Origin of the sequence: Variovorax sp. M-6, assembly GCF_052114385.1 — a bacterium.
Taxonomy (GTDB): Bacteria; Pseudomonadota; Gammaproteobacteria; order Burkholderiales; family Burkholderiaceae_C; genus Variovorax.
Genome location: NZ_JBFREQ010000012.1, coordinates 1 through 55596, shown reverse-complemented (window position 1 = coordinate 55596; position 55596 = coordinate 1). Strand labels below are relative to the sequence as shown.

The 55596-nt window shown below is 62.6% G+C and carries 54 protein-coding genes and 1 pseudogene (1 of these 55 only partly in view); 32 read left to right on the top strand and 23 right to left on the bottom strand.

Annotated features, from left to right (window positions below; genetic code table 11):
* The 13 genes from AB4Z46_RS15675 to AB4Z46_RS15615 all read left to right on the top strand — a co-directional run.
* Positions 1-1015: the 3' portion of an NAD(P)/FAD-dependent oxidoreductase gene (locus AB4Z46_RS15675; RefSeq protein ID WP_442284431.1), read on the top strand. 239 nt of this gene lie to the left of the window's left edge; 1015 of the gene's 1254 nt are visible here — the last part of the coding sequence; its start codon lies beyond the left edge, outside the window; its stop codon occupies positions 1013-1015.
* A gap of 27 nt (positions 1016-1042) precedes the next feature.
* A complete protein-coding gene (locus AB4Z46_RS15670) occupies positions 1043-2353 on the top strand; it encodes an aromatic ring-hydroxylating oxygenase subunit alpha (protein WP_442284430.1) in 1311 nt (436 codons plus the stop codon).
* The gene (locus tag AB4Z46_RS15665) at positions 2350-2865 is read left to right on the top strand and encodes an aromatic-ring-hydroxylating dioxygenase subunit beta (RefSeq protein ID WP_442284429.1); all 516 of its coding nucleotides are present in this window, start codon (positions 2350-2352) and stop codon (positions 2863-2865) included. Before AB4Z46_RS15670 ends, AB4Z46_RS15665 begins: the two co-directional genes overlap by 4 nt.
* Before the next feature lie 17 nt (positions 2866-2882).
* Positions 2883-3878, top strand: a complete 996-nt coding sequence (locus AB4Z46_RS15660; RefSeq protein ID WP_442284428.1) for an amidohydrolase family protein — start codon at positions 2883-2885, stop codon at positions 3876-3878.
* Positions 3879-3901: 23 nt separating this feature from the next.
* Positions 3902-4945: a 2,5-dihydroxypyridine 5,6-dioxygenase gene (locus tag AB4Z46_RS15655; protein WP_442284427.1), complete on the top strand. Its 1044-nt coding sequence runs from the start codon at positions 3902-3904 to the stop codon at positions 4943-4945.
* Positions 4942-5583: an isochorismatase family protein gene (locus tag AB4Z46_RS15650; RefSeq protein WP_442284426.1), complete on the top strand. Its 642-nt coding sequence runs from the start codon at positions 4942-4944 to the stop codon at positions 5581-5583. Before AB4Z46_RS15655 ends, AB4Z46_RS15650 begins: the two co-directional genes overlap by 4 nt.
* 78 nt (positions 5584-5661) lie before the next feature.
* Positions 5662-6840 (top strand): ABC transporter substrate-binding protein, encoded by a 1179-nt coding sequence (locus tag AB4Z46_RS15645; RefSeq protein ID WP_442284425.1) that lies wholly within the window; start codon positions 5662-5664, stop codon positions 6838-6840.
* A gap of 15 nt (positions 6841-6855) precedes the next feature.
* Positions 6856-7725 carry a branched-chain amino acid ABC transporter permease gene (locus tag AB4Z46_RS15640; protein WP_442284424.1) on the top strand — a complete coding sequence of 290 codons (870 nt, stop codon included), beginning with the start codon at positions 6856-6858 and terminating at the stop codon, positions 7723-7725.
* On the top strand, positions 7722-8735 hold the full coding sequence (locus tag AB4Z46_RS15635; RefSeq protein WP_442284423.1) for a branched-chain amino acid ABC transporter permease: 1014 nt from the start codon (positions 7722-7724) through the stop codon (positions 8733-8735). Before AB4Z46_RS15640 ends, AB4Z46_RS15635 begins: the two co-directional genes overlap by 4 nt.
* Entirely contained in the window at positions 8732-9484 is a 753-nt protein-coding gene (locus tag AB4Z46_RS15630) for an ABC transporter ATP-binding protein (RefSeq protein WP_442284422.1), read from the top strand. Before AB4Z46_RS15635 ends, AB4Z46_RS15630 begins: the two co-directional genes overlap by 4 nt.
* Positions 9477-10199 carry an ABC transporter ATP-binding protein gene (locus tag AB4Z46_RS15625; protein WP_442284421.1) on the top strand — a complete coding sequence of 241 codons (723 nt, stop codon included), beginning with the start codon at positions 9477-9479 and terminating at the stop codon, positions 10197-10199. The genes AB4Z46_RS15630 and AB4Z46_RS15625 overlap by 8 nt, the downstream gene beginning before the upstream one ends.
* 228 nt (positions 10200-10427) lie before the next feature.
* A complete protein-coding gene (locus tag AB4Z46_RS15620; protein ID WP_442284420.1) occupies positions 10428-11666 on the top strand; it encodes an MFS transporter in 1239 nt (412 codons plus the stop codon).
* A 27-nt stretch (positions 11667-11693) separates the two neighbouring features.
* Complete coding sequence (locus AB4Z46_RS15615) at positions 11694-12566, top strand: LysR substrate-binding domain-containing protein (protein ID WP_442284419.1); 873 nt, start codon at positions 11694-11696, stop codon at positions 12564-12566.
* A gap of 165 nt (positions 12567-12731) precedes the next feature.
* Here the strand turns inward: AB4Z46_RS15615 and AB4Z46_RS15610 are convergent, their stop codons facing one another.
* Positions 12732-13592 (bottom strand): EamA family transporter, encoded by an 861-nt coding sequence (locus AB4Z46_RS15610; protein ID WP_442284418.1) that lies wholly within the window; start codon positions 13590-13592, stop codon positions 12732-12734.
* Entirely contained in the window at positions 13592-14524 is a 933-nt protein-coding gene (locus tag AB4Z46_RS15605; protein ID WP_442284523.1) for a MurR/RpiR family transcriptional regulator, read from the bottom strand. The genes AB4Z46_RS15610 and AB4Z46_RS15605 overlap by 1 nt, the downstream gene beginning before the upstream one ends.
* Positions 14525-14558: 34 nt before the next feature.
* Between AB4Z46_RS15605 and AB4Z46_RS15600 the strand changes: the two genes are divergently transcribed.
* Both AB4Z46_RS15600 and AB4Z46_RS15595 read left to right on the top strand, forming a co-directional pair.
* Positions 14559-15455 carry an oxidoreductase gene (locus tag AB4Z46_RS15600; protein WP_442284417.1) on the top strand — a complete coding sequence of 299 codons (897 nt, stop codon included), beginning with the start codon at positions 14559-14561 and terminating at the stop codon, positions 15453-15455.
* An 11-nt stretch (positions 15456-15466) separates the two neighbouring features.
* The gene (locus AB4Z46_RS15595; protein WP_442284416.1) at positions 15467-16189 is read left to right on the top strand and encodes a sulfite exporter TauE/SafE family protein; all 723 of its coding nucleotides are present in this window, start codon (positions 15467-15469) and stop codon (positions 16187-16189) included.
* Between the two features lie 29 nt (positions 16190-16218).
* Here the strand turns inward: AB4Z46_RS15595 and AB4Z46_RS15590 are convergent, their stop codons facing one another.
* The 7 genes from AB4Z46_RS15590 to AB4Z46_RS15560 form a co-directional block, all read right to left on the bottom strand.
* On the bottom strand, positions 16219-17202 hold the full coding sequence (locus AB4Z46_RS15590) for a Bug family tripartite tricarboxylate transporter substrate binding protein (RefSeq protein WP_442284415.1): 984 nt from the start codon (positions 17200-17202) through the stop codon (positions 16219-16221).
* A gap of 118 nt (positions 17203-17320) precedes the next feature.
* Entirely contained in the window at positions 17321-18097 is a 777-nt protein-coding gene (locus tag AB4Z46_RS15585) for an enoyl-CoA hydratase/isomerase family protein (RefSeq protein WP_442284414.1), read from the bottom strand.
* Positions 18098-18106: 9 nt separating this feature from the next.
* A complete protein-coding gene (locus AB4Z46_RS15580) occupies positions 18107-19297 on the bottom strand; it encodes a CaiB/BaiF CoA transferase family protein (protein ID WP_442284413.1) in 1191 nt (396 codons plus the stop codon).
* Position 19298: 1 nt separating this feature from the next.
* Positions 19299-20117, bottom strand: a complete 819-nt coding sequence (locus tag AB4Z46_RS15575) for a Bug family tripartite tricarboxylate transporter substrate binding protein (RefSeq protein ID WP_442284412.1) — start codon at positions 20115-20117, stop codon at positions 19299-19301.
* Positions 20118-20293: 176 nt separating this feature from the next.
* Positions 20294-21073, bottom strand: a complete 780-nt coding sequence (locus AB4Z46_RS15570; RefSeq protein WP_442284522.1) for an SDR family NAD(P)-dependent oxidoreductase — start codon at positions 21071-21073, stop codon at positions 20294-20296.
* An 11-nt stretch (positions 21074-21084) separates the two neighbouring features.
* Positions 21085-22221, bottom strand: a complete 1137-nt coding sequence (locus tag AB4Z46_RS15565; protein WP_442284411.1) for a thiolase family protein — start codon at positions 22219-22221, stop codon at positions 21085-21087.
* 4 nt (positions 22222-22225) lie between these two features.
* Positions 22226-22582, bottom strand: coding sequence for a Zn-ribbon domain-containing OB-fold protein (locus AB4Z46_RS15560; protein WP_442284410.1), 357 nt, complete (start codon positions 22580-22582; stop codon positions 22226-22228).
* Between the two features lie 187 nt (positions 22583-22769).
* On the opposite strand from AB4Z46_RS15560, the gene AB4Z46_RS15555 reads away from it, so the two are divergent.
* Both AB4Z46_RS15555 and AB4Z46_RS15550 read left to right on the top strand, forming a co-directional pair.
* Positions 22770-23915, top strand: a complete 1146-nt coding sequence (locus AB4Z46_RS15555; RefSeq protein WP_442284409.1) for a 2-methylaconitate cis-trans isomerase PrpF family protein — start codon at positions 22770-22772, stop codon at positions 23913-23915.
* A 147-nt stretch (positions 23916-24062) separates the two neighbouring features.
* Positions 24063-24842: an SDR family oxidoreductase gene (locus tag AB4Z46_RS15550; RefSeq protein ID WP_442284408.1), complete on the top strand. Its 780-nt coding sequence runs from the start codon at positions 24063-24065 to the stop codon at positions 24840-24842.
* Between the two features lie 55 nt (positions 24843-24897).
* On the opposite strand, the gene AB4Z46_RS15545 is transcribed toward AB4Z46_RS15550, so the two are convergent.
* Positions 24898-25635 carry an AraC family transcriptional regulator gene (locus AB4Z46_RS15545; protein WP_442284407.1) on the bottom strand — a complete coding sequence of 246 codons (738 nt, stop codon included), beginning with the start codon at positions 25633-25635 and terminating at the stop codon, positions 24898-24900.
* Between the two features lie 382 nt (positions 25636-26017).
* On the opposite strand from AB4Z46_RS15545, the gene AB4Z46_RS15540 reads away from it, so the two are divergent.
* The 7 genes and pseudogenes from AB4Z46_RS15540 to AB4Z46_RS15510 all read left to right on the top strand — a co-directional run bounded on the left by AB4Z46_RS15540 (position 26018) and on the right by AB4Z46_RS15510 (position 32008).
* On the top strand, positions 26018-26329 hold the full coding sequence (locus tag AB4Z46_RS15540; protein WP_442284406.1) for a hypothetical protein: 312 nt from the start codon (positions 26018-26020) through the stop codon (positions 26327-26329).
* The gene (locus AB4Z46_RS15535) at positions 26326-28347 is read left to right on the top strand and encodes an FUSC family protein (RefSeq protein WP_442284405.1); all 2022 of its coding nucleotides are present in this window, start codon (positions 26326-26328) and stop codon (positions 28345-28347) included. The genes AB4Z46_RS15540 and AB4Z46_RS15535 overlap by 4 nt, the downstream gene beginning before the upstream one ends.
* A complete protein-coding gene (locus AB4Z46_RS15530; RefSeq protein ID WP_442284404.1) occupies positions 28344-28556 on the top strand; it encodes a DUF1656 domain-containing protein in 213 nt (70 codons plus the stop codon). The genes AB4Z46_RS15535 and AB4Z46_RS15530 overlap by 4 nt, the downstream gene beginning before the upstream one ends.
* A gap of 23 nt (positions 28557-28579) precedes the next feature.
* On the top strand, positions 28580-29563 hold the full coding sequence (locus AB4Z46_RS15525) for an efflux RND transporter periplasmic adaptor subunit (RefSeq protein ID WP_442284403.1): 984 nt from the start codon (positions 28580-28582) through the stop codon (positions 29561-29563).
* Entirely contained in the window at positions 29560-31017 is a 1458-nt protein-coding gene (locus AB4Z46_RS15520) for an efflux transporter outer membrane subunit (protein WP_442284402.1), read from the top strand. The genes AB4Z46_RS15525 and AB4Z46_RS15520 overlap by 4 nt, the downstream gene beginning before the upstream one ends.
* An 85-nt stretch (positions 31018-31102) precedes the next feature.
* Positions 31103-31279: pseudogene (locus tag AB4Z46_RS15515) on the top strand (helix-turn-helix domain-containing protein); the annotation flags it as partial.
* Positions 31280-31318: 39 nt separating this feature from the next.
* Positions 31319-32008 carry a substrate binding domain-containing protein gene (locus AB4Z46_RS15510; RefSeq protein ID WP_442284521.1) on the top strand — a complete coding sequence of 230 codons (690 nt, stop codon included), beginning with the start codon at positions 31319-31321 and terminating at the stop codon, positions 32006-32008.
* A 683-nt stretch (positions 32009-32691) separates the two neighbouring features.
* Here the strand turns inward: AB4Z46_RS15510 and AB4Z46_RS15505 are convergent.
* Positions 32692-34611 (bottom strand): phage integrase family protein, encoded by a 1920-nt coding sequence (locus AB4Z46_RS15505; RefSeq protein ID WP_442284401.1) that lies wholly within the window; start codon positions 34609-34611, stop codon positions 32692-32694.
* Between the two features lie 65 nt (positions 34612-34676).
* On the opposite strand from AB4Z46_RS15505, the gene AB4Z46_RS15500 reads away from it, so the two are divergent.
* Positions 34677-34973: a hypothetical protein gene (locus tag AB4Z46_RS15500; RefSeq protein WP_442284400.1), complete on the top strand. Its 297-nt coding sequence runs from the start codon at positions 34677-34679 to the stop codon at positions 34971-34973.
* A gap of 205 nt (positions 34974-35178) precedes the next feature.
* Here the strand turns inward: AB4Z46_RS15500 and AB4Z46_RS15495 are convergent, their stop codons facing one another.
* Positions 35179-36072 (bottom strand): ParB/RepB/Spo0J family partition protein, encoded by an 894-nt coding sequence (locus AB4Z46_RS15495; RefSeq protein WP_442284399.1) that lies wholly within the window; start codon positions 36070-36072, stop codon positions 35179-35181.
* A gap of 789 nt (positions 36073-36861) precedes the next feature.
* Positions 36862-38097, bottom strand: coding sequence for an AAA family ATPase (locus tag AB4Z46_RS15490; protein WP_442284398.1), 1236 nt, complete (start codon positions 38095-38097; stop codon positions 36862-36864).
* Between the two features lie 525 nt (positions 38098-38622).
* Here AB4Z46_RS15490 and AB4Z46_RS15485 point away from each other — a divergent pair.
* Positions 38623-39993, top strand: a complete 1371-nt coding sequence (locus AB4Z46_RS15485) for a replication initiation protein (protein ID WP_442284397.1) — start codon at positions 38623-38625, stop codon at positions 39991-39993.
* Positions 39994-40067: 74 nt separating this feature from the next.
* On the opposite strand, the gene AB4Z46_RS15480 is transcribed toward AB4Z46_RS15485, so the two are convergent.
* Together AB4Z46_RS15480 and AB4Z46_RS15475 are read right to left on the bottom strand one after the other, a co-directional pair.
* Positions 40068-40331 carry a DUF1016 N-terminal domain-containing protein gene (locus AB4Z46_RS15480; protein WP_442284396.1) on the bottom strand — a complete coding sequence of 88 codons (264 nt, stop codon included), beginning with the start codon at positions 40329-40331 and terminating at the stop codon, positions 40068-40070.
* 28 nt (positions 40332-40359) lie between these two features.
* Entirely contained in the window at positions 40360-40659 is a 300-nt protein-coding gene (locus tag AB4Z46_RS15475) for a hypothetical protein (RefSeq protein WP_442284395.1), read from the bottom strand.
* Between the two features lie 608 nt (positions 40660-41267).
* Here AB4Z46_RS15475 and radC point away from each other — a divergent pair.
* On the top strand, positions 41268-41768 hold the full coding sequence (gene radC / locus AB4Z46_RS15470) for a RadC family protein (RefSeq protein WP_442284394.1): 501 nt from the start codon (positions 41268-41270) through the stop codon (positions 41766-41768).
* A 337-nt stretch (positions 41769-42105) separates the two neighbouring features.
* On the opposite strand, the gene AB4Z46_RS15465 is transcribed toward radC, so the two are convergent.
* The gene (locus AB4Z46_RS15465) at positions 42106-42789 is read right to left on the bottom strand and encodes a CPBP family intramembrane glutamic endopeptidase (RefSeq protein ID WP_442284393.1); all 684 of its coding nucleotides are present in this window, start codon (positions 42787-42789) and stop codon (positions 42106-42108) included.
* Between the two features lie 534 nt (positions 42790-43323).
* Here AB4Z46_RS15465 and AB4Z46_RS15460 point away from each other — a divergent pair.
* The 3 genes from AB4Z46_RS15460 to AB4Z46_RS15450 all read left to right on the top strand — a co-directional run bounded on the left by AB4Z46_RS15460 (position 43324) and on the right by AB4Z46_RS15450 (position 46324).
* On the top strand, positions 43324-45324 hold the full coding sequence (locus AB4Z46_RS15460; protein ID WP_442284392.1) for a ParB/RepB/Spo0J family partition protein: 2001 nt from the start codon (positions 43324-43326) through the stop codon (positions 45322-45324).
* A 404-nt stretch (positions 45325-45728) separates the two neighbouring features.
* Positions 45729-46064, top strand: a complete 336-nt coding sequence (locus tag AB4Z46_RS15455; RefSeq protein ID WP_442284391.1) for a hypothetical protein — start codon at positions 45729-45731, stop codon at positions 46062-46064.
* A gap of 2 nt (positions 46065-46066) precedes the next feature.
* Positions 46067-46324, top strand: coding sequence for a hypothetical protein (locus AB4Z46_RS15450; protein ID WP_442284390.1), 258 nt, complete (start codon positions 46067-46069; stop codon positions 46322-46324).
* Positions 46325-46386: 62 nt separating this feature from the next.
* Here the strand turns inward: AB4Z46_RS15450 and AB4Z46_RS15445 are convergent, their stop codons facing one another.
* The 6 genes from AB4Z46_RS15445 to AB4Z46_RS15420 all read right to left on the bottom strand — a co-directional run bounded on the left by AB4Z46_RS15445 (position 46387) and on the right by AB4Z46_RS15420 (position 52565).
* A complete protein-coding gene (locus AB4Z46_RS15445; RefSeq protein ID WP_442284389.1) occupies positions 46387-46698 on the bottom strand; it encodes a DUF6953 family protein in 312 nt (103 codons plus the stop codon).
* Between the two features lie 23 nt (positions 46699-46721).
* A complete protein-coding gene (locus AB4Z46_RS15440) occupies positions 46722-47561 on the bottom strand; it encodes an HpcH/HpaI aldolase/citrate lyase family protein (RefSeq protein WP_442284388.1) in 840 nt (279 codons plus the stop codon).
* A 1-nt stretch (position 47562) separates the two neighbouring features.
* Positions 47563-48750: a CaiB/BaiF CoA transferase family protein gene (locus AB4Z46_RS15435; protein WP_442284387.1), complete on the bottom strand. Its 1188-nt coding sequence runs from the start codon at positions 48748-48750 to the stop codon at positions 47563-47565.
* 178 nt (positions 48751-48928) lie between these two features.
* On the bottom strand, positions 48929-50476 hold the full coding sequence (locus AB4Z46_RS15430) for an AMP-binding protein (protein WP_442284386.1): 1548 nt from the start codon (positions 50474-50476) through the stop codon (positions 48929-48931).
* 24 nt (positions 50477-50500) lie between these two features.
* Positions 50501-51475, bottom strand: a complete 975-nt coding sequence (locus AB4Z46_RS15425; protein ID WP_442284385.1) for a Bug family tripartite tricarboxylate transporter substrate binding protein — start codon at positions 51473-51475, stop codon at positions 50501-50503.
* Positions 51476-51605: 130 nt separating this feature from the next.
* Positions 51606-52565 carry a LysR family transcriptional regulator gene (locus AB4Z46_RS15420; RefSeq protein WP_442284384.1) on the bottom strand — a complete coding sequence of 320 codons (960 nt, stop codon included), beginning with the start codon at positions 52563-52565 and terminating at the stop codon, positions 51606-51608.
* A gap of 108 nt (positions 52566-52673) precedes the next feature.
* On the opposite strand from AB4Z46_RS15420, the gene AB4Z46_RS15415 reads away from it, so the two are divergent.
* Complete coding sequence (locus AB4Z46_RS15415; protein ID WP_442284383.1) at positions 52674-53726, top strand: polysaccharide deacetylase family protein; 1053 nt, start codon at positions 52674-52676, stop codon at positions 53724-53726.
* A 16-nt stretch (positions 53727-53742) separates the two neighbouring features.
* A complete protein-coding gene (locus tag AB4Z46_RS15410) occupies positions 53743-54657 on the top strand; it encodes an enoyl-CoA hydratase (RefSeq protein ID WP_442284382.1) in 915 nt (304 codons plus the stop codon).
* Between the two features lie 482 nt (positions 54658-55139).
* Here the strand turns inward: AB4Z46_RS15410 and AB4Z46_RS15405 are convergent, their stop codons facing one another.
* Entirely contained in the window at positions 55140-55412 is a 273-nt protein-coding gene (locus AB4Z46_RS15405; RefSeq protein WP_442284381.1) for a hypothetical protein, read from the bottom strand.
* Positions 55413-55596 lie beyond the last annotated feature (184 nt).

The window sequence follows — 55596 nt, the reverse complement described above, 5'->3', positions numbered from 1 at the left end:
CGCTGTTGCGTTGGATCTAGCCCAGCAGCATGTCCGCCTTGCCGACGGTCAGGTGCTCGAGTACGAGATGTGTCTGATCGCTACAGGCGGGGAGGCCAACACACTCGCATCCGCCCCGCCTGCCAATCCCCGCGTGCACTACCTCCGCACCCTTGATGATGCGCGACGGCTGCGAGCCGCCCTTCAGGTCAAGCCGCAAGTCGCAATTCTGGGCGGCGGCTTTCTTGGCCTCGAAATTGCAAACTCCGCACTCTCGGCAGGAGCGGCGGTGACAGTCCTCGAGCGCGCAGCAACCCTGCTCGACCGCTTTCTGCCACCAGAGGCGTCGGCATGGTTGGAATCTGGATTGCGGGATGCAGGCGCACAGATCCTGCTCGGGGTCTCCCTCAGCGACGTCCATTCACTGCCAAGTGGTCGCATGCGCTTGATCACCGACGTCGGCGATCTTGAAGTTGATGAGGTGATCGTCGCAATCGGTCTCTTGCCCAACGACGCTCTTGCCCGCGATGCGGGCCTCGAGATTGCGGCAGGCGGTGGCATTCTGGTAGACGCGACTTGCCGCACCAGCAACGAACACGTGTTCGCGTGCGGCGACTGCACCAGCCAACAGCGCCCAGGCCAAATTGCGCCAACGCGCCTGGAATCATGGCAGAACGCGAATGAGCAGGCGCGCACTGCGGCCGCCGCCATGCTCGGCGCTCCTCTTCCAGGCCCGGCGGTACCGTGGTTCTGGACCGACCAAGGAAAACACAACATACAGGTGCTTGGCCTGCCGGCCCCCGATCTTGAATATGTGCGCCGCGGCGACCCGGCCGAAGACAAGGTGCTGTGGATTGGCCATCGGGGTTCTGTTCCGCTACACGGCGTGGCCATCAATGCAGGCTCTGATCTGCGAGCGATACGCCCTCTTTTCAATCGTCGGCAACCCGTGCAGTTGGAGGACTTTCAGCTGGACACCATCAATCTACGCGCATGGGCCAAGCAGATGCAAGCCGACGCCGACGCGACCGTTTAACCACCTTTCAAAGCCTAAGGAGCTTCCATGTATCAATCACAGGCGGTCATCGGCATTACAAATGCCCGAAAGAACCCGCCATTGGAGCAGTGTGTCTGGCCAGCGGACGCCCTGAACAACATCCCGGACTGGGTCTACACCAGTCAGGCCATCTATGACCAGGAGATCGAGCGCATCTTTCGGGGGAACACCTGGAACTTCGTCGCCCTGGAAGCGGAGATTCCAAATCCGGGCGACTACAAACGCGGTTACGTCGGCGCCACGGCCGTGGTGATCGTCCGTGCAGAGGACAACACGATCTCCGTCTTCGAGAATCGCTGCGCCCATCGCGGTGCCGAATTCTGCCGCTCCAGCCAGGGGAATACGAAGGAATTTGTCTGCCCGTATCACCAATGGTCGTACGACCTCAAGGGGAACCTGCAGGGCGTTCCTTTCAAGCGCGGCATCAACAAGGTGGGCGGCATGCCGGCGGACTTCAAGAACGCCGACCACGGCACGCGCCAGTTGCGCGTGGCCACACGCAACGGCGTGGTGTTCGCCACCTACTCCGACAAGACCCCTCCGCTGGAAGAGTACATGACCAAGGAGATCGTCGAGGAGTTCGATGTCCCCTTCTCGGGCAAGAAACTCAAGATCTTGGGCTATTGCCGCAACGAGCTTCCGTGCAATTGGAAGATGTACCACGAGAACCTCAAGGATCCGTACCACGCGACGCTGCTGCATTCATTTCTCGTGGTGTTTGGCCTGCTGGTGCCTGGCATCAAGTCGATCGTGTTCGCAGATAGGGAACATGGCCGCCACGGCTTCATGGCTTCGGCCAAGCCAGACGAGATCTATGCCACCGTTGCCGCCGACGACAAAGCAGAGATGCGATCGTTCAGTGACAACCTCAGGCTGCGCGACGAACGGTTCCTGGACTACGTACGAGAGTTCAAGTCGCCCTGGTCCGCCAACATGATGACCATGTGGCCGAATCTGATCGTTCAGCGCCAGATGAACACCATGGGTGTGCGCCAGATCATCCCGAACGGTCCGAACAGCATGGTGATGCAGTGGACGATGTTCGGCTATGAAGATGACACCCCCGAAATGACGCGGCACCGCCTGCGGCAGGGCAACTTGATGGGCCCTTCCGGCTTCCTGGGCCTTGAGGACAACGAGGCATTGAAGTTCGTGCAAGAAGGCCTGCGCAACTCGTCTACGAACAACAACGTCGTCAAGCTCGATTCTGGCCATCAAGGCACGGCACGCAATCTCATCTCGGAGTCCTGCATCCGCTCCCTCTACCAATACTACCGAGGCGTCATGGACATCCGTGTCGCGGAGAGCGCAGCATGAAAGAGCGACTCGCCTACGCCACGTCCACGATTTCGCCCAAGCGAGCGGCCGAGCTGCGCGCCGAGATCGAGTCTTTTCATGTCGAGTACTGCGCCGCCCTGGACGCGAACGACGTCGAACGTTGGCCCGACTTCTTCAGCGAGGAAGCGACGTACCGCATTACCTCGCGCCAGAACGCGCTTCTGAACATGCCCGTGGGACTCGTCTACTGCGAGGGTCTCAACATGATCATTGATCGCGCCCTTGCCGTCGCGCACTCGCAGATGTTCGCGCCGCGGCACATGCTGCATGTATTGGGGATCACGCGAGTACTGCAGGAGACGGGAAACACGATCGGCTCCCAAACGCCCTTTATCTTGATGCAGACCCTGGTCGAGGGCCCTTCCACGGTGCATTTGGCTGGCATCTATCACGACCGTTTTGTGCGCGAAGGCGATCGGCTGCGAATTGCCAGCCGCGAAGTGGTGCACGACACGGAAATTCTTGACACCGCCTTGGCATATCCGGTCTGAGGCCACCTAGGACGACTATGAATCAAACCCCGAAAATTGCGCTAGAGGAGCACTTCTCCGCTCCCGGCTTCGACGAGTACTCTGCCAAATACACGCGAGCGCTGCCAGCCGAATTCGTCGCCAAGCTCGACGCCAAGCTGACCGACTTCGACGATCAGCGCCTTGCGGAGATGGATGCAGGAAACATCGAATACGTCGTGCTGTCGCAAACGATGCCTGGTGTACAGGCTGAGGTGGATCGCGCCATCGCCATCCGCCGGGCGCGCGAGAACAACGAGTTCCTCGTCGAGCGCGTGGCGCGCCATCCGCGACGCTTCGGCGCCTTTGCCCACGTGGCACTGCAGGATCCCACGGCCGCAGCCGAAGAGTTGGAACGCACTGTGGTCGAATTTGGCTTCAAAGGCGCGATGATCAACGGCCACACCTTGGGTCGCTACTACGAACGTGGCGAATTCGATGTGTTCTGGGAGCGCGCGCAGGCGCTCGGCGTGCCCATCTATCTGCATCCCAACGCGTTCAGTCAACCACCGGCTCTGCTGGAAGGCATGCCGGTGCTCCAAGGAGCCGCCTGGGGATGGGGCGTGGAAACGGCAGGCCATGCATTGCGCCTGCTGTTCGGCGGGGTGTTCGACCGATTCCCGCGCCTGACCCTGCTGTTGGGCCACATGGGGGAGGCCCTGCCGTACCAGCGCTGGCGCATGGACAGCCGCTTCGCCGCGTATCCATCGGGCATCAAGCTGGCGCGCAAACCCAGCGAGTACATCGGCAGCAACATTCTGATCACAACCTCTGGCGTCTGCTCTGCGCCGTCACTGTTGGGTGCGATTGGCGAGCTTGGCGCGCAGGCTGTGCTCTTTTCGGTGGACTACCCGTACGAGTCAACCGCCGAGGCCTGCACCTTCATCGAGGAAGCGCCGCTAGACGACAAAACCCGTGCGCAGGTGTGCCATGGCAATGCGCGCCGGCTCTTCAAGCTAGGCAGCCCGGAAGACCTTGCGCTCCTGCAGTTCTAACACTTCTTTCCAAAGGACGAAAAATGCCAGTTAGCGATTATCAAATGGTCAAGGCTTGGGACGAGGTTCTGAAGCTCAGCAAGGTGGAGCGCGGACAAAAGGTCTCGATCCTGTGCGGCCCCCACACGCATCCGCAAACGCTGCAGACTGCGACGATTGCAGCTCAGGCCGCCGGCGCGATCGTAACCAAGATCGAGTTGCAGCCCATCAACGCGGAGAAAGCCACCAGCCGCGATCTGATGAACTACCTGGGCGAAACTCCCCTTACCAACAATCCAGTCGCACTCGCGGCGATGAAGAACAGCGACCTCGTCCTAGACCTGATGCTGCTGCTGTTCTCGCCCGAACAGATGGAAATTCTCGAGTCCGGAACGAAGATCCTCCTGGCCGTGGAGCCGCCCGAGGTACTGGTGAGGGCAGTGCCCACCGAAGCTGATCGCACGCGCGTGTTGGAGGCATCGAAGCTGCTTAAAAAAGCAAAGAAGATGCACGTGACCTCGCCAGCCGGCACGGACGTGACTTTCCAGCTCGGCGAGTTTCCGATCATCTGCGAGTACGGGTTTTGCGAGGAACCCGGGCGCTGGGATCACTGGCCAAGCGGCTTCCTCTTTACCTTCGCCAACGAAGGCGGGAGCGACGGCACCATCGTGATTGATCGCGGCGACATCCTGCTGCCGCAGAAGAACTACGTTTCGGACAAGATTACCTTGAATCTGCGCGACGGTTTCGTGCGCAGCATCGAAGGTGACGTCGATGCTGCCCTGCTGCGCGAATTCATGGAGGCCTACAAGGATCCCGAGGCCTACGCCATAGCGCACATCGGCTGGGGGATGCAGCCACGTTGCTACTGGCACACGCTGTCGCTGATGGACCGCGAGGCGACAACCGGCCAGGATGCTCGCTCGTTCGAAGGCAATTTCTTGTTCTCGCTGGGGCCGAACAACGAGGCCGGCGGCCCTCGCACAACGCCTTGTCACCTGGACATTCCACTGCGCAATTGCACGGTGAAGCTAGATGACATAGTCGTGGTTCGCGATGGCAAGGTGATCGACGAGGCTTTTCAATGAGCGTCGATCAAGACATCTACCAAAAGCAGGGTTTCGGCAACACCGTGGCGCCCAAGGCACCGTATGGCCTGCTGATCATCGACTTCATCAATGGCTTCGCTGATCCGCTTACGTTTGGCGGCGGCAACATCGATCCCGCCATCGAATGCACGCGCGGCCTTCTTGCTGAAGCGCGCACGCGCAAATGGCCGATCGTGCACACACGGGTCGTGTACCAAGACGATGGCGCCGACGCCAACATCTTCGCGCTCAAAGTCCCCCCCATTCTTGCCCTGCGGGAGGATGCGCGGGAAAGCCAAATCGTGCCGCATCTACAGCCCAAGGGCGGCGAGCTGGTGCTGCGAAAAACCAATCCCTCGGCCTTTTTTGGGACTTCGCTGGCCGCCTGGCTGTCTCAACGCGGTGTACGGACCCTGCTAATTGCAGGATGCACAACCAGCGGCTGTGTCCGCGCCAGTGTGGTCGACGCAATGTGCCACGGATTTCGACCCCTCGTTGTCACCGACTGCGTGGGCGACAGGTCGCTGCAGGCGCACGACGCCAATCTTTTCGACATGAATCAGAAGTACGCGACGTTGATGCCCCGTGATGTTGCCCTTGAAGCGACCACCGCGATAGAACACGGCGCCTCAGCCTGATACCCACTTAAAAGTCCCGTCACTTCCGTCAAAAACCTGGTGCATACGGTGCCAGAACCCCCACTACTTGGAGAACAAATGACTATTAAATTCGTTGCCGCATTGGCGGTTTCACTCGCGACGATCGCGTTTCAGGCCCGGGCCGACGTCATCAAGGTTGGTGTCATCGCACCGATGTCCGGACCGTTCTCAGCTGTGGGGCAAACCTGGGAGGGTGCGACCAAAGCGTACCAAAAGCTGCATGGCACAACGGCGGGGGGGCACACGATTGAAGTCATCTACCGCGATCTTCCGGAGATCAACCCGGCGCAAGCCAAGGCACTGGCGCAGGAACTCGTTATCAAGGAGGGCGCCCAATACATCGCTGGCCTCTATTTCACGCCCGACACATTGGCTGTCGCTGCGCTCGCGCAAGAGGCCAAGGTGCCAGTCGTGATCTTCAACGCGTCAACTTCGTCGCTTCTCGACAAGTCGGACTACCTGCTGCGCACCTCATACACCTTGCCACAGATGGCCGTCCCTGTGGCCAAGTACGCGCTGGAAAAGAACGTCAAGAATGTCGTCACGTTGGTCAGCGACTTCGGTCCCGGTCTCGATGCCGAGAAGGCCTTCACCACAGCGTTCGTCAGCGGTGGAGGCAAGTTGCTCGAGGGAATCCGTGCTCCGCTGAAGACGACTGACTTTGGCCCCCTGATGCAGCGTGTGAAGGCGCTCAAGCCCGATGCCCTCTACGTCTTTGCCCCCGGCGGCCCCGCGACCTACGCGATGGTCAAGGCATACAACGAGGCTGGATTGAGGGCGGCTGGCGTCCGCTTTCTCGGTACTGGCGAGACCGATGAGGATCAACTGCGAGCGATTGGCCCGGATCTGCTCGGAATCGAGACTGGCATGTTCTATTCGGCATCGCACAACTCGCCTCTGAACAATGCTGTTGTCAAGACCCTGAGCGAAGTTGCTCCCAAGGCCATCCCGACCGTTCAGCTTGTGAACGCCTTTGACGGTCTGCATGTGATTTATCACATGGTGAAGGCTACGGATGGGAAGCGGGATGGCGCCAAGGCGCTTGCCAGCGCAAAGGGCCATTCTTGGGAAAGCCCGCGTGGCCCGGTGAAGATCGACCCGGTCTCTCGCGAGCTTGTGCAAAACGTCTACATGCGCGTGGTCGAAAAGGACCCGTCTGGACGATACGTCAATCGGGAATTCCGGACTTTCGAGATGCAACCTGACTACGGACGCACTCAAAACGTGTCCAAGTGACGCAGAGGCTGCAGCATGTCTCTTGCGCTTCTCAGCAGCATTCTGGTCGACGGAATCGCATACGCGATGATCCTGTTCATGATCACAGTGGGCCTGTCAATGACCATGGGTCTGATGCGGGTTGTGAATCTGGCCCATGGCGCCTTCGCGATGCTTGGCGGGTTTCTCGCCGCCACGATCCCGCAGAGCCTGGGCGTGCCGATCTGGGTCGGCTTCATGCTGGCAATCGCCTTGGTCGGCCTGGTTGCGCTGCTATTCGAGCGCATCCTGCTCCGACGCTTCTATCGACGCGACGATCTCGATCAGATGCTGGTGACGATCGGGCTGATGTTTGTCGCGACTGCCGCGGTGAACCTGTTGTTTGGGTCCTCTGTGACAACCGTAGCGCTGCCAGAGGCATTCAACGGCACGGTGGACCTAGGCTTTCGCTCCGTCCCTCGGCATCGACTCATCGTCGTCGCCTGCGGGTTCGTTGTCGTCACCGTTCTCTGGCTGGCTGTGGACAGATCGTCTTTTGGCATTCGGGTGCGTGCTGCAGTCGATAACGCGCCCATCGCACGGGCCATCGGCATCGATACGACGAAGATCTACGCAGCAACCTTTGCGATTGGCGCCGCTCTCGCGGCGCTGGGTGGCATCGCCGGTGCGGAGCTGCTGCCGATGGAGCCGACCTACGCCTCCAAATACCTGGTGATCCTCCTGGCCGTTGTCGCCGTTGGAGGTAACGGAAATCTGTTTGGCTCATTCTTTGCAGCATTGCTGCTTGGCATTGTGGAAACCTCGATGAAGTACATGGTCCCTCAGCTCGCATCGGCTGCGTTTTTCCTGACGATGATCATCGTCTTGCTGGTACGACCGCAAGGGCTGTTCGGGAGACACGCATGAGCGCGGTTGATGCGCCAATGACGGTGACCGCACCGTCTCGCGCCGGTCCGTTGATGCAACTCCGTGTAGAGCTCGTGCTGACGCTGGTGGGGCTGCTGGCCTTCGCGCTGTTCCCGCAGGACCTCGGGTTGCTGACCAACATGGCGACCATGTCCATCTTTGCGCTGTCGTTGAGTCTCGTGCTCGGCCAGGCCGGCATTGCGACCTTGGGGCAGGCCGCGCTGTACGGCGGCGGCGCTTACGTCGCGGGCTGGACTGCGCTGTATCTGACGGCAGATCCGATTGTCGGGATGCTGCTTGGCGGCCTGGGTGGCGGCGTGATCGCGCTGCTGAGCGGCGCCGTGATGCTGCGGTCGACCAAGCTCACCCTGGTCATGCTGACCATCGCGGTAGCCCAACTGCTGCTTGAACTGGCCAACTGGGCAAGATGGCTCACTGGCGGCGACGACGGTCTTGCCGGCTTCAACATCGGTCCCCTGTTCGGCATCTGGGAATTCAACTTCCTGGGCCACACCGGCTATTTCTATGCCTTGGGCGCGCTGGTGCTGGTGTACTTCCTCGTACGCAACCTGGTGGAATCGCCGTTCGGTCTGACGGCCAAGGCGATCCGGCAGGACCCCGGACGGGTTCAGGCGCTGGGGGGGCGCGTCTACTTGCACTTGCTGGCCGTCTACACCGTCGGCGGCATCGTGGCGGGGCTGGCTGGCGCATTGACAGCACAAACCAGCAAAGTGGCGAATCTCTTCATGCTGGATTTCACGACGTCGGCGGGTGTCGTGGTCATGATCGTGCTGGGTGGCACGCGCCGTCTGTCGGGCGCCGTGCTCGGTACCGTCGCGTACATGACCATCCACCACATCGCATCGACATTGAACCCGTATCACTGGTTGTTCTTCATCGGGTCGATGCTGATTGTCGTACTCATCGTTTTGCCTGAAGGCTTGATCGGGCTTCTGGACCGGGCCGTGATGTACGCCAAGCGGCTTGGCGACAGCGGGGGAGCCAAATGACCCATCGACTGCAAACCCACAACCTCTGTCACTCTTTTGGCGGCCTGGCCGTCACACAGAACGTCACGTTGTCCCTCCCCCAAGGAGCCCGCACGGCATTGATCGGTCCGAACGGTGCCGGCAAGACGACTTTGGTCAACCTGCTGAGCGGGGCATTGCGCCCGCAATCCGGTGACATCCAGCTGGATGGCCACTCGATCGTCCAGCTGCCGCAGTACGCACGCGTGCGCAGTGGCATCGTTCGCACGTTTCAGATTAGCCGCCTGTTCAAAGACCTGACCGTCGCGGACAACGTCAAGGTCGCCGTGTTGCAGCGACACCGGGCCTCCATGCAGTGGTGGCCCTCGCCGACGCGTTCCGCACGAGTTCACGAAGAGGTCTACGAGACGCTCGGCATGCTGGGGCTGCACCCCTATGCGAATCGGGTGGTGGGGCAACTGGCACTTGGCGAGCAGCGGCTTGCAGAGATCGCCCTGGCACTCGCGATGAGGCCCCAGGTGTTGCTCCTTGATGAGCCGGGCGCAGGCGTACCACAAGGAGAAGGCGGCCGCATCATGGACGCCATCGATAGTTTGCCGAAGGATCTGTCTGTCCTGCTCATCGAGCACGACATGGACCTGGTGTTTCGGTTCGCTTCGCACATCATCGTCCTGGTCGCCGGTTCGGTGATGGCCGAAGGGCCGCCCCAAGAAGTCGCCGCCAACGAACAAGTCAAACAAATCTACTTCGGACGAGACGGTCATGCCTAAGCCCACCATTGCACTCAGGTTTGAGGACGTAACGGCTGGCTATGGCGGCCTGCCGGTCGTCGAGCATCTCAGCTTTAGCGTACGCGAAGGCGAGCGCCTTGGTCTGATTGGGCGCAACGGCGCTGGCAAGACAACGACGCTTGCGACGGCGATGGGCCTGGCCGACCTGATGAGGGGGCGCATTCACTTCGGCGCCGACGACATCAGCGGTGCGAGCACGTATGCGCGCGCGCGAGCCGGCCTCGGCTACGTACCGCAGAGCCGCGATATCTTCCCCTCACTGACGGTTGAGGAGAACCTGCTGTCGGGCCTGCAGGGACGCTCGGCGAGCGTTGCCCTACCGCCGATCTATGCACTGTTTCCGCGGCTCAAGGAGCGGCGACGCAACGGCGGCACGCAGCTTTCGGGCGGCGAGCAGCAAATGCTGTCCGTGGCCCGGGCACTCGTCGGCCAGCCCCGCATCCTGCTGCTCGACGAGCCGCTGGAAGGTCTGGCCCCGATGGTGCGCGAGGAGTTGATGGATGCTATCGTTCGGATGAGCGATCAGCTGGGCGTCGGCTGCGTCCTCGTGGAGCAGCACGTGGACGTGGTCCTCGAGTTCTCCACGAACGTCATCGTTCTGGAGCGCGGCGTCGCCGCTTACTCCGGCTCAGCGGCAGCGCTGCGCGACGAGGAGGAGCTGCTGAACCGAACCATCGGTATCCAGAAGTGCTGAAGACGGGTCCATTGCTTGCCCAAGGTGACCTTGCCGCAATCGAAGGGCTCACTCGCTCGGGGAGCGATGAGCGTTGCCAATCGACTGGCCGCGGTCGAAGTTTGTGGCCAGCGATCTCTCGGTCATGTTCGACTGCCATTGCGGGCAAAGGGCGCTGTCGACTTCTGTCGGCAAGGGTGCCGACCTTCGTTCTTCTATTTACTTCCACTTCGATTCAAGGATTTGCACATGACGCCCACTCCTCATGCACCTTTGGAACTGCGGCAGCATTGGCGTTATGTCCTCGGCTGCTTCCTCGGCCTGGCCAGCGGAGTCTCGTCCCTCTACTTCTACAGTTCAGGTCTGTTCCTGAAGCCGCTAGCTGCTGAGTTCGGATGGACTAGAGGCACCGCGTCTCTGGGCTCGTTGATCAGCAGCGTTCTGCTCGGATGCGCTGCGCCGTTCATCGGGCAGCTGATCGACCGGTATGGCGCGCGACGCGTCACCCTGATCTCCCTGGTTGGTCTGTCCACGTCGTTCCTGCTTCTGGGCGTTTGGACACAGGGTTTGGCCAGTTTTCTGACGCTGGTCACAGTCCTGACACTGCTCGGTGGCGCGACCTCGCCCTTGTCCTTCACACGGATTCTTGTGGGCAAGTTTTCTCGTCAACGCGGCCTGGCCCTGGGCATTGCCATTACCGGAACCGGCGTCGGGGCGATCCTGGTACCGCTGATCGTCACGCCGGCTATCGCCAGCTTTGGTTGGCGAGCCACATACCTGGGCCTCGCTGCCGTGGTCCTTGCACTTCTGCCATTGATCGCCTACTTCCTCCGGGGCGCGGATGCGGCCCCGGTCGAGGAAGGGCGTCGCCGCGCGCCCCAAGGTAGCCTGAAAGCTCTGGCCGATCCACGCTTCTTCCGCATTGCCGCAGTCTTCCTGCTGTGCTCGGTCGGCATCTTCGGAACGATCGTGCACATCGTTCCGATGCTCACCGACCTCGGGCTTTCCCCGAATCGCGCCGCCGGTCTCGCCAGCATCCTTGGCGTGGCGGTCATCGTCGGACGGATCGTCACCGGTCTTCTGCTCGACATGTTCGATGCCGCGCGCTTGTCAGCCACGCTCTTCACCCTGTCTGCAACCGGCATGTTGCTTCTGTCAACGGGCAAACCGGCGCTGGTGCTTCCCGGGTTGCTTATGACAGGTTTCGCTGTTGGCGCGGAGTTCGACCTGGCGGCCTATCTGGTGAGCCGAAGATTTCCACTGAACCTCTACAGCACCCTCTTCGGAGGCGTGTATGCCACGGTGGCCATTGGAGCCGGCGTCGGCCCATTCCTCGCAGGACGGCTTTTTGACAGTTCTGGGAGCTATATCTCCTGGCTCTGTCTGGCAGCGGGATTGCTGCTTGCAGCTGCAATGATCTGCCTTATGGAGCGTCCGGCCGCGCACGCGACCGGCACGGTTGCAGCAGCGGGCTCGGGCGAGAGCTGAGTTCGCTCAGCCTCCGGTTTGGTCGCAATGCACAGCCTCCGTGCGCTTCTAGGCCCGCTGCGGGTGTTCGACGCAGTGTGTCGCGCCAAGGGGATCACGCGCGCCGCTCAGGTGCTCCATGTGACGCCCGGTGCGGTCAGCCAGCAGATCAAGCAGTTGGAGGTCGGGCTCGGAGCGCAGCTGTTTCAGAAATCTGGCCGCGAGATCGCGCTTACTGCGGTGGGCAAGCGACTGGCCCACCGCGTCTCGGATGCCTTCGATCGCCTGAACGATGYGTTGAACGACGTGGCCGACATTCAACTCGACAGGCGGCTGCGTCTTAAGGTGACGCCAAGCCTCGCCATCCGATGGTTGGTACCTCGTCTGCGCGGCTTCTACGCGCATCATCCCGACATTGATATCGAGATCGCAACGATTGCGGTGGCGGACGACATCCGGCTCGAGGGCGCTGACTGCGCGATCCGGCATGGCATGGGAGAGTGGACTGATGTCGAGTTGGACCACCTCTTCGACGACGAATTTCTTCCAGTCTGCGCACCAACCCTGGCCAGGCATTTGCAGACACCTCAAGACCTCCTGCAAGCCAACCTGCTGCACTCAATGATGAGGCCAGAAGCCTGGTCGCTATGGTTCAGCTCCGCTCATCTGGTAGATCCCCCGCGCCTGCATGGAATCACTTTGGCGAATGCGGCGTTGTGCTACCAGGCTGCGGCTGATGGATTGGGCGTTGCCATCGCCCAGCGCGCGTACGTTGACGATGACATCCGCAGCGGGCGGCTCGTCGTAGCCGTCGATCACGTCGCGAGAACGGAATCAGGTTACTACTTGGTCTGCGATCCGCTGAAAGCGGCCGATGCTCCCGTGAGGCTGTTCCGAGATTGGATCCGTTCTGTCCGGTAGCAGCGAAGCGAGGCGACGCACTGCCATTGCCCATCGCACTTCGGTACCACTTTTCAGCTGGCTGCCGTCACCCGGCGAGCACCATCATCCAGACTCGTGTTGGGTACAGCCCGTCATCACCTGTGAGCCTTTGCTACCGCCAACTGAGTTGGCTCGACGAAAGCGTCACAGACTGGTCGCCGCGATTCCGGCCAGCACGACCGCCGCGCCGGCGATGCGGCGCACGAGATGACCCTCGCGGAACAGTCTGCACGCTACGAGCGATCCGATGACGATGGACGATTCGCGCAAGGGCGCGACGAGCGCCACCGGCGCCTTCAGCATGGCGGTGAGAACCAAGATGTACGCGAGCGGGGAGAACACAGCCACGATGAGGATCGGCACGGCGTCGGCACGGATGGACGCTCGAATACGATGGCGTCGGCGCAACAAGCTTGGGGTCAGGATCAGGCTCTGCAGCAGCAGCGTGGCAGCGTAGTAGCTCAGCGGCGCCAATTGCAGCGCGATGACCGAGTAGCCGTCCCAGAGCGTGTAGGAGGCAATGGTCGCCCCCGTCGCGGCGCCCCAGAGCAAACCTTGAAGCGGGCGGCGGCTCCCGCTTCTGAACGGGTTGCCGGAGACTACGAGAATGCCCACCACGACGAGCGAAGCGCCGAACATCGCGGCCGCGGTGAGCTGTTCGCCCAGGAAGAGGATTGCGAAGAGCATCGTCAGCACCGGCCCGGTGCCGCGGGCGACCGGATAGACCACCCCCATCTCGGCGCGGTCGTAGCCAACCTGCAAGGTGAGAGAGTAAACGGTGTGCAACACCGCCGATACAGAGGCGCTCGCCACGAGCCGCCAGTCGAGCATCTGCTGCCCATTTGCGACGAAGGCAATGCTGATCGGGATGCACAGCAGCGCCGAAGCCCAGGTATAGGCGCAGACGAACAACAAAGCATCACCGCGCTTGTACTTCGAGGCCAGGTTCCATACCGCGTGGGCGACGGCCGCGGCGAGGACCATCGCGACGGTGCCGGGCAGCATCAGCCGATATCGGGCAGGTCGATACCCGCCCGTTCCGCGCGGCCGCTGCGCTCCGGGTCGCGCAGAGCGAGCGCCGCGACCAGTGCGTCAATCACCACGAGCTGCGCCAGCCGACTTCCGGCCGCGGCCATCTGGGCCGGCAATGGTGCACCTCCGACAACAAGCGCGATGTTCGCGAGCGTCGCCAGGGGGGTGCCGTACTGGTTGGTGACGGCGATGAGCGAGGCGCCGGCAGAAGACGCCGCGTCGGCGATGGCAAGCGTCGTCGATGTGCGTCCGGTCGAACTGACGGCGATGACAGCGTCTCCGGGGCCGAGGAGGCGCGTGGCAATCATTGCCGACAGATGGTCCGGGATGCCGATGGTCGTCACGCCGACCGCGCGCAGACGGAAGACCGCATCGGCGGCGACCGTCGCAGAGGGGCCGGCTCCGAATGCGATCACCTGGCGCGCGTGGTGGATGGTGCTGACCGCCTGGTCGAGCGCGGACAGTTCAAGGGCACCGCCCAGCGCGGTCAGTGCGTCAGTGCCTGCGCGGATCGAGGCCTCAAGCACCGCTGCCGTCGTTGCACCCGCGGTAAGTACGTCAGGCGGCGCGAAGAACCGGGTGGTACCGCGGGCACGAGCGATCTCGATCTTGAGCTCCGTGAACCCGCTGAACCCGATTGCACGTGCGGCGCGGATCACGCTCGGGGGCGAAACGCCGGCGCGGGCAGCCACCTGCGCGGTCGTGCTAGCGCCAACAAAAAGGGGGTCGGCGAGCAGTAGCTCGACGACCTTCGCCTCGCTGGCCGCGAGGTCACCACTTCGGGCCTGGATGCTTCCAATCAGCTGCACCAGTGGCGCGTCGCCTGAAACTCTATTACCATTTTCTTTCACAATGTGTAATATATTACAGTGCGCTCGCGAGGAGCGCAAGCACGGCGTGCGCAAACGCTGAACGAGACGCTCAAAGAAACCTAGGTTCATGAATACTGCAGACGCTGCATCCATCGCCGTTGTGGGTCCAGGTGCCATCGGCACCGCGGTCGCGGTCGCACTGCACGAAGTCGGCCGCACGCCGTTGCTGTGCGGCCGCACGCCCCGGGATCGTCTGACACTGCACGATGGCGATCACCTCATCACCGTTCCCGGTCCGGTTTGGGTAGATCCCGCACAGCTCGGGCGCACCGTCGACCTCGTCTTTCTGGCGGTCAAGGCGACACAGATCGAGGCGGCAGCAGAATGGCTCAGCGCATTGAGCGGCCCAGAAACTGTCGTCTGCGTGCTGCAAAACGGCGTCGAGCAGTTGGAGGGGATCACGTTGCATGCCCGACGCGGGCGGACCGTTCCAGCGGTCGTGTGGTTCCCTGCACAGGCGCATGCGGATGGCTCGGTGGGCTTGCGCGGAGACATGCGCCTCAGCCTCCCAGACACGTCGGACGCCCGCGTGGCAGCCGAGGCACTGCAAGGCACACGGTGCCGCGTCGAACTGGCCGCGGACTTCCGCGCGCTGGCCTGGCGCAAGCTGCTGCAGAACGCGGTGGCCGGACTCATGGTGCTCACGCACCGCCGCTCCGGCATGTTCGGCCGGTCCGATATCGCCGAGCTCGCCCTTGCCTATCTGCGGGAATGCCTGGCCGTGGCCCGCGCCGAAGGTGCAGAACTCGCCGACGAAGTGCCGCGGGAGATTCTCGACAAGTTCCAGGCATCTCCCGCAGACATGGGCACCTCCATCCTCACGGATCGCGAAGCCGGGCGGCCGCTCGAATGGGACATTCGCAACGGAGTCGTCTCGCGCCGCGGCCGCGCTTTGGGCGTCCCGACGCCGATCAGCGATATCCTGGTGCCGCTCCTCGCAGCCGCGAGCGATGGCCCCGGCTGATCCTGCGCCCGATGATCGCGCTGTCACTCCTCTTCCTCCTCGCCCTCAGCGCCGGAGTGCTTAGCGGCGTTGTCGGCACCGGCTCATCGCTGATCATGCTGCCCGTCCTGGTTGCCCAATACGGGCCGCGGACCGCCGTGCCCGTCATGGCGATCGCATCCCTGTTCGGCAATATCGGGCGCGTGATCGTCTGGTGGCACGAGATCCGCTGGCGGCCGGTGCTCGCCTACGCTCTGACGGGGGTCCCCGCCGCCGTGCTCGGTAGCCACACGCTGATGACGATCCCGCCCATCGTCGTTGACGTGTTCCTCGCCGCCTTCTTCCTCTCAATGATTCCGCTGCGCCGACTCATCAGGCGCTCCAGCATCCACCTGCGCATCAGGCACATGGCCGCCGCCGGAGCGCTCGTCGGATTCCTCACCGGATTCGTGCTGTCCACCGGACCGCTCAGCGTGCCGGTGTTCACCGGCTACGGAATGAGCGGCGGCGCGTTTCTCGGATCGGAGGCCGCAAGCGCGATGCTGCTCTATGCGGGCAAGCTCGGCACCTTCGGCATCGCCGGGGTGCTGACGCCGGCCGTCATTGCACGCGGGCTCGCCGTCGGCCTCGCGCTGCTCGCCGGCTCGATGATCGCCAAGCGACTCGTCCAGCGTCTCCAGACGCACACCTTCGAGCTCCTCATTGATGCAGTGCTCGTCGCGGAGGCAGCAGGAATGATGCTCGCCCTCAAATGAACTGCAAACAACCTATTGACGGCTCACAACTAGTCCGCTTTGAATCCCGAAGCTTTGACCACAGGTTCCCAGAAGGCGCGCATTTCGCTGAACCTGGCACGAGCGTCAGCCGGCGAGCTTCCCGTCGCCAGAAAGCCGAGCGTGCGGATCTTGCCCGCAAACTGCTCGGTTGCAACGGCTCGTCGGATCGCAGTGCTCCATTCGGAGACGACGGCTGCAGGCGTTTCAGGAGGGAGGCAGATGGCCAATACGCCGACTGCGGTGAGATCCTTTCGGCCGAGCTCGCTGAACGTTGGAACGTCAGGCAGAAGCGGCGAGCGTTGCGCAGAGGTCACTGCAAGCACGCGAAGCTTGCCGGCGTTGTGGTGCTGCGCAAAGTCTCCGACAGTTGAACTTCCCGCTGCAACATTGGCGCCAACGAGGTTCACGATCATCGGGGCAGCGCCCTGAAACGGCACGTCCTGTAGCGGTGTCCCGATGACTTTGGCTATCTGCAATCCCAGGAAATGGGTCGGACCTCCCGATGCGGCATGGCCAAAATTGGCATTCTCAGGATGGGCGCGCACCCATTGGGCGTATTCAGCAAAGGTCTTGACGGGCGAGGACGCTGGTACAGCCAGCGCCATCGGAAACTCGACAACCGTCGACGCCGGCAGGATGTCCCGCTCCGGAGCGTAGTTGAGCTTGTTGAAGACGAATGGATAGATCGATTGCAGGAAGTCAGGACACAGCATTGCCACGCTTCCGTCGGCAGGGGCGGCACGCAGCGCATCGATCGAGATCTTTCCGCCAGCTCCGGGCCTGTTCTCCACAACTACTGTGCGATTGAGTGGCTCATGCAACTGATCCGCAAGCGCCCGTGTGACGACATCGAGTGTCCCGCCAGGCGAGAAGCCCACAAGAATCCTTGCGGGCGGGCGGCTGGCCTGCTGCGCTATGGCCGACGGCGCGCCGAAGGACGCGGCAACAATGAGTGCGAGGTTGTAGAGCAAGGCGATACGCAATTTATTCAAGAATTACTCCATGGAAAATCAGGTCAGTCACGTCGGTTGCTGCAACGTCGCACGAGACCTCTTGAGTGATTCGATGGCAGAGGGAGCAACGACTTTTTCGCCCTCTCTGCGAGGCAGGTCAGCGACCCCGAAAAACCGGAGCGCGCTTGTCGGCGAAAGCACGGCGCCCCTCCAGTCGATCTTCGCTATCCCTGAGCACTCCAAAGGCTTGGCGTTCCAGCTCGAGTCCACCGGCAAGGGGCAGCTCCCGTCCGGTCATCGCCAGTCGCTTGGCGGCGGTCATCGCCAATGGCGCATTGGCGGCCATTGCTCGCGCAAGGTTGACAGCCGTTTCCTGCAGCGCGGAAAGGGGAACCACCTTGCTGACCAAACCGATCCGCAATGCTTCGTTGGCATCAATGCGTTCACCCGTCAGCAGCATCCGCATTGCGTCCGACTGTCCCACCGCGCGAATCAGGCGTTGCGTGCCGCCGGCGCCAGGAATGCTACCGACCCGCACTTCCGGTAAGCCGAACTGCGCGTTTTCAGAACAGATTCGGATGTCCGCAAGCAAAGCCAGTTCCAGTCCGCCTCCGAGGGCATAGCCATTGATCGCAGCGATGACGGGCTTGTCCGTTTGCAGCGTGCCGAAATTGGAATGTCTGGTGTCGCCGCGAAAGACTTGCCGAGCTGCGCTGTCGGCAGGTGGCATCGTTTTCTTGAGGTCCGCACCTGTGCAGAACGCACGCTCGCCCGCGCCGGTGAGGACGAGTACGCGGATGTCCTCGTTGTTCGATACCTCATCCCAGATCTCGAGCAATTGCTCGTTCGACTCTGGGTCGATGGAGTTCATGGCTTCGGGCCGATTCAGGGTGATGATGGCGATGCCATCCTGGACTGTCTTGGTAATGGGCATGGGATTGCTTCAGTTGTGTGTAGAGCAGGCGGCGACCACCGTCTCAACGTCTTCAGACGACATGCCTAGTTCGACAAGCACCTCACGGGTGTGCTGTCCGAGCGTTGGCGCGGCTCGTCGCGCCTCAGGGCGCTCGCCAACCGCACCCAACACGCTGCGTGGCATCGTCAAAGCACCTGCGACTGGATGCTGCAAGCGCTCCGTGAGCGCTGCTTCGACAAAGGGCGCGGACTGCGTTACCTCGGAATAGTTGTTGATAGGGCCACAAATGATGTCGACGGCGGTGAACTTCTCGAGCCAGAAAGCGCGGGGATGGGCAAGCATGCGTGCTTCGAGCAAGCGCAGCAGCGTCTCGCGGTTTTGGAGCCGGCTCTTGTTCTCGGCGAAGCGCGGATCGGATGCCAGTTCCGGCGCGCCGATGGCGGCACACAAGGCCTGCCATCGTGCAGGGTGATATGCCGCTACCATGATCCACCCATCGGCGCAACGCAGCGCTTCGTTCGGCGTTGAATAGGGCGCCGCGTTGCCTTGTGGACCGGGCACTTGGCCATCCGCAAGGTAGGACGCAAAACTCACGTGCTGAAGCGCGATGGCGCTGGCAAACATGCTGGCTTCCACGTGCTGCCCCAAACCCGTCCGTTGCCGCTCAGCGAAGGCGGCCAGAACCGAGATGGTGGCCAGCGATCCCGTTATCAGGTCGACCACCGGCACCGGAACCTTGCACGGATCTCCATCGCGTGCGCCGGTGACGCTCATGAGGCCGCTCACCGCCTGCAGTACGCCATCCACCCCCGGCAGGTCTCTTCCGGCCCCATGCTGGCCGTACGCCGAGACCGAGCAGTAGATCAGCCGCGGGTTCTCAGCAGACACCGTGGCATAGTCCAGCCCGAACCGGGCCATCACGCCCGGGCGAAAGCTCTCCACCACGACATCCGCTTCGGCGATCAGTTGCAACGCCACCTGCCGGTGCAAGAGCTGCTTGAGATCCAACACGATGCTGCGCTTGTTGCGATTGAGCGCAAGAAAGGGAACGCCTTCGCCATGGACCCAGGGCGAGAGCGCCCGCGAGAGATCGCCTGCAGGTGCCTCGACCTTCACGACATCGGCGCCGAGATCGGCCATGCACAGTGTGCAGGTCGGCCCGGCCATCACCTGGGTGAAGTCGATGACCTTCAAGCCCTTGAGAGAATTTCCCAGCATCCTACGAACCCATTTGGATATTGTTGGCGCGGATGATCGGCTCCCATTTGGCGCGTTCCGCCTGCAACATCCGTTGGTACTCGTCCTGTGTGACCGCCATAGGTTCGAGCCCCGCCGAAGTGAGCGCTGTCCGAACCTCGGGGTCCTGCAGGGCCTTGGCAACCTCAGCATGCAGGCGACTCACGACGGCCTTCGGAACACCCTTCGCCACGCAAACGTCATACCAGTAGCTTGCGTCGTACCCCTTCACGCCGCCTTCTGCCAGTGTCGGGATCTCAGGTGCCAGTTCGGAGCGCTTTGCGCTGCCAACGCCCAAAACCTTCAACTGACCGCTTCGGGCGAATTGAATTGCGGTCGACAGACCGACGATCGCAAGCGGTAGATGCCCGCCGATGACGTCTTGAACGGCGGGAGCAGTGCCGCGATAGCCGACATGGGTCAATTGCAGTCCAGCCATTGAAGCGAGCAGCACTCCGGCAAGATGATGCGGAGTCGCGGGACCAGGCGTTCCATAAGTCACACCCGGGTTCTGTTTGACATGGAAGATCAGTTCGGCCATGTTTCGGGCAGGAACCTTGTTGCCCGCGATCAGAACAATCGGCACGCTCGCCAACGGGGCTACCTGCACCAGGTCCGTGGCGGCATCGAATGGCAATTTGTTATTCAGGAGATTCAGTAGCGATGTAATGCCGGAGCCTGTCGTCAACGTGTATCCGTCAGGCTTGCTGCGCAAGAGTTCGGTATAGGCTATTGCGGCCCCGGCTCCAGGCTTGTTCTCTACGACGATCGGCTGGCCCCACTGCTCACCTAGCTTCTTCATCACGATTCGTGCCGCGAGATCGGTACCTCCCCCAGCGGTGTAGGGGACGAGCAATCGGAGCTGCCGAGACGGATACTCCTGCGCAAACGCTGGTGTGGCCGCTGCTGGCCCTAGTGCCGCGAAGAAGTTGATGAATGTCCTGCGTTTCACCACGGCCCTCCCATTGTTGTTCGATCTCAAACGGACGAGCTGCTCAGACTGCGCCCACCGCAGACGTAGAGAAGCTGCCCGGTAACGTAGCTGGAGCTAGGCTCGGCAAAGAATCGAACGGCGCCGGCGATGTCTTCCGGCTGGCCGATCCGCTCCATCGGCACCGTCTTGTGAAGACTTTGCCGGACCTCTTCCGTCAGCGTTTCAAACAGGGGAGTCTCGACGATGCCGGGCGCGATGGCATTCACGGTGATGCCCTTGCGTGCGTACTCCAGCGCCAGCGAGCGGGTCAGGCTGACCACGGCGCCTTTGGAAGCGGAGTACGCAGCCTGGCCGCGATTGCCCAACCAGGCGCGAGAGCCGATGTTGATGATGCGTCCGAACCGGTTCTCCGCCATGTGCGCCAGCACTGCCTTGGAGCAGATGAACTGAGAATGAAGATTGACCTCGATCACCCGGCTCCAGAACGCGAGATCCATCTTGGAGACGAGCCTGTCGCCGCCAATGCCGGCGTTGTTGACCAGGATGTCGATCCGCGCATGGGACGCCAGGAGCTGGGTCACGGTCGCCTCTACCTGCTCCACAGAGCCGACATCGACTTTGAAGGTCTTCACGTCAAACCCGTCAATGGAGAGGGTGCGCTCGGCCTCCTTCAGCGCATCCTCGTCGAGGTCCCAAAGCGCGATGCGGCAGCCAGCCTCCGCGAGCTCACGGGCGATGCCAAAACCAATGCCCTTTGCGCCGCCGGTGACGACGGCGACAAGGCCTCGCAGCGAGGCGGGAGCGGTTCTATTTGTCTGGTTCATACTGGTTGCCATCAGAGCGAAAGAATGCTGATCGAGCAGGCTGCGTGGTCCACACCCCAGATGCCGCCACCGGTCACCTGCGTGAGGCCTATCCGCGCGCCCTGCACTTGCCGCGCTCCGGCACGGCCTTGCAGTTGCTCGCACACCTCAACGATTTGTGCAACACCGGTTGCACCCGGGGGATGCCCCTTGGCGATGAGGCCGCCACTCGGGTTGACGGGCACCCGCCCGCCCAGGGCGGGCGCGCCGCTTTGCAGAAAGCCCGCGGCATCGCCACGGGCACAAAGGCCCAGCGCTTCGTAGTAGAGCAACTCGGAAATGGTGAACGCGTCGTGCACTTCCAGAAGGCTCAGGTCCTGCGGCCCGATGCCGGCCTGCTCGTAAGCCAGTTTGGCGGCGCGGGCCGTGATTTCGGCCTCGGTCATATCGACCGGCGCGGTTTCGAAGAGGCCAGACTGCACCACGGACGCCAGCACCCGCACCGGCTTTGCAACGCCCTTCGGAGGTTGGGTGCTCAGGACGAGAGCCGCCGCCCCGTCCACCACGGCGGGGCAGCACTGCAGCAGCGTGAGCGGATCGGCCACGGGGCGGGAAGCGAGCACTTCCTCGCGCGTGGCCTGTTTCGCAAACTTGGCGATGGGATTCAGAGCCCCATGCTTTCGGTTCTTGACAGATATGTCCGCAAGCGTCTCCAGTTTGAGGCCGTGGTCGTGCATGTAGCGCTTAGCACGCATGGCGTACAGGGCCGGCATGATCATGCCGCGCCGGTTGTTCCAGTCCTTCTGGCTGAGCTGCAACGGCCCGCCTCCGAGGCTGCTCAGATGGTCCATGCCAAACACCACCACGGTGTCGTACTGCCCAACCCTGAGCGCCTGCAAGGCGAGGTTGAGCGCAGTCGCTCCGCTGGAGCAGGCGTTGTCCACGTTGTAGACCGCGCCTCCGTTGACATGCAGTTCACGCAACGCGCGTTGCCCCGGCAACGAGGCGCCGAGTGCGTTGCCGCAGTAGAACGCCTGCACCTCAGAAAGAGACGTGCCCGCATCTGTCAAGGCGTCCAGAATGGCCGACTGGGCCATGGCCTCCTCGGTCAACTCCGGGAAGCGACCGAAATCGGTGATGCCCACGCCAGTGATCAGGGGTTGTTTCATGGCATCACTCCTGGAAGGCGTAGTCGGGCGTGCCGTCAGGCAACGTGAGGGGCACCACACGCAGGCGGCTTCCGATGGCGGGTGGCTGGGTATCAAACAGCAGTCGCCCGAACGCACGCACGCCGGGCTCGAAGTCGACCATGGCCAAACCGTAGGGCGGCTTTTCCTTGCCAGGGTGAACGACGGTGAAGCTGTAGAGCGAGCCGGTCGGCCCGAGCTCGATCTCCCTGATCTCCTGATCGTTGTGAACGAACTCGATCGGTGGGAATTGCGGCGGCTGCCCGGCTACGTGTGCGGCGATCAGCACCATGCCGCCAGCGGTTTCACGGAAGTGAGCTTCCGTTCGCTTGATGATCTTCAAAAGTATCTCCTGTTCGCGCAGCGCTTGCCACGGCGACGGGAAGTATGGGGATCCACGGCCCTGTGGTCATTGGAGTTCTGTTTGGCAAACTTTAGCCACGCTAAAGTATGGAAAGCCTGCAGCCACGCTAAAGCAACGTCAGCAAAACTGAAAGGACGGCGGCCAAGTGGAAGTGCACACTGAAGCGATGAAAGAACAAATTCGCGTGCCGGTCACCATGATGCGCGGTGGCACCAGCAAGGCTGTTTTTCTCGCGCAGCGGGACGTGCCTACCGACCCCCAGGCGCTTCAGCGATTCCTTCTCGCTCTGTTCGGCAGCCCGGATGTTCGCCAGATCGATGGGCTCGGCGGGGCCGACATTCTGACGAGCAAATGCGCCATCATTGGTCCGCCATCACGCCCGGACGCCGACATCGACTACACCTTTGTGCAGATCGGCATCGATCAGCCCACCGTGAGCTTCGAAATAGTTTGCGGCAACATTTCTTCAGCCACTGGGGTCTATGCGCTGGAGGAACAGTTGATTCCGGTGCAAGAGCCTGTCACCACTGTTCGGGTGCACAACACCAACACCGGGAAGATTCTTCGAATGGTGGTGCAATGTGTGGACGGTGAGCCGCGCGTGGAGGGCGACAGCGAAGTGGATGGGGTGCCCGGGACAGGCGCAGAGGTCGCATTGGACTACTCGGGCACCAGCGGAGCCACCACAGGCAAGTTGTTGCCTACCGGGCAGGCACGCAATTGGGTCTACGTATCGAAACTTGGTCGCGAAATTCCCGTCTCGATCGTCGATGTTGGCACGGCGTGTGTGTTTATCCGCGCGGGGGATCTGGGTGTCACTGGCACGGAACTCCCCGGCCAGCTCAATCCCGCAATCTACGAGATGGCTGAGGAAGTGAGGCAATGGGCCGTCAAACGCTGCAATTTGCCATCGTCCGGGAGCCTCACGCCATATCAGATCCTCATTGGCCCACCGCAAGACTATCGAACCATCTCAGGCGATCGAATCGTCGAGGCATCGGAGATCGACTTCGTCGCGCGCATGGTTCTCAACGGCGGGGCGATGCATAAGGCTTTCCCTGGTGGTGGCTCGGTCTGCCTTTCCGTGGCGGCACAGATCGCAGGGACGATTCCGGCAGAAGCGCGAGGAACTCATGCCGGCCCGGCGCGCATCCGCATTGGCCATCCGAGTGGGGTGCTCAGAATCTTTGCGAATGTTGAGCATTCTGTGGACGACGAATGGGCGGTACGCGAGGTCCACTTCACTCGCACTGCTCGACGGCTGTTCGATGGAACCGCTTACGTGCGCCGGGCACTCCTTCAAATGGCCTGATCTCGCTTGCCCGCCGGCTGCCATCTCGATCAAGAGTCGCAAGTGTCTTCACGACATTTCCAAGGATGACTTTTGCTCCACTCGGATTCTGCGAAATTATCAAATAGACCATTTCACCCGTATGAACACTGCGACGAAGGCGTTTCAATGAAGGCTCAGGATCTCTTCTCGTTGCAGGGCCGCACGGCGCTTGTCACCGGTGGCTCGCGCGGAATCGGCCGTATGATCGCCGAAGGTTTTCTGGCCCAGGGTGCGCGCGTTTACATCAGCGCACGCAAAGCTGCGGCCTGCAATCTGGCGGCTGACGAGTTGGCAAAAATGGGGCACTGCGTCTCGCTACCTTTCGACGTGTCCACAGTCACCGGCTGTCAAGCCTTGGCCGCTGCCTATGCCCAGCATGAACCATCATTAGATATTCTGGTCAACAACGCCGGCGCTGCCTGGGGAGAAGACTTTGATGTTTTCCCAGAAAGCGGCTGGGACAAGGTAGTTGATTTGAATCTGAAAACACCTTTCTTCTTGACGAAGGCGCTTTCCGAACCTCTGCGCGCTGCGGCCAAGGCGCACGTGGGGAAAATCATCAACATTGCCTCAACCGACGGAATCGCGCTCAATCCTCAGGAGAACTATTCATACGTCGCCAGTAAGGCGGGCTTGATTCATCTGACACGGCGGATGGCGCTGCGTTTGGCGCAGGACAATATCGCAGTCAGTGCCATTGCGCCCGGTGCGTTTCCATCCGAGATGAACCGCAACGCGCGCGACCACGGGGATGAATTGTCCGAGTACATTCCCGCCAAACGCATCGGTACTGCAGAAGACATAGCAGGTGCAGCTATTTTTTTAGCCTCGCGTGCGGGCGACTACGTGATGGGCTCAACCTTGGTGGTTGATGGCGGCGTGACCCACGCCCGCGCCTATAGGTGATCGCGCCAAAGAGTCGACGCCAACTCGAGCGAGTACCCTGACCCGCGAGCGCTCGTCATGCTCCAGTCCGGAATCGTTCATTGATATAGGTTGCGGGTGGTTTTCCAAAAGCCTTCTTGAACATCGTAATGAAGGCGGACGGCGACTCATAGCCCAGGTCATAGGCGACTTGCTGCACGGTCACTCCACCAGATAACTCTCGAAGCGCCACGATCATATGCAGTTGGCGTCGCCATCGGCCAAAGCTCAAGCCCGTCAGAGATGTGCACAGTCGGTTCAGCGTTCGCTCGCTCATGCCAAGCTCGGATGCCCAATTCTCTTGAGTCCTACGATCAGACGGGTCTAGCATCATGGCGCGCGAGATCTTTCGCAGCCTTGCATCCTCAGGCATTGGCAAGAAGATCTCTTCTGTGGGCATTGCGCAGAGTTGGTCAAGAAGTACGTGTGCCAGTCGATCTGTCGGCCCGCCGACGTCGTAGGAGGTCGGCAGTCCTGCAAGATACTGAATCATCTCGCTCAGCATCGGACTTATGCGCAGGGTGCAGCATTTCGTAGGCAGGGGGGCGGCACCGGGGGCGACGAACAAGTAGAAAATCACCGCGTTCGCCGTACTGTGGTTGCTGTGCGGCGTCCCGCCCGGAATCCACACGCCTGCCTGAGGCGGAACCATCCACAACGCACCGGGCACATCGCAGGAGACAGCTCCGCGTAGCGCTATCACCAGTTGACCAGACTGGTGCTCGTGAATCGGAATCTCGCGCTCACGTGCCGCGACATCGACGCGAAGTGCCATGACTGGCACCGATGGCTCGTAGTCCAGATCTGGCTCGCCGACTTCTACGCTTCGCATAGTTCTAAAGATAGACATTGGTCCCGACACGGCATCTTTCCCAGACTCGTGTCGATGATGCAGTTCGCGTGCGCGATGGGCGCCCGAGCGGGCCGCGTTCCTGCTGGCGATCGGCAGGCATCGCCGCGTCCGCGACGGTGCGCTTGCGTCGCTACCCCCGTGTGAGCGGGAAAGGCTCGCCCCAGATCACAGCTCAAGTTCCGACTGCTTTGAGCAAGGTACGTCGTCGTTGCTCGAGTGCGTCGCTCCTGCGATGACCGAAAAGAGAAATCATTCGTCCAAGTTTGCAATTCTAGTCTGGCGCATCCGTAAGTAGCATTGCTACATGAAAATGATTCGCAATACGAGTGAGGCTGAATCGGCCAAGTCGCTCCTCATCGTTCTCATTGGCATTCTGGTCATTGGCGCGGAGCTTCGGTCGCACAACACCGCCGCAGGAGCCCTCTCGGACTTCATCCGGGAGCGTTCCGGCGCACTGCTGCGCCCAACGATCATTGGGCAGGAACTGACACAGCCGGTTGCCTTCGCTTGTCAATGGCTTCGCGATGTCACCCGAGCCACAGTCCTCCGTTTTTTCACGCGCTTCGTTGTCGTATTGGGCGATGCGAGCATGGTGCCTCAGTCCGACGCCCCATGATCGCGCTGCCTCGCGTTTCCCGACAGGAATTGCTCTTTTCTCTCAAGAGCTTTGTTGCAGCCACGCTTGCGCTGTACCTGGCCAGTCGCTACGGGCTTCCCCGGCCCTTCTGGGCTTTCATGACAGCGTACATCGTGGCCCATCCCCTCGCCGGCAACGTGCGTTCCAAGGCGGTCTACCGCTTTTGGGGCACCTTGCTGGGATGCACAGCCGCCGTGGTGTTTATCCCGTCGCTGTCTGGATCCCCAGAGCTCCTGTCGCTCGCCCTAGCGCTGTGGGTAGGGCTTTGCCTCTACTTTTCGCTCTTGGACCGAAGCGCGCGCTCATACGTCTTCATGCTGGCTGGCTACTCAGCCGCGATGATAGGTTTCCCCCTGGTAGAAGCTCCTGCGGCGATGTTTGACACGGCCGTCGCACGGGTAACTGAGATCGGACTGGGAATCTTGTGTGCTAGCTTAGTCCACAGTATCGCGCTTCCTGCCGGCTTGGCCCCTTCCCTACTCGGCCTGATGGATCAAGCATTGGGCGATGCGCGCCAATGGCTGAGTGACCTGCTGCGCGAGGATCCGAATGAAGCGAAAGATGAGCGCATTGCTGCGGACCGCCAGCGGTTGGCTCTGGACATCACACAACTGCGTATGCTGTCCACGCATGTGCCCTTTGACACCACGAACCTACGCTGGACAGGGGGCGCCATCAACGCCCTGCAAGACCGCATCGCCGCGCTCACCCCAACGCTGTCCGCGGTAGAAGACCGCCTGGAAGCGCTGCGCATCGCCACGGCCGGAATACCGTATGACGTCACCTCGACCTTCGCGCGACATACCAGCTGGCTGGATCCCGGCGCGACAAGCATGGCAGTGGACGAAGCATGCGCCGCCTTTCGCGCCATAGGGGACGGTCCGGCTGCTTCGTCCTGGATCCGCGCACTGCGGATCGACTTGGCAACCCGCTTGGAAGAATTGGTCGCCGATTGGTGCGCATGCACCACGCTACGCAGCGATATCGACGCCGGTCTGGCCGGCAATGCAGTGCCGTTGCGGCGCACCGCGGCCTTGGGTCGCAGGGTGCTGCATCTGGACCGAGGGCTTGCGATGCGCTCGGCGATCACTGCGGTGTTCGCTACCGGCATTTCGTGTGCCCTCTGGATCGCGACAGGCTGGCCCTCGGGATCAGCCATGGCCATGGGCGCTGCAGTCTTTTGCAGCTTCTTCGCCACCATGGACGATCCTGTGCCAGCCATGCACAAGTTCATCACGGCACTGCTGTGGTCGTTGCCAGTGTCCGTCTTTTATGTCTTGGGGGTCATGCCGCTGGCACATGACTTTGGCATCCTTGTGCTGTGCATCGCGCCTCTATTTTTGGTAGTCGGGTGTTACATGGCACGACCGACCAGTTCCTTGGCGGCCCTCGGCATGTTCTTCGGGGTCGCTGGAACGCTCGCCCTGCAAGATACGGCCACCGCCGATTTGGTGAGCTTCATCAGTTCCAACCTGGCTTTGTTTGTGGGTGCGGTGATAGCGGCCCGCCTCACCGCTCTCATGCGCAGCGTGGGGCGTGACTGGACTGCCGAGCGCATACGCCGTGCGACTTGGAGTGATCTTGCCAATCTGGCTGCCCATCCGCAGAACGCGTCTTCCCGCGACGCCTACGCCGGTCGCATGCTGGACAGGATCTCGCTATTGGCGCCGCGCGTAGCACCTGACGGTCCCGAAGAGGTCCAGATTGCCGCACACCGCGCACTACGCGAGTTGCGCGTGGGGACGGACATCATCGCGCTAAGGCTGCATCGTGGGCGCCTTCCGGGAGAACCTGTCAGCCGCCTCTTCAAGGAATTGGCCCTCGTATTCCGCGCCCAGGCAGCAGGAGCGCCACCGCGTCACGAGTCGCTGCTGCCGCAAATCGATCGGCTGTTGCTTGACGCCGTGATCGAAGACACCGAGCGGCCTGCCATCGCGTCACTTGTGGGCCTTCGGCGCAACCTTTTCCCATCGGCTCCCGCCGCACTTCAACCATGATCGAAGTCAATTTTTTTGGCGTCCAACTGCCCTGGCTTTTGCTGCTGGCAGGCGGCGCGCTGGCGTGCTCCTGGGCAATGCGCCGCCTGCTGGCAATCGTTGGTGCTTACCGATGGGTCTGGCACCCCGCTCTCTTTGACCTTGCGCTGTACGTCTTGGTGCTCTACGCCTTGGCTCATCTCACTGGCGCCACCGCCACCTCGTCTTGAAATCCGCACTTCCTGTTCCGCCCATGAAATCTGACGCCCTCTCCTTCCCCATCTGGGCTTCCCGTTTTGCCCGTCCAGTTGTTCGTCTGTTGGTCACCGTGCTGATTGTGGCCGCCGCCGCTTGGGCCGGCTGGCAGTTATGGGACCACTATGAACTCGCCCCATGGACACGCAACGGCCGCGTGCGGGCCAACGTCGTGCAGATCGCGCCGGACGTATCTGGCATGGTCGCAGATGTAGCGGTGCAAGATAACCAGTCCGTTGCCGCTGGCGCATTGCTATTTTCGGTGGACAAGGCCCGTTTCGAGCTGGCTCAAGAGCAGGCCGAGGCCGCTGTCGCGACGCAGAGCATCGCAATCAACAACCAACGCATCACGCTCGCACAGGCGCAGCGCGAGAGCGACCGAAATTCCGGACTGGGCGATTTGATCTCGCAGGAACTTCGGGAGCAGTCACGATTGAAGGTAGACCAAGCGAAAGGCGCACTTCAATCGGCCGAAGCGGCCTTGCGGCAAGCGCAGATCGCCTTGAACACTTCGAGACTGAACCTGCAACGCACAGAAGTGCGCGCCCCCACCGCTGGGCTCGTGACCAACCTCGACCTTCGCCAAGGTGCCTACGCAAGCGCTGGCCACCCTGTGATGGCGTTGGTGGATGCGGGCTCGATCTATGTCGAAGGCTATTTCGAGGAGAACAAGTTGACTCGGATCCATTTGGGCGACCGGGTGCGAGTAACGCCCATGGGAGCTGCGGCGCTCGATGGCACCGTAGAAAGCATCGCCGCCGGCATCGCTGATCGCGACCGCAGCACCAGCGCCAACCTGCTTCCCACCGTCAATCCCACGTTTAACTGGGTGCGGCTCGCGCAGCGCGTGCCGGTGCGCGTGAAGCTTGATCAGGTACCCTCGGACACCCGTTTGATCGCAGGTCAGACGGTCACAGTGGAAATACTCGACGCCGCTAGCACCACGCATGCAATGGCCCGGCAATCCGAAAGCCAAGAATGAGCGCCATGCATCGACTCCTGGGCGTCGCGACGGCAAGCGCACTGCTGGCCGGTTGCGCCCACTCGCCTGTTGGACCGGACTATGTGGCCCCCCCCTCCCTTTCTCCCGCGCAGGCAGCCTCCGCCGGCACATTCCAATCTGTCAGCAGAAATGCGGCGGAAACGGCTCTGCCGCCGCACTGGTGGCGGCTCTACAACGACCGGCAGTTGGACGCGTTAGTGACGCAGGCGTTGGAACACAATACCGATCTGAGGCAGGCCGTTGCCAACTTGGAGCGCGACAAGGCACTGGAGGCCGAGGTGCACGGACATGAGCGGCCGACGGTGGCAGTCAGCGGTGGCCCTGGCTTCGGCAAGGTGTCGGGCTTGAGCCTCTTGCAGAAGGACTACGAACCGCCCAGCAGCGGCACATATAGCGCGGGTGTGTTCGTTTCATATCAACTGGACCTGTTCGGCCAACTGCGCCGCGCCATCGAGGCGGCTGAGGCCGGCAGCGGCGCTGCGCAGGCAGCGGTGGACCTTGTACGTGTGAGTGTGGCCGGTGGTACAGCACACGCCTACGCGACCGCCTGTTCAAGCGGCTATCGCTTGCGCGCCGCTCAAGAGTCGGTCCGTCTGCAAGAAGAATCCGTCCGACTCTCCGAGCGGCTTCAACAAGCAGGCAAGGTTGGGGAAATCGACATTGCACGTGCACAAGTCCAACTGGAACAACTCCGCGCTGCGCTGCCGCCCCTTCAGGCCCAGCGCCAAGGCGCGTTGTACCGATTGGCAACTCTCACGGGCGTCGCGCCTCGCGACTTCCCTGCGACAGTGGCCAGGTGCGAGCAGCCACCGCACTTGGCCGATCTACTGCCGGTGGGAGACGGTACAGCCCTGTTGCGTCGACGGCCCGACGTTCGCCAAGCCGAACGCAACCTGGCCGCTGCTACCGCGCGCATCGGCGTAGCAACTGCCGACCTTTACCCTAAAGTGGTTCTGGGCCTTTCGGCAAACTCGGCAGGCTTCCTCGCAAGATTCGGGAACCGTGAAACGCTCAGCTACAGCTTGGGACCATTGGTCAGTTGGACGCTGCCAAATACTGGGGTCGCCCACGCTCGCATTGCGCAGGCCGAGGCCACAACGCGAGTGGCCGCTGCCCGCTTCGACGGGACCGTGCTGACGGCACTGCGCGAGGTGGAAACCGCTCTCGATGTCTACGCGCGCGAGCTGGAAAGCCATGCGGCGCTCTCGGCCGCGCGCGATCAAAGTGCCACCGTCGCCCGGCAAGCCCGCACGCTCTATGTGAACGGCAAGACCGGACAGCTTGAAGCATTGGATGCAGAGCGCACCCTCGCAGCTAACGAAGCCGCACTGGCAACATCGGCTGCTCAGTTAGCCGAGGATCAAGTTGCCGTCTTCATGGCTCTAGGAGGCGGCTGGGAAACTGACGACATCCTTGCAAAGGCTGCGCGTTGACCAATGCCTGATCACTTCTTGAATCTCAAACATTGGGCAACTAGCATTTTGCCGAGAAGGACTCCTGTACGTATTGGGAAACTTGATGGACGCACTTGACCTTCTTAAGACCTTTTTGGAGGTTGCGAACTTGGGTAGCTTCTCGCGCGCGGCGGGCAAGTTAGGTATTTCGAAGCCCAGCGCAAGCAAGCATGTCGCGAGCCTCGAAGCGCGCTTCAACGTACGGCTGCTGAACCGCTCAACGCGATCGGTGACGCTGACCGATGCTGGACGGCTTCTCCAACAGCGCAGCGCGCCACTGATGGAGATGGTCGAGTTGACGCAGAGCGAATTGCAGGCGCATGGCTCTCAGCCAAGCGGTCGTCTGCGCGTCGCGGGGCTTCACGGGCTCGTGCAAACCGACTTCCCTAGCCTACTGAGCGAATTCCTCACGCTTTATCCGGATGTCCATATTGACCTCCAACTCGGCAATCGCGTGGTCGATCTCGTGGAGGAAGGCGTCGACGTCGCCTTGAGGTTCGGGCGCATCGGCGACGAGAACCTGATCGTGCGTCGCCTTCAACGCGTGGAACTCACCCTCTGTGCCACGCCCAGTTATTGGGCCAAGCGCGGCATGCCTAAAACACCTGACGACATGCGACGGCACGATGTGCTCACCTACTCGCTATGCCCCGGCTCGCCGCACCTTCCATTCGAAGTCGACGGCGAGCCGTACAACCTCCCGATTTACGGACGCATGGATGCAAACGACTCGAGCGCCCTCATCGCCGCTGCGCTCGCCGGCATCGGCGCGGTGTGTGTGCCGGCATTGCTGGCACAACCATACACAGAGCGCGGCAGTCTTGTCCCAGTGCTCAAGGAATTCATGCCGCGCGACATCTGGCTCTACGCGGCGTACTCGCAGCGCCGGCACAACAGTGCAGCGCTGCGCGCACTGCTGGAGTTGCTGGAGGTTCGCATGCGCGACGGAGCACACGGCGCTCCGGCCTAGGGACAAACGTGTATCCCTTACGCGCCTAAAGCGATCGCTCCTCCAGCGCGACGGTATGAAGCTCGAACAGATACTTGTCGAAGTCATAGAAACGCGGCGAGTGCCCTTCGCCATGGATGTGAGGCCGGGGCTCCTTCGGGTCCACGCCAATTGAATGGAGACGGGCTTCGAACGCCGGCAGAGCGCCGTCGTCGACCTTGAAAGCGAGGTGGCGTGGGTGCGTTGCGCAGGTGGTTGGCTTCCATCGCAGCCAGCCAGGTACCCCCGAGCAGGAAGCACTTCTCGCGGGAGGGCGAGTAGTTCGCTGCTGTCGTCCTTGGCCTCGAGCAAGCGCTGCTGCTCGGCGAAGTCGTCGGTCGATTTCGGCGACGCCGCCTTGCGATCGTCGCGGCGGACGCATCAGGTTGCCGGCACGCCTCCAGAACTTCGGCCTTGAACTGCGCGCTGTGCCTGCGACGGGTGGCCCGCTTAACCACACCATTTGTCGTGTCCGCATCATTCATCGCGGACACAATGCCTGCCGTCTCTCAGCGGATCAAGATGACATCACCGCGCGCTTACGCATCAATTCCAATGATCGTTCGCAGTCCGGAAATCGTCAGCTGGTCTTGGGAGCCCAGATGCGCCTGCGCCATGATCCCGAAACGTACCGACGGAGGCGCGATATGACTGGCGAAGCGCTATCACACGGCCTTGCGCCGAAGTCCTTGAACCGTCTTTTCCGCTTCACCGCGTTCGATCGAAAGATACAAGGAGGTCGTGCCGATCGAGGCATGTCCCAGGTTGTTTTGAACCACCTTGATCGGTACTGGCGTGCGCCCCTCCCTGCCCTGCAGCGCATGCGACCCGTGCGAATGTCGCAGCCAATGCGTGCTGGCCCTTTTCAGATGTTGCGCCTCGACTCCGTCCAGGCGAGTCGCTGCGAATGCCAGGAAGGCCTTGATCGCCTGATAGAGCCCCGAAGCGGACCAAGGTTCGGGACGGTTGAGCTCGGCGTCGAACCGCGCCATGACATGAATGCCTCTGTTGCTCATGGCACCAACCTGCCGCTCGAGGCCATGACGCTCCAGTTCATCTCCGAGCTCGGCGACCAACTCGGCGGGCACCCGCACCTGGCGAATTCGCCCGGCCCTGCCGGTCACCTGGAGCAGCCACTCTTCGGTCGCTAATCCTTCGGTGGATTTGTCTTCCACTCTTCTCAGGTCTTCGCATTTGACGGTGGTGATCTCGGTCAGGCGCAGTCCGGTCGCATAGAGCCAGCGCATGCCTCGGCGCAAACGCCTCTTGGGTTCCGTGTCGATGTAGGCTTGCAGCAAGGCATCGAGATGCTCCCACTGCGAGAAGCTCAAGGTGCGGCTCGAACCCAAAGGCAGCTGTGCGTTCGACGGCAGCACCACTTCCGAAAAGGGGTTGAGCGTCAGATAGCGTTGGTCCACGAGGAAGGCGAACAGACTCCTCAATATGATCAGGGACTGGCGCAGCGCCACCGGCGTCAGCGGCCCCTCGAGCGGCCGCCACATCGGCGACCAGCGTTGATGGTGTCGTGGGCCGCACCAGGCTGGCGACGGGGCCGCGAGGAAGCTGCGATAGTCCGCCGCATCTGCGGCCGACAGCGACGACAGCGCCTTCTTCCGCTCCAGGATCGACCACAGCAGCAAGCGCTCGGCCTCCTTGCGGTAGGACCGCTGCGTCGACGTGAGTTCGACCGCGGCATCGTCCCGCCGCTTCGAGGCGAGCCACGCGGCGATTGCCGCATGGTCGTTCGCGGCCCTCAGGAGGCATTGCTCTTGTGGCGCGCGGTGCCGCCCTGCCCTGCCATCCAACTCGGCGGGCACCACGAACTTCTCGTACGGCCGGATCGCCGTCGCCGCCGACACGACGGCAGCCAGCGTGGTCGGCGTCAGCTGTGCCCTTGGCTGCGCGACATGCCGTCCGACACGCAGTCCGAGCACCGCTTCGTTGGCCTGAAGCCAGTCCAGGATGCGCGCCGCCTTGAGTTCACCGACCCCCGGCACTTGCGCCCACCAACGCGCACCAATGCCGTTGATGCGTTCGACCAGTTCAACAAGCGTGGGCAGCCCGGCCCGCTCGAGCCGCGCCGCCAGCGCCGGATTGAGCCATGCCGCCACGCTGTCCGTCGGCCGGGGATCCTGCGCCACCAAGTCCTGCAACCAGCGCAGCGCCTCCAGTTGGCGCTCGATGACGCGGCCACGCCGCGAGGGTTGCCCCGACCCGCCTCCCTGCCCTCCCCGGCCGGATGGGTAGGCCTCCTCATAGGCCTCGACCTGTTCGGCCTCGGAGAAGTCCTCCATCCCCTGCGCGGCCGCGAACTCCTCGAGGCTCGGCAATGCCGGGGCCTCAGCGAACCGCTCGGGGTCCAGCAGGATCAACCGCGCTGTGCCCGGCCTGCACTCGCGTCGCGCCGCCGCAGCGAACTCATCCCGGATCCAAGCGATCGTCCGGCGCACCTTGCGTAGATCGGTGTGCTCCCCTTCGAGGCGCAAATAGCGATCCCAACTGGCGCGCTCATCGAGGCCCTGGGCCAACGCGCGCATGAACGCGAAATGCCCACCGTGGAGCTTTCGCGGGATCGGCGTCCTCATGGGTTGGAGGCCCGGTCGTCAGGCCGGACGGCGCCCCGGAACTTCCACCAACGCCAAGGCGGCTCTTGCAAAGAAGGCAGGGCCGGCGGTTGGCTGGCACGCAACCGCCGGCGGCCCTCGACTTCCAGCGCATGCGCAATGCCGAACGCCTGTCGTTCTCCACGTCCGGCACGCGCGCGCCACGTCACGGCCAAACGCTCGAGTTCTTCATCGCCGAGAAGGGCAAGTCGGGAAGGTGTGGGAACCGCATTCATGGCGTCAAGATCAAGCCGATTAAAAACTGGACAGTTTGTGCGGGCGCAGGGTGCAACTGGTGGGGGCCTCTCCTTCTGAATTCCGACTGGCCGCACCCCTTCACATAATCATCAATATCATTTTTGCACACCTGTAGCGCGTGTTTTCGAGAAGGTCTTTTCAAGTCGTTGAATTCATTGGTGTTTTTTCGGCTTCTGGATGTTGGTGGTACTGCGTGGCTGCACGCGAATCGTCCGCCATTTAGGCGATTCGCTGGAGTTCCGCCGCCGGTTGCGATCCCAACGGTTCTCACAGTTGTGCAGAAACACGGATTCAAGCGYCAAGTCGCCGCATGCGCTCCAGCGCCTCTCCGATCGCCGCACCCAGTGCACCCGTGGCGGCGGTCGCGGCAAGTCCGGCGATCAAGGTGATGGTCACGTCGCCCGCTGCCGACCTGCTCAGGACCCCTGCCTTTGCCCCCTCCACACTAATCTCGATTTTTCTGGGTTTGTGTGAGTTAGCATTCACATCAATAAGACGAGAAAGCACTGTTGCCGCCGGCAAGTTCTGGCCGCGCAGCTTTTCCACCCTCTTGAGCACACCCTTTCGATCCTTGTCCATGGCGGCATTGATCTGCTCCGCGTGGCGGAAGCTGATCTCCAGCGGGCTTCTGAACACTTCGACCACGGCCGGCGGGAGCTGGGCCACGATCAAGGCCTTGCGCACCCAGGTGTGGCTCACGCCGAGGCTTTCCGCGAGCTGGCGCTGCGTCGGAAAGAGCTGGGCCTCGAGGGCCCGCTGATACATGACGCCCTGCTCGTATGACGACAGGTCGGCCCGCTCACGGTTTTCCCGGTCCATGGCCGCGAACAGGTCGCGATCACTCAGTTCCTCTGTCCAGATCGACGCCAGTACTGGGATGCCGAGCTCCAAGGTTGCCTGGTGGCGACGATGGCCAAAGACCAGTTCATACTGCCCCGCCTCGTCTTTGAGGGGACGCACCAGGATCGGCTGCACATTCCCTCCGGCGTGTTCGATATCGGCCTTGAGACCCGCGAACTCGCTCGTGTTGAACGAGGAAGCATGGCGGTTGGCCCAACTGCTTGGACGGATCGTTGCCGGGTCGAGCTTGCGGGTCGGCAGCGCACCTTCATACTGGCGAAGCTTGTCGCGCAATGCCGCCATCTCCCCTTCCACGTGCTGGATCTGTCCACGGAAGGCCATCATCTGCCCAGGGCCGGTTCGGGGCGCCAACGGGCCCGTGACAGCCGGTGGAAACCTGGTTTCCACGGCTGCGGCAGCGAGCGGCTGCGGCGTCGTCGAGGCGGCTGACGGCGCCGGAGCGGCAGGATCTGATGCGGCTGGGGGAAGCGACAAACCTGCGGTCAGTGCCTCGAGTCGCTTTCGGGTGCTAGCCATTGTGGGTACCTCGTTGAACGACGGCGCGCGACCGGGACTTCGCCTCGGCAAGCGCGCAATGCGACTGAAACCATGCCTCGCCCTTCACGGCCGAGGAGTGCCGGTTGCGGACTTCCTGTTCGTGTGGAAACCAGGTTTCCACACGCCACGTGCCCGCCGACTCCAAAGGTCGATTCGTCGTGGAAACCAGGTTTCCACGACTGCCTGTTTGCTCGGTGCGCACGACGCGCCCAAGTGCGCTCGCCCCGCCGGGCCGCTCCGCGATGCGACGATCCGAAAGCACGCGGCGCGACCGAATCAACTCGCCCTTCACGGTCTGAGATTGCCGGAGGTGGACTTCCTGTCCGTGTGGAAACCAGGTTTCCACGCGCCACGTGCCCKACGACTCCAAGCGTCGATCCGTCGTGGAAACCTGGTTTCCACGACGGCCTGTTTGTCCGGTGCACACGACGCCCCCAGGCGCGCTCGCCCCGCGGCGCTGCTCCTCGAAGCGACGATCATTGCGCGAAGCAGTCCGCACCAGGGCCCTACCCCCCTTCGCCCAAGCGCGATTGCAGCTCGCCCTGGAAACCAGGTTTCCACTGTCGTAGACGAACCTCATTTCTGCGCCCTCCCCTGGGCCGCCCAGGCGCCCACCACTGACTGTTCGACCAGTTCGACGAACGAGTCATAGGCATCGACGGCGCGCTTGTATGTCTTGGCCGCACCCTCGTACTTCTGTACGTCGTACACGGTCGCGAATTCGGCCGCCTTGTTGCTAGTGACGCTGGTCTTCGGAATCTCGACCGGCAGGGTGTATTCCCCATAGGTCGCCTGGATCCACTGCCGCACCGCCGGCATGGCGGGATCGGCTGCGTCAACCCGACTCAAAAGGACGTGAAGGAAGTCGAAGGCCTTCCCCTCGCGCTCCTGGCTCTGGCCGTCCAGGTTGCCTCCGAGGTCGGCCAACAGCGACCAGAACTGCGCCGACGAAGCGAAGTCCAGGCCGGACGGGGGCACCGGCACGACGATGCCGTTGGCAGCCCACAGCGCATTGATCGTCACGTACGACAGAGAAGGGGGCGTGTCGATCACGATCACGTCATAGAGGTCCCGCACACTCTCCAGGCCTTCGTTGAGCACGTCCCAGAACTTGGCGCCGGGTTGCTGCATCTGACGCGCGGGGAGGGCGAACTCGGCCGAGAACAGAAAGGGGGCCGCAGCGACGAGGTCGATGCCATCCCAATAGGTCGAGCGGATCGCATACCGGATGTCGTTCTCAGTCCCGTCACACAACGGTCCGATCGTCATGTCCTCGGTCACCTCGGCCTCGGGCAGGAGTCCGTGCAGGGTGGTGAGCGACCCTTGTGGGTCGGTGTCGATGGCCAGCACCCGGTGGCCCCGAAGACTCAGCCCCTGCGCCAGGATCATCGCAGTCGTGGTCTTTGCAACCCCGCCCTTGAAATTGCCAACGGCAATGGTCACCGCCTTGCGCCCGGCAGGCCGCATCTTCTCGCCGCGGTAGGTACGGGTCCAGCGCCGCAACTCGTCCAGGCTGAAGGTGCGCTTGCCGCCCGATGGCGTGAGGCGCCCCGACGGAAGATCCTCCTTGGTGATTCGGTAGGCTACATGCGCCTTGTCGACCCCGCATAGGGCCGCCAGTTGCGCAGTAGAGTAGGTCGGGGGGATCTTCCTCGCCTCAGGCGCTAGGAGCAGGCCGCGGATCTGCTCGACCATAGATCCGGCCCGAGTTGCCAGGGCGGCGATCTTCGCCATGTTGATGACCTGGCGCGGCGGTGCCTGAATGTCGGTGGAAACCTGGTTTCCACCGACTGGCGGGACGGTAACTGACATATGGAAGGGCCTCATTCAACGGAATTTGGCCATTCTATGAGAATCCGTCGAATGAACAATATCCAGCGATTGCAGCGCAAAAGGCGATGCTTCTATTGTGAGGATGGTTGGGCAACTACCGCCGTACACGGAGCGTGGAGGGCGGCGCGCGCCCTCCACAGAGCGAATCATCACCTCTATTTCCGGGCTTGAGGCCCGATTCCGCGTTCAAATCGACCGCAGAGCGAGCAGGGCAGGGCAGTTCCCCATATCCACTCACATCAAACACCATTGAGACTCACAGAACACGCACCCTGACCCCAGTCGCCCTCACACCAAATCCCATTGGATCTCACAAACAATCCCAACAAGACTCACAGGACACGCTCCAAGCTCTTGTCACGCTTGAGAAAATGCCATTCTCAACTCTTCAATATCCCAAGTGTTTAACTCCAAAGGTACAAGGAACGATTGCTCGAGCATTGTGAATTGACTGAATCACAATACCTGGGCATCATGTGAAGCCTTCGAACGACTACTCTCTCCATGGCCGAGGATGACCCCCCACGCAGCGCACCTCGCCAGCCCCCGACGGCCGAGGAGCAGAGTGTCGCCAAGGCCAACGAGGCCATCGCGATTCGGCCGAAGCGCGGGCGCCTTACTTTGCTGTCGCGCCGTATCTACAACGCGCTCCTCTATCACTCGCAGCGCCAAGGCGTCGACGAGCCGGTCTATCGACTGGCCCTGAGCGAACTCATCGGCGATGCCCGGTTCAACTCGAACAACACCGAGCTTTTGAAGTCCCACCTGCGCGACATGCAGGCCACCACGATCGAATGGTCGACCAGCAGCAGTTCACTCAAGCGCTGGGTCTCCTCGCAGTTGCTCGGCACCGTGACCATCGAGGAGCAGGGTAGGGGGCGTCCGTGCATGGTGACCTGGCGCTATCCAGAGGAAATCAAGGAAAGGCTGGTCAAGCCGCATCAGTACACCCGTGTGCTGCTCGAAATGAGTAGCCAGATGCGCAGCTACTCGGCCGCCGTTCTCTACGAAATCGGCGCCCGCTACCTGACGTCGCCGGGACGCCTCTCGATGCGTGAGGACGTGATGTGGTGGGCGGCCGTCCTTACCGGCCGCAGCGACATCAAGGAGGTGGACTATCGCTTCCTCAAGCGCGACGTGATCACCAAGGCCATCGCCGAGATCGATGCGCTGTGCGAGGAGTTCGGCCTGGAACTGATCGAGCACAAGCGGGGCCGCAAGATCGAGGAAATCCAGTTCCGGGTGGTGCCCAAGGTCCAGCAGCGCCTAGGCGACATCGATTCGCCCAACCGCAACGTGTTCGATCTGGAACTGGTGGCTCGCTTAGTCGGGCTTGGCATCAAGCAGGACGAGGCACAGGATCTCTACGCGACCACGGACGAGGGGCAGATTCGCGCCACCCTCGACCATGTCGATGCGCGGCTGCGCAACGCGTCGATGCCCGCACTGAAATCGCCAGCAGCCTACTTCAAGGACGCGCTGAAGAAGGGCTACGCCGGGCTGACTTCCGTAGAACCCGCGTCCTCGGTAGCAGGTGCGACGCCCGCGCTCGTAGCGCCCGCCCCGGTGTTGTCCGAGGCGGATCGGCTTCGCCGCATCCGCGAACTGTGGGAGAACGACCGTACGGGCAAGGCACGCGCAATGTTTGCCGAGATGCTCGAACCCATGCAGGCGGACCTGCGCTTGCGCTTCGAAGCCGAACGACTTGAGCAGGTGGCTGCACCCATCGCGCGTGCCTGGCGGCGCGACGGGCCGGACAGCCGCATCGCCGCGACCACGTTCTTCAAGTGGCTTGCGCAGGAGACATGGCCGGAGGAGCCCAGCGATCGCGTGCTGCTCGATTTCGCGCTGCAGCGAGGTGTGCCTGGGGTCTAGCGCATGCCAAGCCACACGCCCACAGCCTGCTTTCTGCGGCAAGCTGCCGCAGAACCGACGCGCCCGAATACTCCTCATAGAGCCGACGCATGTCCCACACATTGCGGGCCGAGAAACCCTGCGCCTGGGAACGCGGCGCGAAGGTCGCGCGCGATCTGCTCGACGACGGACTGGCCCCACCCCAGAGTCTGTTGCTTGTCGACAATGGCCTTGCCGATGCCCCAGTAGAGCGCAATCAGCTCGCGGTTCACCGCGCGTGTCGCCGACAGGCGCGCCGCGGCGACGCGCGCCTTCAGGTCGTGGGTGAAACCCTGACGGGTTCGATGGTCGCCATGCACGCGGCCTTCGCCGCGGCCATACCGTCGCTCACGCCCGCGACCGGTGGCCGGCCTGGCGAAGCATGCTCAGTTGTCGCACTTCCTCGGCATCGCGCAAGCTCTTGGCGGCCCGGGCGGCGACGTACTCGACGTACAACGCATCGATGGTCGCAGCCCACTGTTCGATCGCCACTCGACGCGCCGCCTGCGCCCCTCGCTGCTCCGGTGACATGGACGTGTTGGGCTGGTCCGAATTCCGCTTCTGCGTGTTCGCGTGGCCGGGCGGGAAGTCCGGAACAGCGATTCCCGCCCTGCGAAGGATGGCTTCTTTTTGGTCTGTGGTGAGCATGTCTCGGTCTCCTGCAAGCGCCGTTCCACCCCGAATTCGGACAAGCGGCCCAGGACGTCAGCCCTGCTGCGCGCCTGCAACGACTCTATGACCCGGAGTTAGGACGGGCATACCTCCATTTGAGGGCGACACGCCGACGTGCAAGGCACGGCGCTCGTGCCGCATCGCCGCCGATCTGCTGCAAGTAGGCGGGGCACGCGAGGGGGAGGGCATGCCTGCCTGCTCCCTCAAGCTGCTACGCCCTCCTTGCGGTCAAGGTCTGCGCACACCCGCGGCGCGCCGGCGGCCCCGCGATGCACGCGGCAATGCTCCGGGGAGTTGTGCACCGCGGTTAGGCGGGATCCCTGCGTTTGCCGGGGTCTTTCCTGGGCTCAGCTTTTGGGCCGGGGATGGCAAGGGCTCGCCGCTGCGCGGAACCGCGGATTGCGTTGCGATGGTGAAAGTGGGGTCATGATTGCTTTGACTGCCCAGGCTATCAGGTCGTTCTCGCAGTCAAGGACTGCGCGCATTGGCATGCGCTTGCGGCCAGGGCCGTCGAGATCCCTGACTGCTGTGCTGCGACCTGACCGGGATGAGGCAGGCAATCCCGCCTGCTACCGGAGCTCCACATGTCTCAGTACCTCACGTCGTCAAATCTCTTCACCATGGCCGCCGATGGTCAATATCAGGCTGCGCCGTTCGAAACCGTAGTTGCGGCTGCCCGTGCAGGCATGGACAGGTTGCTCTCGAGAAAAATCGCCTTGTCGTCGCCTGGTGACGTGAAAAGTTACCTGGCACTGAAGCTGGGTCAGGAGGAGTGCGAGGTGTTTGCTGTCGTCTTCCTCGATTCACAGCACCGTGTCATCGAGTACCGCGAGATGTTCCGGGGCACGTTGACCCAAGCATCGGTGTATCCGCGCGAGGTCATCAAGGCAGCCCTACAGCTGAACGCCGCGGCTCTGGTGCTGACGCACAACCACCCGTCGGGTGTTGCTGAACCGAGCCGCGCGGATGAGTGCCTGACGCAGACGCTCAAGGTCGCGCTTGCGATGGTCGACGTCCGGGTTCTCGATCACATGGTCGTGGCCGGCGGAACGGTGTTGTCCTTCGCGGAGCGTGGGCTGCTCTAGCAGCCAAGGGCGGCTTCGCCGCCCTTTCCTCGGAAACGAGATCGCGTGTAGCGGGCCCCTCGTGGCGGAGCACTGCCGAGCATATCGCCGCGCGGATCCTCGTCCCGCGTCACCTGAGCGGCTGAGGACAGGCCAAAAGTGCGTCATGGATAGTGGACTGTGACTGCGATCAAGTCGGTCGATCCTCCCCGGCCATGCAGTTTTGAAGCCGCCTCGCGAACCGAGGCGGCTTTTTTTCGTCCTTTCGCCCGGATGTCAGGGGAGGGCGGATGGACGTTCAGTTGGCCGGCGGCTTCAGGCACGCCATGGCCGGAGCCTGGTGCGAGGTTGGAGAGGGCTACCCCTGCAAACGCTTGACGACCTGGTCGCAGATCAAGGCAAAGGCGACAGCGTACGCGTGCAAGGCCATTGGCAACCCGAGCCCGTCAGAGCGAATCCGCGCTCGTGCGAATACGACGCCCAGCGCGAAAAGCAATGCGTAGCTTGTCAGGTACTGGTAGTCCCGGTGGGCGAGCGTAAAGAGGAGGGCTGTTGCGACGATCGCAACACGCGCCGTCCGGATACTCGACTTGAAAGGTAGTACTGCCAGAAGGAAGTGTCGGAAGGTGAGCTCTTCCACGATCGGCGGCAAGATCATAAGAATCCCGATCACCAGAACCGTTTGCAAAGGGGCTGTCAGGTGGTTGAACAGCGCCACTATGCTTGGCTCCCGTGGTTGCCCGATCGCCAGCGCTAAGCCGTTGCCCACCAAGTAGATGACGCTGACGGCCAAGATACTCACCAAGGGTTGGCCGGCGCGGACGTTCCCCACAAAGCGGATGTCGGGAAAGCAGAATTTCCGGTGCCCCGCAAACGCGATCAGCAGGACTGCGGCGGCTGCGACGAAGCCAAACCGAATCGTCAGTCCATAGCCCAACACTCCCAAAAGCAACGCGATGAGGGACCACTTCGTGCCGAAGGGCCAGCCTAGTCCCTGTACTTGTCCGCTCGGTCGCGAACTTATCGATTGCTCTCTCTCCATCGGTCTCCCTCGATCTTGAAATGCTGCGCAGGATAGCTGCTATGGCGTCTCCCGTTCCGGGAGCGCGCTGTCGTGCTTCGCATCGAGCCCAGAGGTCTCGCCCCTTCGGGCTTTCATCCCTGACGCCTCCGCGCCCGTGGCGCTGCGCCCTTCGGTTGCCCTGCGCGCTGCGCTTGCTTTGACCAGGCGGCCCGTGGCCGCATAGGCGCTCGCCGCGCGGCAGTTTCGTGTGCGTGTGCCGGATAGGCCGTGCTCTCCGTTTCCCTGAGTTCCCCGCCACTTCCGGTGACTCTGCGTCCTGGCTGCCCTGGGACCGGGCTGAGGCCCTGCAAGGGGTGTTCATAACGCTTGCGCGTTACGAATGCTTCCCCCTTGCTCCCACGTCATCCAGGCCGCAGCAGTTCACCGGGCGGGGAACTCAGGGAAACGGCGGCGAAATCCGGGACCCGAGCAATCGCCCATGAAACCAGGTTGCTGGGCAAAGCAGCCTAGGGACCCGGTAGCTTTTTTAGAACACACCGAAAGGAAATTCGTATGACCGATACCGCAACGATCGTGGATGCACCTGCACAGACCCGTGATGTCGCTTCAGCTTCTGCCGGCCGCGACGTGACCATCCCACTGAACCAGCTGTTTCATTCTGCTGCCAACGTGCGCAAGCAGCGCAGCGACCAAGGCATTGCCGAGTTGGCGGCGCTGATCAAGTCGCAGGGCCTGCTTCAGCGACTGTCCGTCACTGCGGACGGCCACGGCCGCTATGCCGTGGACGCGGGCGGTCGGCGGTTGGCCGCATGTCTCTCTCTGGCAGCAGAGGGCTACTTCGCCCAAGACCAAGGCATCGACTGCCGACTGTACGAGTCCGACCGCGCCGTCGCGATCTCGATGGCAGAGAACTCGGGCCGGATGAACATGCATCCTGCCGACGAGTTCGAGGCCTTCGCACGGCTGATCGCAGAGGGCCGCACAGAGAAGCAGGTCGCGGATCAGTTCGGCGTGTCGGTCCTGACCGTGCAGCGGCGCATGAAGCTCGCGAACCTCGCGCCGCGTTTCATCCAGTTGTTCCGCGACGGCAAGGTGGACATGGATCAGTTGAAGGTCTTGTGCCTGGTGGACGATCATGCGCTGCAGGTCGCGGGGTGGGACTCGCTGCATGAATACAACCGCTCGGCGTACATGCTCAGACAGGCGCTTGTGAACGACGATGAAGTTCAAGGGGACAGCGCGCTCGCCAAGTTTGTGGGGATCGAGGCCTACGAGGCTGAGGGCGGGATCGTTCGGCGCGACCTGTTCTCCGTGTCTACCGATGAATGCTGGTTGCAGGACGGCGCATTGGTTCAGAAGCTTGCGTTGGCCCGGTTGGAAGAGGCGGCAGAGGTGGAGCGCGCGGCCGGCTGGTCCTGGGTAGAGGCCCATCTGCGGGTGGACTACGCGACGATGAACGGCTTCGATCGTGAGCGGCCCAGGGCGCGCAAGATGACCGATGAGCAAGCGCAGGGGATGGAGGTATGGAAGGCCTTGGCCGAGGACGCGCGCGCGGCGATTGCAGCCTTGAATCGGGAATGGGATGCCGTCGAAGAAGACAGCGAGGAAGGGGAGGCGCTCGCAGTGCGAATCGAGAAGGCTGAAGCGGACGCCGAGCAGATTCGCGAGAGCATCTCGCTGCTGCACGCCTCGCTGGCCGAGTGGAGTGCCAAGCAGATTGCTTCCTGCGGTGTCATTGTCACAATGTCGCACGACGGTCGCATCGAGGTCACGCGCGGACTGATGCGGGCGCAGGACAAGAAGGCGCTGGTCGCCGAGTTGAAGAAGGCGGGCAGGGCGGTGCCGGCGCACCTGCAAAGCGGCACGCCGGCGAAGGGCGAGCGTGGCGAGTTCTCCGAGCGCCTGATGCACGATCTCACCGCTCATCGCACCGCCGCGCTTCAAGCCGCGTTGATGGACAACGCCCATGTGGCCTTGGCCCTGGTGGTTCACAAGCAGGCGGGGCCGATCTTCGCCAGCGGCTACTTCCATTCTTCCAGTCCGTTGAAGGTCAGCGCCCAGCTCACCTGCAACACGCACCTCAGCACGCGTGCAACCGGGTACGGCGAATCGCAAGCAGCCAGCGTGATGGACAAGGCGCAGTCCCGTTGGGGCGACCGCCTGCCGGGCGGCGACGGCGCGGCCTCGACGCTCGGATGGTTCATCAAGCAGGACGACGCCACCCTCATGGAGTTGCTCGCGTTCTGCACGGCCAGCGCACTGGACGCGATGCACGGCCGGGAGCGCACGAGCTACGACGATTCCGATGCTCTCGCCGAGGCCTTGGGCCTCGACATGGCCGACTGGTGGACGCCGACGCCGGCCAAGTACCTTGAAAGCGTGTCGAAGGCGCAGCTGATCGAAGCGGTAACCGAGGCCTGCGGTGCCGAGGTGGCCAAGCCCGTTGCGGGCATGAAGAAGGGCGAGGCGGTTGCCTACTGCGCCGCGAAGTTGGAGGGCACGCGTTGGCTGCCGGCGCCGCTCAAGCGGAAGGCCGTGGAAACCGCGCAGTGATAGGGCGCCGGGACGGTAGCGACGTCCCGGCTGCTTCCTCGACTCGCGGCTTTCCGCGAGCCAGTTCCCCCTTCTTCAGAGACCAGCAACATGAATCAACAGCCGATGCTTCTTCCAGCCGAAGCACACGCTTGTGCCCGTTCGTCCACCGTGCCGTTCAGCGTCCGGTACTCACGAGATTTCCCGACGACGCTGCACCGATGGTGTGGCGTTCAGCCGTACAAGTTCGAGGAGGGCGACCGTGATCGCGCATTCCGCACCGAGCCAACCGTAACGTCGCTAGTGCAGATCTTCGCCGTCGCGCCGCGCACTCGCGCGGAGGATCTGAATCCATTGATGCCGCCTTCGGCGGCGCAGGTGGCCGGGACAGCCCATCCTTCGTCCAAGGGCGCCAGGGGGCGGGCATGAACCGCCGGCTGATCTTTCAGGACGAGGCGGACGGGATCGCATACTGGTCCGCTCGCGAGTGGAAGAAGTGGGCCGTCCACGTCGTGGCCGGCCCGGCCAAGCGGCCCAGCTACAAGCAGATGGCCTACGTGCGAGCTCGCACCCGGGAGGCAGCGATCGCCGTTGCCAGGCGCGACCTGTTTCCGCCTGCGCCGCGCTCTGCGCGCTTCGATGCCCGCCTGGCCGGCCCGCACGAGCTTGGGTGCGTTTCCACGCCGGCGTATCCGCGCGGCTCTGACGTCTCTGCGCGGGCTCCTGTTTCGAGCAACTGCTCGTCGGGGGCCCGGCGATGACCTTGCACCTGTTCATCTCCCCGGAAGCGCTCGAGTGGTCGGGCTCGGTCCTCGGGCTCGTCGGGGCACTGATGCTGGCGACGAATTCGAGGCTGTCGCGCTACGGCTGGGTCGCGTTCCTCATCGCCAACTTCTGCATGCTCGGCTTCGCCATCGGCGGCCGGCATTGGGGGCTGCTGACACAGCAGGCGGGCTTCACCGCCACCAGCATCCTGGGCATCTTCCGCAGTGGGCTGCTCGACCGCTTTCTCGGCCGATAGCGTTGTGGGCGCCGCGACGAAGTGATGCGAGAGCCTGTCGCGCGAGGGGAAACGCCGCAGGCTCATCGGGTGGCTCTGAACGGCCGCTTCGGATAAGAGGGGATGCCTGGTGTGGGCTCTGAGCCGTCACTCGGCATCGTGGACCTGAACGCCGTCTGTGCAGCGAAAGCTGCCACGCTGCTTGTCCATCGGCTGAAGCAGAGCTCGGCCACAAAACGCCACCCGCGCTGCTCCCGGCCCGGTTCGTCCTCGTCCACCCGCCAGCGCCAATAACGGTCGGGTTTGATCCACACCGCGTTGGCTGAAATCTTCTTGAACGCGGATAGGACCTCGTTACCTAGCACGATGTTCCCGTCTGCATTCTCACGAAGCAATGCCTCTGCGGCTCGGCCTGCGTCTACCTGTCACAACGAGCCAACACCTTTCGTGCCTGCAGCACCACGGGCGTATCTACCATCCGTCCGAAGAGGCGAAACGGCTTGCCGCCGGCCGCGCGATCGCGGTCCAGGACGCGCCTCGCCCAGTCCGCGAGTTCGGCGCTGGGCGCGAGCGCCGCATGCACACCGCCCACTTGACGGGGGTGGATGCACAGCTTGCCGCCGAAGCCGAAGGCAACCGCGCGCTTGACGTCGCGCGCGAGCCGCTCTTCGTTGTCGAGGTCTGTCGTCACGCCGTCGATGGCTGGCGCGAGGCCCGCGCGCGCGGTCGCCATCGCGATGGCAAAGCGCATGGGCGCGAGCTCGTGTTCGTCCTCGCCGGCTGCGATGCCCGTGTCGGCCATGAAATCCAGGTGACCGAAGGCAAGGCGCAGGACGCCTGGCGCGCGCGCCATCTCATCCAGCGCCGCATGGCCGACCGCACTTTCCACCAGGGGCACGAGCCCGACATCGGGCGCAACCGCGCCAACTTGCGCGAGGTCGTGCGCAGATTCTGCTTTCGACACGATCAGGGTGGCAGGCCGATGCGCGAGGCTCGCGAGCCAGGCGAGGTCTTCGCGACCGGCGTCCACTGCAGGCGAATTCAGCCGGACGGCCACCGCGTCGAGCCCCGGCGCCTTCGCGAGCCATTCGCCGACAGCGGCGCGGGCCAACGGCTTGTCCCCCGGTGGCACGGCGTCTTCCAGGTCGACGACGACGAGGTCGGTGCCGCTCGTGAGGGCCTTGTGGAAGAGGTCGCTCTGATGCCCGGGCACGAAGAGAAGACTGCGCGCAAGAGCAGCCGGGTGTCTGACGTTCATTTCAGACGACCTTCTCGGCATGCATCGCCGCAATGCGTGTGTCGTCCCACCCCATCTCGCGCAAGATCGAGTCGGTGTGCTGGCCCAGCGCGGGCACATCGTCCATGCGTGGCTCGAAGGCGTCGGTGTGGCCCGGCGGCAGCAACGCGGGGATCGGGCCAACTGGCGTACCCACTTCGCGCCAGCGGTTGCGCGCCCTGAGCTGCGGATGGGCCCACAGGTCGGCGAGCGTGTTCATGCGTGCGTTGGCGATCTGCGCGTCGTCGAGGCGGCGGGAGACTTCGTCGGCGGTGAGCACCGAAAAGGCCCGAAGAATCACCAGCTTGAGCACGTCGCGTTCGGCGTGGCGGCGTGAATTGGAGGCGAAGCGCTCGTCCTGGGCAAGCTCGGGCTGGCGCAGGACCTTCTCGCAGAATTGCACCCACTCGCGCTCGTTCTGCAGGCCCAGCATGACCGTGCGTCCGTCTCCAGCCTCGAACGGTCCGTAGGGGTAGATCGTGGCGTGCGAGGCGCCCGCGCGCGGCGGCGGCGGGGCGCCCTCGAAAGCGTAATAGAGCGGGTAGCTCATCCACTCGGCCATGCTCTCGAGCATCGACACGTCGATGCGGATGCCCTGCCCGGTGCGCGAGCGCTGAAGCAGGGCCGCGAGGATCGAGCTGTAGGCATACATGCCCGCCGCTATGTCCGCCACCGAGCAACCTGCCTTTGCCGGCTCGTCCGGGGAACCGGTCACGCTGAGAAAGCCAGCTTCACTCTGGATCAGGAGGTCATAGGCCTTGCGATCGCGGTAGGGACCGTTGTCGCCATATCCCGAGATGTCGCACACGACAAGGCCTGGGTGCCTCGGGTGCAGCGCTTCGTACGAGAGGCCGAGCCGCGCTGCGGCGCCAGGGGCGACGTTCTGCACCAGCACATCGGCGCGCTCGAGCAGCCTCGCGAGCACCTCCTGCGCGGCCCGGTGCTTGAGGTCGAGCGTCAGGCTTTCCTTGGAACGGTTGGTCCACACGAAATGCGATGCCAGCCCCTTGACGCGCTCGTCGTAGCCGCGCGCAAAGTCGCCGGTCCCCGGTCGCTCGATCTTGATCACGCGCGCGCCCAGGTCGGCCAGTTGGCGAGTGCAGAACGGCGCGGCGATTGCGTGCTCGAGCGCGACGACGGTGATTCCATCGAGAGGACGTTGCATGGTCATTTTCTGGGGCGTCGGAAGATGCGCGCTGCGCCAGCGCGGGCTGGGCAACATGCGCGCGGATGGGAGAGGCGAACCTGCGCTGCTTGCTACAAGCGTCGGCTCGCGTTAGGGACGGCGGAGCGGCCGCCTGGGCCGGTTTCGGTGCACCCAGGGTCACGAAATGCCTGGCCACGACGTGTCAGATCAGCCTTGTCTCCCGCTCCCAATAGGGCGCACGCAGCGTCTTCTTGTCGATCTTCCCGAATGGCGTCGTCGGCAGTGCGTCCGCAAAGATGATTTGCTTCGGCGCGATCAACGATCCCTTGCGCTCCCGGACATAGGCGATCAAATCAGCGGCCTCGGCTTCGGCCCCGTCCCGCAGCACGACAAACGCAGCGACGGCTTCACCCCACGTCGCATGGGGCACGCCGATCACGGCGGCCGAAGCGACTGCGGCATGGGCGGCCAGAACGTCCTCGACCTCTCGCGGATAGACGTTCGAGCCGCCGGACACGATCATGTCCTTCTTCCGGTCCACGATCGACAGGCGGCCACGCGGATCGAGAAAACCTATGTCCCCCGTGTGCAACCATTCACCCGCCAGGGCCTCCTGGGTGGCTTCAGCCTGCCCCAGGTAGCCTTGCATCACCGACGGGCTTCGCACGCAGATCTCACCGATGTCGCCAGCGGCGACCGGCTCGTCGCTGTCGCCAAGAATCGCGATCTCGGCCGTCGCCATGGGGTAGCCGCATGCTGACAGCGACGACGGGTCGTCGAGATCATGATCGCCGCGCCGCAGAACCGCGATGGGGGTGCATTCCGTCTGCGCATAGACTTGAGAGAAGACCGGGCCAATGCGTTGAATGGCTTGCCGCAGACGGTCCGGCGCAATGACGGATCCCGCGTAGACGACCAGCTCGAGACTGCTAAGGTCAAACGCCTCGAGTGGGGCCTCCAGAAGCTTGTAGATCATCGTAGGCACCATCAAGGTCGCACTGATGCGTTCGCGCTGGATGGTCTCCAGGACCTGCCCTGCGTCGAACTTCTTCATCAGATGGACGGTGCCTCCGCGCATCAGCGTCGGTGCGATCAACTGCCCTGTGACATGGCTGATCAGCGCGATGGCCAGGTACTGCACGCCGTCCGGCAGCTCCAGTTCGCTGTTCATGGCGATGGCCATGAGCGCGACCTGACCCGCCTCTCGCACGATGGCTTTCTGGCGGCCGGTCGTGCCTCCGGTGAAGTTCAGCGTGCCGATGTCGGTGGCGCTGGCTCGCTCGATGGGTTCGGCGTGGTCGTGTGCGGCAATGAGCGAAAGAAGGTCGGCACCGGGGCCTCCTTTTCCGACGCAGAAAACGGAAACGTCAGGAAGCGCCAGGGCGATTTTATGGGCCTGGGCTTCGAATGCGTCGCTGTCGATGATCAAGACCGACGCGCCCACGTCGGTGATCTGGGAGACCTGGGAGTCCAGCGAACTGAGCGGATGCAGCCAACTGGTGGCAGCGCCGAGCCCCTGGACCGCGACGGACGCACACCAGGTTTCGTACCGGTTCTCCGTCAGCAACGCGACGCGCGCGCCCCTGCGAACCCCCTGGGAACTCAGCACTGCCTGAACTTTCCCCATGAAGTCGATGACGTCTTGGTAGCGGACCGCCACTTCACCCTGGCGAAAGGCGATGCGGTCCGGATACCTGCGCAGGGCACGCAGTACCAAGGAGAAGAAGGCGGGAGGTTGATGCAGCTTCATACGGCTGGAAATCTCGATCAGTTCTCAGTCCAGCCTGATCTTGCTGTGCGAGATCAGATCTGACCAAAGTGCCTGCTCGCGCTCCAGATATTGCGCGAAGGAATCCCTCGAGCCGCCCACGGGTTCGAGCCCCAATGCCTCCAGACTGCGCTTGCGGAATGCGGCATCGGCCAGGATCTTGTTGACCGCGACATTGACGCGGTCCAGGACCGCGGAGGGCGTGCCTGCCGGGGCCGTCATACCGATCCAGTTCTCGCCGGAGAAGTCAAACTTCTGTTCGCTGATGGTCGGGACGCCAGGGAAGAAGTCGGAGCGCTTTTCGCCCATCACTGCGATGGCCCGCAGCTTGCCGGAACCGAGGTATTGCGCCACGGCGACGTGCGCCAGCATCGCGGACTGCACGTCACCCGCCAGCAGGGCCTGCATCAGGGGCGCCGATCCGTTATACGGCACGTGGGTCAGGTGGGATCCGAACACACGGTTGTATTCGGTCAGGAACACGTGCGAGGTACTGCCTGTGCCGAAAGTCCCCCAGTTGACCTTGCCGGGACTTGCCTTGTCCAAGGCGGCCAGTTCGGTGAGGTTCTTCGCGCCGACGCTGGAGGAGACGACGATCGCCGCCACCATGTTGGCCATGCGGACCACTGGAACCAGATCGACCTTTGGGTTGTATGAAAGCTTCGAATACAGCTGTGGATTGAGCGACATGATGTCGCCATTGCTGATGCAAAGCGTGTAACCGTCGGCCGGCGCCTTGGCACACCGCGTCGTCCCGATGATCCCATTCGCTCCAGCCCTGTTGTCAATCACGACGGGCTGCCCGAGCTCCTTGCTCAGAGCCTCGGCCATGGGGCGGGCGAAGTTGTCCAGCACGCCGCCAGGTGGATACGGAACGACCAGTTGCACCGGCCGCGACGGCCACGCTTGGGCGAACCCGGTTTGCAGCGTCAAGGTGAGGGCCGCAGCCATGGCGACTTTTGCGCCCAGTCTAAAATTCATTGTCGTCTCCAATTCTTGAAGTTGTCAGCAGGCGCACGTGGCCTCCAGGCCCGCATAATCGCGAGGGGCCGGCCTCCTGGCAATTCACGATTGGAAAAGAGCAGTTTCACCCAGCTTAATCCGCCATCTGTCAGCTGGCAGGGCTTTGGCTATCGCGTGCGTCTGCGCGCAACATCTCGACGAAGTCACGGACGAAGGGAGGCAGCTCCTCCGAATTTCGGATGCAGATGTACTGCGGCCGAATGGACCATTCGTCCTCCAAGTCGACGATGCAGATGTTCATGGACTTCGCATGGCGCACGGCCGGCAGATGGGTGAGCACACCGACGCCGATTCGCGCCTGAACCATCCGACACAAGGCCTCGAAATTCCCCACCTGGGCGCGAAGACTGATGTGTCGCCTGAGCATTTCGGCCTGCTGCTGCAAGAACGCGTGCAGAGTGCTCGTCTGGGAGAGTCCGACGTGATCGAAGTCCAGCGTCTCCTCAAACGACACAGCACGCCTGCTGGCCAGTGGGTGACCTGAAGGGACGGCGAGCACCATGTGGTCAGTGCGGTAGGGATAGATTTCCAACCCCGACGTGCCGACGTTTTCGAGGATCACGCCGACATCAACCACGCCCTCCGCAACGGCGCGAACGATGTCGCTCGACAGGCGCTCGCGCAGGTCGATGCTGGTTCGAGGCCGGCCTGCGAGAAACCGTTCGATCACTGAAGGCAAAAACTCGCTGATGGCCGTTGTGCTGGCCATGATGCGCAAGCGCCCGTCGACGCCCTCGGAGATATCGAGCATCTCACCGCGCAGCTGTTCGATCTGCTCCAGGATCAGGCGCGAGTGCTTGATCATCGTTTGGCCCGCGCTTGTCAGTGTCACACCCTTGCTGGTGCGGTTGATCAGGCGCGTGCCGACCGATTGCTCCAGCTGCTTGACCCGATTGCTCGCAGCCGGAAGGGAGGTGTAGACCTGTTCGGCCGCACGCGTGAGGCTGTTCGTGTCAGCGATACGCACCATCAAGCGCAGATCGGCGAGATCGAAGTGGACCGAGCGCCTGGGGCCGCCCTGCTGCCGTGGCGGAGTGCTGTCTACCATCGAAAGGACGAGATCTGGGCTGAGTCTTCACCGTCCGACTGCCGCCACTTTTCCATGCTGAAAGTCACCTTTCGGTTTGTTGAATAGACCCGCGCATTCGTAACGACGATGCTTGGCGATCGTCAACAAATTCGCCGCGAAATCATGCATCCTACCCCCGGCATCCACGAGCATCACGTGCCCGTTTCACCATTGGGAAGACTGAAAATCGCTATAACGATCGACGACATGCTATTGCTCCGAGGAGTTCCGATGGCTCCCGGGCACAGTGTGCCATCAAACATGCGAGCGATGATCTCTGCATTGAAGGCGCATCGCGTAGCTGGGGTGTACCAATTCTCCAATACCGCGCCGATTGAAGATGACGCGAGCTTGCTCAAGGTTTTCGACCTGTGGGTGGAGAGTGGCCACCATGTCGCCAACCACACGCACAACCATCCGCCGCTCAACTGGTTGGATGCGGACACCTACGCGCGCGACATCGAAAAGGCAGAGAAATACCTGGCCCGCTATATCAACCAGGCGCCGCGACGCTGCTTCCGGTTTTGCATGGATCTCTGGGGTGACACGGCGTGCAAATGCGATGCGATCCTGGACAGGCTGGAGGACATGGGCTACACACCGATCCCGGTGAGCATCGGATTTCACGATATCCGCTGGAACGCGGCGTACTGTCGGGTTCTGAAACGCGGGTCACCCGAGGACGCAGCCCAGATACGTCGCGCCTATGTCGAGAGTGCGCTGCACGAGCTGCGCACCCATGCAGCGAACGCGAGAGCGGTCTTCGGTCGCGACCCGATCCACATCTGGCTGATCCATGGGACTTCCATCGCCGCTGACTGCCTAGAGCACATTCTGGATGGCTTTCGGGCGGCGGCGGTCGACTTCGTCTCACTCGATGAGGCCATGGGCGACCGCATGAACGCTGAAATTCCTCCGCGTGTGAGCCCTGAATTCATCTTTCAAGTCGAGAAGTGGGCGTTGGCGCTGGGTGTTCCGGTCACTGACCGGATGCCGTCGATCCTGGAAGACATCGAGAAGTTGTATCCCGCCCCCGGCGAAATGCAGGCGCAGATCACTTCACGCATGCGCGAGCACATCGCATCCGCCACGGGAGCTGAGATCCGGCCCATTCCTCTTTATCCCGACCATCAGCGTTGAACCAGCAAAGACTTCCATGCAGTCCACATCCTTCGATCCCAACACCTACGACGGCGTGCGCTACGAGCACCTCACGCCGGACATCGTGAACATCGCGATGTCGCGAGCGGCCGTGCGCAACGCGCAGAACATGGAGATGACCTATGCGCTGAACGCAGCGTTCGACCGTGCTGCGCAGGACGACACAGTCAAGGTCATCATCCTCTCAGGCGACGGCGATCACTTTTCGGCCGGGCACGACATGGGTGGCGACCACCACAGAACCTGGCGTGACTTCCGCACGGTGGGTACCTGGGCTGCTTTCGACGGGCCCGGCGTCGAAGGTCTCTATGGACGCGAAAAGGAGATCTACCTGGAGATGTGTGAACGCTGGAGAAACCTAGCCAAGCCGACGATTGCGGCGGTGCAGGGCTCCTGCGTGGCGGGCGGACTGATGCTTGCCTGGTGCTGCGACCTGATCGTCGCGGCTGAAAATGCCCGGTTCCGCGATCCCACGCTCGAGTTCGGCGTGGCAGGCGTGGAATTCTTCATGCATCCCTGGGAACTGGGCGCCCGCAAGGCCAAGGAATGGCTGATGACCGGAGATTGGCTGGGCGCTCAGGATGCGAAGCAGTGCGGCATGGTCAACCAGGTGTTCCCGACAGAGGCCCTTATGGAAAGCGCGCTGGACCTCGCCAAACGAATCGCCAACAAGGGGAGCTTCGTGCTTAAGGCCGTCAAGGAGTCCGTGAACCACGCGCAGGATGTCGGCGCGCGTCGCAACGCCATGATGCACGCCTTCGGCCTGCACCAGCTTTCGCACCACCACAACAAGCAGCAGTGGGGATTGCTGGTTGACCCGAAGGGCATCCATCCAGCGCTTCGCGAAAAGATCCGCGTCCGGTTCAATTTGCCGGCACTGCTTGGGACGGGGGACCGGACAACCTCGTGACCGGCTGATGTCGGCGCGCACGCTATGCAGCGTCGCGCCAACGCGCGACGTCTGGGCTCCAAAGTCGGTGCGCTGTAGCTTCGCTTTCATGCTGCTGCAGCCTAATGAAAGCTTCGAGTGTCGGCCTACAACCTGGGCTTGCGATGAGCGACGGATGCGACGGGTCCCATGATCCTCTCGCTTCAAGTGAAGCGATCTATACCACTCGGCTCGCGATGCCAGTGCCACAGGTCAGCACGTAGGCTTTATCACGTCTTGAGGGCCAGAAAGGCTTCCGTCGGAAGTCTCTCCGATCCGCCCTTGCTGACAGAAGTCATTCATCGGCGGACAGGTGACCGGCGGCTCTTGGTCTAAGGACTAAACCGCTCGCGCGGTAGCCCGCCGCCCAGTCTGTGATTCGACAAGCATCGCGCCCCTGTCTATGTTGGGAACTGAGGCAATCGGCCTCGGCGTGGGTCCGCTCCTGGGCCGCATTCTGCCTCTTAGCGGAGCCCCAATCTGGCCTGCATCAGACCCTGGACATCGCTGATAAGCGCCGCAAGTTCGGGCCGGTCCCCGTACATGTCGAATTCGCGAACGGCGATGAGTCCCATGGAAAACGGCCCCGGCCGGTCCTCCTGGGATTTGCCCAGAACGAATTCCGGCACCAACGTGAGTTGGCGCTCGATGCTCACAGCCGGCTCGAACGACTGCGCTGCCATCGGGCAGAAGTCAGCGAGGGCGGCGTCTATCTTCTCGAGAAGTGCTTCGTCCATGTTTCATCCGGAGGGCGGGGTCGTAGGTCCGCTGTTGGCTGCGGATTCAACCGGTCGATGCAACACACTGATGACTGCCGTAGGCAGAAGGAGTGTTGCAGATGGCTTACCGGACGCGAACCTACTACACAGACAGCCAGAAGGCATTGATGTGGGAGCGATGGAGGCAGGGATGGACCCTGCA

Excerpts from the sequence above, each read along its gene's own strand:
- AB4Z46_RS15490 (WP_442284398.1), bottom strand. The coding sequence starts at position 38,097 with ATGTCAGTTACCGTCCCGCCAGTCGGTGGAAACCAGGTTTCCACCGAC.
- AB4Z46_RS15555 (WP_442284409.1), top strand. The coding sequence starts at position 22,770 with ATGAAAGAACAAATTCGCGTGCCGGTCACCATGATGCGCGGTGGCACC.
- AB4Z46_RS15475 (WP_442284395.1), bottom strand. The coding sequence starts at position 40,659 with ATGCTCACCACAGACCAAAAAGAAGCCATCCTTCGCAGGGCGGGAATC.
- AB4Z46_RS15655 (WP_442284427.1), top strand. The coding sequence starts at position 3,902 with ATGCCAGTTAGCGATTATCAAATGGTCAAGGCTTGGGACGAGGTTCTG.
- AB4Z46_RS15630 (WP_442284422.1), top strand. The coding sequence starts at position 8,732 with ATGACCCATCGACTGCAAACCCACAACCTCTGTCACTCTTTTGGCGGC.
- AB4Z46_RS15505 (WP_442284401.1), bottom strand. The coding sequence starts at position 34,611 with ATGAGGACGCCGATCCCGCGAAAGCTCCACGGTGGGCATTTCGCGTTC.
- AB4Z46_RS15520 (WP_442284402.1), top strand. The coding sequence starts at position 29,560 with ATGAGCGCCATGCATCGACTCCTGGGCGTCGCGACGGCAAGCGCACTG.
- radC (WP_442284394.1), top strand. The coding sequence starts at position 41,268 with ATGTCTCAGTACCTCACGTCGTCAAATCTCTTCACCATGGCCGCCGAT.
- AB4Z46_RS15425 (WP_442284385.1), bottom strand. The coding sequence starts at position 51,475 with ATGAATTTTAGACTGGGCGCAAAAGTCGCCATGGCTGCGGCCCTCACC.
- AB4Z46_RS15570 (WP_442284522.1), bottom strand. The coding sequence starts at position 21,073 with ATGAACCAGACAAATAGAACCGCTCCCGCCTCGCTGCGAGGCCTTGTC.
- AB4Z46_RS15410 (WP_442284382.1), top strand. The coding sequence starts at position 53,743 with ATGCAGTCCACATCCTTCGATCCCAACACCTACGACGGCGTGCGCTAC.
- AB4Z46_RS15580 (WP_442284413.1), bottom strand. The coding sequence starts at position 19,297 with ATGCTGGGAAATTCTCTCAAGGGCTTGAAGGTCATCGACTTCACCCAG.
- AB4Z46_RS15670 (WP_442284430.1), top strand. The coding sequence starts at position 1,043 with ATGTATCAATCACAGGCGGTCATCGGCATTACAAATGCCCGAAAGAAC.
- AB4Z46_RS15420 (WP_442284384.1), bottom strand. The coding sequence starts at position 52,565 with ATGGTAGACAGCACTCCGCCACGGCAGCAGGGCGGCCCCAGGCGCTCG.
- AB4Z46_RS15585 (WP_442284414.1), bottom strand. The coding sequence starts at position 18,097 with ATGCCCATTACCAAGACAGTCCAGGATGGCATCGCCATCATCACCCTG.
- AB4Z46_RS15405 (WP_442284381.1), bottom strand. The coding sequence starts at position 55,412 with ATGGACGAAGCACTTCTCGAGAAGATAGACGCCGCCCTCGCTGACTTC.
- AB4Z46_RS15440 (WP_442284388.1), bottom strand. The coding sequence starts at position 47,561 with ATGAACGTCAGACACCCGGCTGCTCTTGCGCGCAGTCTTCTCTTCGTG.
- AB4Z46_RS15640 (WP_442284424.1), top strand. The coding sequence starts at position 6,856 with ATGTCTCTTGCGCTTCTCAGCAGCATTCTGGTCGACGGAATCGCATAC.
- AB4Z46_RS15485 (WP_442284397.1), top strand. The coding sequence starts at position 38,623 with ATGGCCGAGGATGACCCCCCACGCAGCGCACCTCGCCAGCCCCCGACG.
- AB4Z46_RS15610 (WP_442284418.1), bottom strand. The coding sequence starts at position 13,592 with ATGCTGCCCGGCACCGTCGCGATGGTCCTCGCCGCGGCCGTCGCCCAC.
- AB4Z46_RS15660 (WP_442284428.1), top strand. The coding sequence starts at position 2,883 with ATGAATCAAACCCCGAAAATTGCGCTAGAGGAGCACTTCTCCGCTCCC.
- AB4Z46_RS15650 (WP_442284426.1), top strand. The coding sequence starts at position 4,942 with ATGAGCGTCGATCAAGACATCTACCAAAAGCAGGGTTTCGGCAACACC.
- AB4Z46_RS15535 (WP_442284405.1), top strand. The coding sequence starts at position 26,326 with ATGATCGCGCTGCCTCGCGTTTCCCGACAGGAATTGCTCTTTTCTCTC.
- AB4Z46_RS15415 (WP_442284383.1), top strand. The coding sequence starts at position 52,674 with ATGCTTGGCGATCGTCAACAAATTCGCCGCGAAATCATGCATCCTACC.
- AB4Z46_RS15575 (WP_442284412.1), bottom strand. The coding sequence starts at position 20,117 with ATGAAGAAGCTAGGTGAGCAGTGGGGCCAGCCGATCGTCGTAGAGAAC.
- AB4Z46_RS15530 (WP_442284404.1), top strand. The coding sequence starts at position 28,344 with ATGATCGAAGTCAATTTTTTTGGCGTCCAACTGCCCTGGCTTTTGCTG.
- AB4Z46_RS15455 (WP_442284391.1), top strand. The coding sequence starts at position 45,729 with ATGAACCGCCGGCTGATCTTTCAGGACGAGGCGGACGGGATCGCATAC.
- AB4Z46_RS15595 (WP_442284416.1), top strand. The coding sequence starts at position 15,467 with ATGATCGCGCTGTCACTCCTCTTCCTCCTCGCCCTCAGCGCCGGAGTG.
- AB4Z46_RS15465 (WP_442284393.1), bottom strand. The coding sequence starts at position 42,789 with ATGGAGAGAGAGCAATCGATAAGTTCGCGACCGAGCGGACAAGTACAG.
- AB4Z46_RS15540 (WP_442284406.1), top strand. The coding sequence starts at position 26,018 with ATGAAAATGATTCGCAATACGAGTGAGGCTGAATCGGCCAAGTCGCTC.
- AB4Z46_RS15625 (WP_442284421.1), top strand. The coding sequence starts at position 9,477 with ATGCCTAAGCCCACCATTGCACTCAGGTTTGAGGACGTAACGGCTGGC.
- AB4Z46_RS15525 (WP_442284403.1), top strand. The coding sequence starts at position 28,580 with ATGAAATCTGACGCCCTCTCCTTCCCCATCTGGGCTTCCCGTTTTGCC.
- AB4Z46_RS15645 (WP_442284425.1), top strand. The coding sequence starts at position 5,662 with ATGACTATTAAATTCGTTGCCGCATTGGCGGTTTCACTCGCGACGATC.
- AB4Z46_RS15565 (WP_442284411.1), bottom strand. The coding sequence starts at position 22,221 with ATGAAACAACCCCTGATCACTGGCGTGGGCATCACCGATTTCGGTCGC.
- AB4Z46_RS15510 (WP_442284521.1), top strand. The coding sequence starts at position 31,319 with ATGGAGATGGTCGAGTTGACGCAGAGCGAATTGCAGGCGCATGGCTCT.
- AB4Z46_RS15460 (WP_442284392.1), top strand. The coding sequence starts at position 43,324 with ATGACCGATACCGCAACGATCGTGGATGCACCTGCACAGACCCGTGAT.
- AB4Z46_RS15620 (WP_442284420.1), top strand. The coding sequence starts at position 10,428 with ATGACGCCCACTCCTCATGCACCTTTGGAACTGCGGCAGCATTGGCGT.
- AB4Z46_RS15430 (WP_442284386.1), bottom strand. The coding sequence starts at position 50,476 with ATGAAGCTGCATCAACCTCCCGCCTTCTTCTCCTTGGTACTGCGTGCC.
- AB4Z46_RS15635 (WP_442284423.1), top strand. The coding sequence starts at position 7,722 with ATGAGCGCGGTTGATGCGCCAATGACGGTGACCGCACCGTCTCGCGCC.
- AB4Z46_RS15550 (WP_442284408.1), top strand. The coding sequence starts at position 24,063 with ATGAAGGCTCAGGATCTCTTCTCGTTGCAGGGCCGCACGGCGCTTGTC.
- AB4Z46_RS15665 (WP_442284429.1), top strand. The coding sequence starts at position 2,350 with ATGAAAGAGCGACTCGCCTACGCCACGTCCACGATTTCGCCCAAGCGA.
- AB4Z46_RS15600 (WP_442284417.1), top strand. The coding sequence starts at position 14,559 with ATGAATACTGCAGACGCTGCATCCATCGCCGTTGTGGGTCCAGGTGCC.
- AB4Z46_RS15435 (WP_442284387.1), bottom strand. The coding sequence starts at position 48,750 with ATGACCATGCAACGTCCTCTCGATGGAATCACCGTCGTCGCGCTCGAG.
- AB4Z46_RS15545 (WP_442284407.1), bottom strand. The coding sequence starts at position 25,635 with ATGGCACTTCGCGTCGATGTCGCGGCACGTGAGCGCGAGATTCCGATT.